Consider the following 57,111-nt stretch of genomic DNA (forward strand, 5'->3'; position numbering starts at 1 on the left):
CCATTAGGGCATCCAGTCATCCTTACCACAAAATGTTCTTTTTGTAAACCTAATTTATCTAAGAGAGCGCGAATTCGCTCCAAAATACCTGGTATTGCCCGTTCTGATTCTGTAATTGCCAAACCGCAAGTGGGCAAAGCCGGACAAGCCATTGCATACCGTACTAAGGGTTCGATTTTACTGGGGTCATCTCCAACACCATGACGGCTGAGAATGTCTTGAATCGCTTCCTTGCTATCTGGTTCGATATCGTAAAAAATCAGGTTGTGGTTGGATGTCAGGCGGATGGGTAAGTTGAACTGTTCGACAATTTCCCGCAAGGCGGTTTTCAGTTGAAACGAACCTTCATCCTTGACTCGACCATTGTCAATGGAAATTCCTAAAAATAGTTTGCCATCACCTTGTTCATTCCAGCCGAGGAAGTCGTGAAATTTAAAGTCTGGCAGTGGTTTGAAGGCTTCGAGGGGTTTACCGAAATATTCTTCAACTTGGGTGCGGAATTTATCTACACCCCAATCGTTGATTAGATATTTTAATCTGGCGTGACGACGATCGGTGCGATCGCCATAATCTCTTTGGGTAGCAACAATCGCTTTCACTACATTGTAAACATCATCCTTCGCCACATAACCGATGGGGTCTGCTAACCTAGCGAAAGTTTCTTCTTTCCCGTGTGTCCGTCCTAAGCCACCACCAGCAAAAATATTAAATCCTTCTAATTGTTTCTTTTTATTGGTAATTACTACCAAAGTCAGGTCTTGGGAATACAAATCCACCGAATTATCCTCTGGCACCGTCACGCAAATTTTGAACTTGCGAGGCATATAGTGAGTGCCATAAATCGGTTCTTCGTTGTCATGAACAATTGTGCCATTGCCATTGCGTTGTCGTGCCGCCTTCACCTCTGGGTCTTCTTCTGCACTAATTGCCTTTTCCCCATCTAGCCAAATTTCGTAATAAGCACCGCTTTGTGGTGATAGCAAGTCAGCAATATTCTGGGCATACTCCCAAGCATACTGATACTCCGGGCGATTCTTAAAGGGGGCTGGTGGTGCCATCACGTTGCGGTTGATGTCACCGCAAGCTCCCAAAGTCGAACCCAAATTGTTGACAATTGTGGCAATTGCTGCTTTCAGATTCTTCTTTAAAATACCGTGCAGTTGAAAACCTTGACGGGTAGTTGCTCGTAACGTGTGGTTGCCATACTCATCAGCGATTTTATCTAAAGCCAGATATAGCTGCGGCGGTACTAAACCACCAGGATTTTTTGTCCTCAGCATAAACTGGTAATCTTTTTCCTGTCCCTTGGTGCGGTTGTCACGGTTATCCTGCTGATAAGAACCGTGAAACTTCAAAAGCTGCACCGCATTTTCGGTAAAATGGGTAGTATCTTCAAGGATCTCAGTTGCTACAGGTTCACGCAAAAAATTACTATTTTCCTTGATTCCTTCTACTTTGGAAGGCTTACGGCTAGCGATTGGGGAAGGAGCAGATTTAACCATTAGACTTGTATAGTATTCTCAATAAAGCATTACGTAGACACCGAATCAGCACCTTTCGGCTACTTTATCCCCGGTAATCCGGCCGGAATAATGAGGAATGATCTAATTTTACCACGGCAAAAGCCGGCTTTGTCAGTGATGTAACACTTAACAAAACCAGCTTTTGCAAGTAGTGAATTTTTAGTGCTAAGTCCTGAGTACTTAAATAAAGTATAGAGTGACTGAGGACTCAATAATTTTTTATTTGAAGCGATAGCCAAGTCCACCATTTATGGTGACAGCAGAAGCATCGCTATTTTGGTAAGCACCAATTCCTACTTTAGCGTTAGTGTAGACGAGGAAATTGTTAGCAACTTCCGATTCAACACCAGCACCTACCACTACGGAATCTTTGTTACCTATAGGAGTTGGTGAGCCATCTTTTTCTACAAAAGAATAACCACCAGTTAAATAGGCATTAGTTCTATTAGCAATAGGCACATCCACAGAAAGTTCTGGGATAATAGCACTTGTTTTATCACTCCAAAGAACATTACCGCGTGCAGAAAAAGGTGTAGTTCCTAATTTTAAGCGACCTGTAATATTACCACCAAATGTAGCAGCATTATTGATGCCTTGTCCGCCGCTTGTAACGCCAGCTGCAACACCAGCACCAATATAACTAGCGGTCAGTACCCTTTTTGGTTTCAGCAGAAGCTTGACCATCTAATAGAACAAAAGGAGCAACTAATAAGGAAGACAATGTAGAAATTGTGATGAAAGACTTGAGCAAATGTTTCATATTTTTTAGCAAATTTTGTATTTTTTACTTGTATATTAATAGTCGAAAATCGTATAGTAATGTTCCAAATATTTCTATAATTCTATTAAATGGATGTTGCTATTGATGCATAAAATTAGTAGGCTAACTATCCTTTGAAATCATAAATAAGCTGTTATAATTACATTCAATGTCTTTTTATCTCGGTTCTTTGTTCCAAAAATAGACGCTTTTACAACTGGCACAATATTTGGAACTAAAACTATGTCGGAATAGTGAAAATAAAGTACTCAATTAACAATTTGTTGCCGAGCTTTTCACAGATGATGAAAAATTCGCTGTAGCATCTGTTGCAACAAGCTATAGAGGGAATCTATAAAGTTAATTTTGAGCAAGTTATCGTGGAGATTGAATAATGCTAACCGGTACAAAAACGTTGTCTGGTTTGATGGGTTTATGTGTCGGTGATGCGTTGGGTGTGCCGGTGGAGTTTACTAGCCGTGCTGAACGAGTAAAATCTCCAGTGACAACGATGCAGGGTTATGGCACATGGAATCAACCACCGGGAACTTGGTCAGATGATAGTTCGTTAAGCTTTTGCTTGGCGGAATGCCTTTGTCGGGGGTATTCGTTGGATGCCATAGCTAATTCCTTCTGGCGCTGGTACAAGGAGGCTTACTGGACTCCTCGCGGCGATGTCTTTGATATTGGTCAAACTACCCACACAGCAATTATGCGTCTGAAACAGGGAGTTGTTCCCCATCAGGCGGGCGGAAAGGTTGAAAATACTAATGGCAATGGTTCGTTGATGAGAATCTTGCCAATGGCTTATTGTCACCGAAACTTAACTTTAGGCGAATTGCTGGCGCGAGTGCATGATGTTTCAGCGATTACTCATGCTCATCCGCGATCGCAAATGGCTTGTGGAATTTATATTAGTATTGCAGTGGCGCTCTTAGAAGGTGCTGACCCGCAAACAGCTTATTTACAAGCATTGCAAGATATCCAAACAATATATTCTGTCCGAGAATTTTTGTTAGAGAAGCCGCATTTTCGCAGAATTTTCAGTGGTGAAATTGCCAAGATACCAGTGGAAGAGATTAATTCTGGTGGCTATGTAATTGATACCTTGGAATCGTCCCTGTGGTGTTTATTAAATAGCTCGTCTTATTCGGAAGCAGTACTGAAAGCTGTCAACTTAGGCGGAGATGCCGATACTACTGCTGCTGTCACTGGTGGATTAGCGGGAATTTATTACGGGGTGGAAACTATTCCCCAAAAATGGATGAACCAAATTGCCCGTAGACAGGACATTGTTTACTTAGCAGAGCGTTTTACAAGGGCTGTTTACAGTTGAAGGGACAGGGGACAGGGGACTGGGTACTGGGGACTAGAAACACAAGGAGAATAACCAATGCCCAATGCCCCATGCCCCATGCCCAATGCCCAATGCCCCATGCCCAATGCCCCATATTCTTAAACCGTAGACAAAGAATAAACCTGACCATCAATCAACAGTCGTGTAATGCCCTTAGCTTGGAGATGAATCCGAGCCTTATGGAGCATTTTACTATCAGGAACTTTAATCACGCGATCGCGCTTTGTAGAAAAACGCTTGGCGACGCGATGGTTATCAAACACCGGTAGAGTTCTTTGCTGAGTTTCCAGGCTGGGAATTTGCCCCAAATCACCAAAGTCCTTCAGGGGTCGGGTAATTAATTCTGAAGAACGGTCAATTACCAAATAGCAAGTTTTTGGCAAATTGGCTATTGACAGAGGTAAAACTTGAACTGATGCTTCGCCTGGTCTTCTTTTTGTGACTAACGGTCTTTCATCATCCAGGTCATCGTCATCAAAGTCTTCTTCCTCAAAATCGTCATCATCTAAATCATCATCATCTAAATCGTCCAAATCCTCCGATTCGTCTAGCAAATCTTCGCCTAGCATCTGCGCGATGACAGCCGCTCCTGGATGTTTCTCCTTTAACGGTGGAATGGAGATACTCACTATTTCCGGCGGCTTCTGCTCTGGAGTTTCTAGTTTCTCTGTGACTCTGAGCTTCGGTTTTTCCGCCGCCGAGGGGCGACGGCGCACCCGTCTACTAGCGGCGAGCGACTCTGCCGTTTCCTCTGAGTACGGTTCTTGCTCTACATGAATTACCCGACGTGGTAATGGCTCAACCTTTGCCACTTCTAAGGGTTGGCTCTCGATCGGTGGAACTTCTATCTCCGGCTCCGGTTCCGGTTGAGTTAGCAGAGGTAATTGCTCGTAGCTCACCTGCGCCCTGCCTTCAGGAGTTCTCGCAGCCCGTTTTAAAGAGACTAAATATTCATACTCATCCTCTGGCAAAGTGCTTTTGAGCAGACGACTAATTGTCGAGTTACTCACACCATAGCGTTCTGCCAAAGTTGATGTTGTTTCGGCAGTCTCTCGATATAACTTAAGAATTTCTTGCTTGTCAGAGTCTGTTAGTTTTCTCACGGTAGATACCAAAAATCTTTACTAAGCTCGTTTACGTCCGGTGGTACGCCGCGTTCGTCTTAATGATGCGTCATATTCTAAGACAGCGCCCATACCAAATAACACTCCACTAAACACCCAAAATACTTCTAATACTTCCCCACTTTGATAGTTAGGGCCTTGGGCGTATTTAAACCACATATCTGCAATGTAAAGCGAAAAGGCCGCGGCTGCAATCATTCGCCAAGACTGGGAAACTCTTCCTCCCCAGAAGGCTAACAGCAGAGTGGTAGCAATAATTAACAGAACCACATCGCTAACTACGTAAAACCAATTCAAAATAGCGACTAGCAGTTCTGAGGGTGTTCCCTGCTGCATAGAAATCCACCATGCCAACAAACTACCGAACACTGCAATTGCTAACACAATTAGCCATTGCCATTTTTCCAGATTGATTCGCCTGGAAGCCACAGCTAAAATCATGCCTGCGCCAAGTAATAGATAGGTCAGTACAAAAAATATATCGCCTACAGACACATCCGGTTCATTTTTTAAAACTATTTCGGTATATCCGAAAATTATCCCCCCAACGAAATAAGAAAGCATACCTAAGCCAATTAACAGCCAAACATTTCGCCCACTGACGATTTGCGGACTCAGCCAGTTCCTCAAGCATAAGATACTAGCACCCAAATAAGCTAAAGCTTCAAAAATATTTGTACCAATCACATACCATTCGGCCCGGGTTTCTATGCCATTTGCTCCGGGAACTTTGGCACTAAACAACAAAAAGTATAGCAGTGCCAGTACAGCCCAGCCAATATTAGCTAAGACAATGTTCTGAGTATTGAAAATTGATTTAGAAAGGAACGAATTCTCGTAAGAATTATTCATAGGACTTGACTTATGTAGATGCACTCTGGCAGTATTTTGAGTTAAAGGACTCTATATCTAGCAGTATGTCTGCCAAATAATACACAATCAGACACAAAAAGCAAGTGCCAGTGGACTGAGTTTTGTTGGGATTTTCCATGCTACTGCCACAATTTACCTAGTGGCGATTGATTTAGCCAGTTAATAAACAGCGAACGCTCGGCTTCTGGCATATCTTCTAGCTTATAAATCACTTGTTTGGTAAAATTGGCGTTGCCAAAATACGCCTTTCCTAATCGATGCAGTTCTTGTAACAAGATAACTACATGATTTTCTTGCCAATCAGGTATTTTGGCGGTCGGCAAAGGAGTAGTAGACACCAAATATTTAACTGCTTCAAGGGAAGATGCTTGAGGAAATTGTTTCTGTTTTAATACCTCCGCAATATCTTTTTCAAATAATGCAGCTTGCCTAGCACCCAAAAATTCTTCAATATCGATAGACACACCTTGCAATAGCAAAATACTGGCTTGGATTAAAATCGCCGTTTTGCCATGACCACCTGTGTCACCATCCAGCTGCTCTAAACGGATTTTACCCCAGACGCTAAAGCGTTCTGGTTCCTCTAGTAAAACACAGGCTTTACCACGGTTATCCGTTAATTCTCTCCACAAGGCTCTAGCCTCTTCTTCTTGACTAGCTTTGAAAACACTAATCAAACGAAAAGTCTGCCCTTGATAATTGAGGATCGGCACCTGCTGATCCTTTTTTGGGTGCTGAATGCTTGATATTTCAACATCCTGCCGTTTGAGAATAAACATGGCACTAGCAAATAACTCCTCACAGGGGCACTCTTAATATGGAATATATAATGGCATTTGGCAGTATCGCCAAGGCTGAAATTACCTAGCTTACTGTGAAAATCGGCCTAGCGATCGCCAGATCCTTCCCGAAGGTATCCGTCCAGAGGGTGTTAGCGTTAACAGGCAAATAACCCCTTGACAACTGAATATATCTAAACCAGTACCCCATCTGTTTCGTTTTTAGTGTAAATTGACTAGCTAGCGACTAGCATCTTAGCCTTGTTAGTAGGAAATCTGCAATTTTTGATTGCTTCTTGGTACGCAAAAACGATATAATAGTTTAGATGACTCCTTTGGGAGCCATTAATTTATGTTGGGCGCGTAGCTCAGTGGATAGAGCCACGGATTTCTAATCCGTTGGCCGCAGGTTCGAGCCCTGCCGCGCCCGTTTTTACCTAATACGAACCCTGAAAAAGCCTTTTCATGGTAATGTGGCAAATAGGCTTGAGAGTTCATATAAATGCACCACACAAAAGATAAGGGTGATCTAGCAGCTGCTAAAGTGATAGCAGATTTAGTCGAGAAAGAATATTCAGTTTTTGTACCAGTAGTAACTGAACACGCCCCCTTTGATTTAATTGCCTACAAAGATGGCAAATGCTACAGAATTCAAGCTAAATACAGTTGCGACGGCACAGTGAAAAATAAAACCAATTGGGCAGACAAGAATGGTTGTCATGAGAAAAAGTACAAATCTGATGACTTTGATTTCTATGGCCTTTATTTGCCAGATATAAATCAAGTAGTATATCCATCAATCAAGTTTGGCGGTTGCGGTATCAGGACAATGCCACCTAATTCACCTACACCCTTTTACTGGTGGGAAGATTTTATAGATTTAACTGAAGCAGCATCTAAGCGAACCTACAAGGAGTTTGGCGTTGATTTAACAACCAGAAAGGTTAACCCAGACTCTAGAATTCATACCAGAAAAGTAGAAAGACCATTGAAAGAAGAACTAGAAAAAATGGTGTGGGAAAAACCGACAGCACAAATTGGTAGAGATTTTGGTGTGTCTGATAAGGCTGTAGAAAAATGGTGTAAAGCTTATGGAATAGACAAGCCACCTAGAGGGTATTGGATGAAAAAAGCTTATGAAAACATTATAAAAAATGATTAGCTAGCATTAGAATATTCCACATTTAAATTCCAGAATTAGGGCGGGTAAGATTCCCACCCTATAAAAATTTGATTTAATTCGATTATGCAATTCAGATGTTTTTCAGATTACCCAACTTAATTCTGTTTCGATGAATTGTTGTTGTTCATCGTAATTATGCTCTTGAAGCGAGGTTAGCTACAGTAAAAAGTTTTTTTGACTATTGACTAGTGACTAATGACTCTTTTGGAGTATTAATCAGCGCTAGCTCAATTGTATCTTCAGATGGCTGCGTTATTTGAACCTCCAATCCGGGGCCAAAATAGGTTGTCATTTTTTCCTGCTTTTTTTGCCATACATCAAGTGGTATTAGCGGTGAATCAAATTCTAAAATTAAGGCATAATTGCCATTAACTTCTACTTCTCGCAACCCCGTGACTGTTGGCCGTTCCTCGTCAGTGGGACTCAAACCTAGAAAAGAAAGGGTTGTATCTAGATGAGCATCTTGACCATAACAATATCGGGTGATGTCTTTAAGAATTTTATTTTGAGTATCAGTTGCTTGCTGTTGGCGCAATATCAATGCTGACGGTGATGTAGTTTGGGTAAAGGGTACTGGCTTGAGTTCATTAGCTTTCAGTGCCAGCCCTCCCAACAATAGAGGAATCCCGTAAAAAAATCCGACAAGATTAAGTGTGGCATTATTGCCAGCATAGGCGACGAAACCAATGATGGTTAATATGCCGCCGACAGTTAAACCGAGTGTTCCTAAAGAGATTTTACCTAGCATGAGCTTAAATTAATATCAGTTTTGAATACCCTTAATACAATTTCCCAAAATTTTGGCAACAAATGAATTGGTTGTAGTGACGTAATGCTTAAGCCACTACCAACGTACCTGTAGCAGCAATTTTGCAAAAAGGTATCAGTCTTATTATCATCGGCTATTAGTAACAAATTAGGGAAGAGGATTAATTAAGACTTACGCATTGACATTTTACCTCACGCCTCATTCCCCTCCCCGATGCTTTGGGGAGGGGAGGTTTTGCGTTAGCAAAGCCGGGGTGAAGTGATGCGGATATTGATAGGAAGTCAGTGAACTCAAGATCGTTTCTTCACGAGGGTTTCAGGTTAAGTTGACACCTGTGGGCAGTGCCGTGCCCCTACGGGTGTATCTCACTCAACCGAGAACCGCTATATCTATACTGCTGAAGACTTGATGTGATATTTAATTAGGTTTACCTACTTAGTGCCCCAGAATGTTTGATTTTAAGTTAACTTAAAACTTAAAGGTAGTTAAAGATAGGAAAAAATAATGGATTTACAGACTATAAAAGAACGGATTGTCGCAGTTAAAAGTAAACGCGATTACCTGTTAGGCTTACTAGAGAAACCAAACCTGGGAACTTTAAGAGTTGACGTAAATCAGGCTTTGGAAGAACTGGATGAATTAATTGATGAATTTAAACGTACCATTCCGGTAGAGTAGAAATTATCAAAAATTGCGTCGGTCTAACCCTAAATTTCCGGCTCTACCGACGCTCCTTAGTGCTATGGTGTCTTTAAAACCCCAAAATTGGACTAAGCCTAAGTTGGCGAAGCAACGTAGCTCTATTATTTATCCTGCAACTGAACCATTTTCTCCACGCTGACCTAATTGCCTAACTAAGGCTATCAGTTCACTCGTGGGTACATCTTTCTTGCAAACGTCATCAAAGCTAGACATTGCCTTTGCTCCCTGAAAATTTACGTCTTCCACTGAGGAGTAAGCAAGGATTTGGGTATTTGGAGATATAGCTTTAATGTGACTAGACGCACTCCAGCCATCCATGACGGGCATCTGTAAATCTAGAACAATCACATCAGGATGGCAACGTTTAACCATTTCTATAGCTTCTTCACCATTACTGGCTAAACCTACTACTTGAATATTTTCCTGGCAAGAAAAAATTAGTTGTAAGGTTAAACGAGTCAGTTCGTGGTCATCAACTACTAGAACACGCAAGGTAGAAAGCTCACAGGATAACATTAACATCGAGGGGAAAGACAAATTTATTTAGGACAACCCCTCTACCTTATGCTAACAAGTACCAACACTGAATCTATCCAATGGTTGAATAACTTGTGTGAACAGATGACAAACAAGTTAGGAACAAGAATTAAATAACATACAGTTTATGTCCCTAGCTTACCTCACCTTCAATCCCTCTCCTTATAAAGGAGAGGGATCGTGAGACAGGATGAAGTTTTGGATTTTATTTAATCCAGGTTCCTTAGATAACTTCTCGAAAAATTAAAGTTTTCTAAAAGTTACTAAGTTGAGCTAGTTGTCAAGGTCGAACGAACTAATTATTTAATCAATTAAGTTTGAGGCTACGCCAGTTGACCGTAATGCCATATTCATGATAATTTTTTGTGAATTAGCTTCTGGAGAATCATCATAAGGATGGCGTTGAATGTAGTTGCCATCAGCTTGTAATTCCCAAGCTTGGCGATTATCTGCAAGCATAATTCCCATGATTTCTTGTAAATCCTTGGCAATATCAGGGTCTTTTATTGGGGTAATTACTTCGACTCGCCGATCTAGGTTGCGGCGCATCCAGTCGGCACTGCCGATAAAGATTTCCTCTTGGGTATTGTTATGAAAATAATAAATGCGAGAGTGTTCTAAAAAGCGACCGACGATGCTGATAATGCGAATATTTTCACTAATGTCTTTGAGTCCAGGACGCAAACAACAAACACCCCTGATAATTAAGTCGATTTGCACTCCGGCACGGGAAGCTTCATATAAAGTAGCGATAATTTCTGGATCGACTAGGGAATTCATTTTGGCAACAATGCGTCCAGAAAATCCCTTTTGAACATTTTCGATTTCGCGGTGAATTAGTGCCAAAAAGCGATCGCGCATATTCACTGGTGCAACCAGCAACTCTCGATAAGACTTTTGCAGGGAGTATCCTGTCAAGAAATTAAATAAATCTGTGATGTCAGCACCTAATTCTTCACGACAACTAAACAATCCCAAATCTGTATACAGCCGTGCTGTTTTGGGGTTATAGTTACCAGTGCCAATATGCACGTAGCGACGTATCCGGTCTTTTTCACGCCGTACCACCATGACGGTTTTACTGTGGGTTTTTAGCCCTACTAAACCATAGACTACATGCACGCCAACTCTTTCTAGTCGTTTTGCCCAGTAAATATTATTTTCCTCATCAAATCGCGCCTTTAATTCCACCAGTACAGATACCTGCTTATCATTTTCGGCTGCGGCAATTAGGGCGTTGACGATGGGCGAGTCGCCAGAAGTCCGGTAAAGTGTCATCTTGATGGCTAACACATTGGGATCGTAGGCGGCATGGGTGATAAAGCGCACCACTGTTTCCGAAAAAGATTGATAAGGATGGTGTACTAGTAAATCTTTTTCCCGAATCACAGCAAAAAAGTCTTTTCCTTCGTCCGTCTCCAGTGCTTCTGGATCTAAACTCGGTTCCCTCAGCCTTTGCAAGCGTAATGGGACAACAGATTGGCGTGGTGGATCTTTGAGTTCCGGTAGTGGTAATGCCATAAAAGACATCAAATCTCGCAGTCCTAAAAGACCATCTACTTCGTAGAGATCGTTTTCTGTTAATTCTAAATCGTGCAATAATCGCGATCGCACTATTTCAGGAGTCTGGGATTGAATTTCTAGCCGGACTGGACTCCCACCTAGCCGTCGTTTTCGTAATTCCTGTTCAATGGCTAACAGCAAATCATCTGCTTCATCTTCTTCTAAGATCAAATCAGCATCACGGGTAATGCGGAACGGATGATATTCTTGAATATTCATCCCTGGAAATAGAGATTCTAAGTTATGTGCGATCGCTTGTTCTAAAGGTACTCCAGTCCAGTGAGCAGGTTTGTCGTTATTTTGCTCTCTTAACTCAGGCGGTATCGGTAAAAATCGTGGGAGAACACTGGGGACTTTAACTCTGGCAAATAATTCTTCTTCTGTATCTGGGTTCTTAACCACAACAGCCAGATTCAGACTGAGATTAGAAATAAAAGGAAAGGGATGACTAGGATCGACAGCCAAAGGTGTCAAAACTGGAAATACTTGTTCCTCAAAATAGCTATTTAGATGAGTTCGTTGTTTTTGATTCAAATCTATGTAATTCAGAATATGAATGCCATGATTTGCTAATAGGGGACGAAGTATTTCCTCAAAATGTTGATGCTCTTTCTTCACATAAGGAGTCAGGGTAGACCTAATATCGTCTAGCTGTTGTTGTGGTGTCCGACCATCGGGAGTTAACAAGCTGACTTTGGCCTCTACTTGTTGCTTTAAACCAGCAACCCGCACCATGAAAAACTCATCCAAATTAGAGTTAAATATTCCCAAAAACTTGAGGCGTTCCAGAAGAGGCGTGCGATCGTCACAGGCTTCATGTAACACCCTGGCATTAAATTCTAGCCAGCTTAACTCCCGGTTAAGATAATATTGTGGATCGTTTAAATTGATAGGGGTAGAGCTTTTTTTAGATTTTGCCATAACGATCTTAGGGTAGCCAGATGTAGCCCATACAGATGGAGAACAATACATATAGTAAATTAAATCGGGCATCCAAGTGAAGCGGTTTGTCCCTAGTTGTCGCTTTTAGAAAAATCTTAAAAACTATTTTTCTTGAGTTTCTTTTTTCTCCTGAGTTTCCTTAGCGGCTGCGGCAATCGGTAATTGCAGATTTTGATCGTAGACGAACTCTTTACTAATTGCTACTTCCAATTTTGGTAAAGTATTGCTGTTGGCGATACCATCTTGAACAGGAACGCGCAATGTATAGTTACCAATAGGAACAGCATCTAGACGGTAAAGACCAAATTCGTCGGTAACAGATGATACTACTCGTTTGCCTTGAGCATCAACTAATTCTACTTCCACATTTGGTATTGCCTGACCTGACACATCAGTAATTTTGCCTGCCATACCATATTCTAATCTAGCGGGGAAATCTAAGCGCGTCACAGCAGAGTTGGCTACTTCGGCAACTATAGTAGTTTTTGGCAGTGAAAGTTCTACAGGTAGCTGTTCTGGTTCAAGTTGAACAAGATAAACTCCTTCTGGCAAATTACCCACGAAGAAATTACCTTGGGAGTCAGTTCTCGCTGAACTAATAATCTGGTTACGCTTATTTAATACCTGAATCATAGATCCACTTAAGTCAAAGCTTTTTCTTCCTCCTTCTACGACAATTTGCCCAGCAATTCCACCGCGCTCTTTACCAATAGAGGTATAGTTAGACGGAGTCATTCTGCCGCCAGCAAAAGATAAATCTGATACTAATGATATTGTCAGGCGATCATCACCAATGCCGTCTAGAAATTTTGTGGTTCTGGAGGGAATGCCTTGATATTCAACTCTAGCAAATAGACCTGGAATTATTTCCATATTAGCGCCCACAATTGGCCCAACTTCTCCATTACTATAGGCTATCCCTAAGCGCCAACTGAGACCAGTGAGATTACGAGCACTACGATTCACTGTCAAAGTGTAACGACTAGCCAGATCGCCTCCAAATTCAGTTCCGAAGGATAGTTGGAATTCTCGGTTCAAGTTATAGCTAAAATCTGTTGTGTAAACATTACCAAAAGTATTAAATGACAGCCTACTTTGTGGTGAAGTTTGATAGAAGGCATTGAATAAATAACGCCCTTGAAAATCTGGTCTACCGCTTAAAGATAAGTTTGAAAAAGGGCGTAATGAAAAGGTAGGCAAAATGTAACTAGCTGCATTATTCTGATCCTGGCGGCTGCGGGCAACAACTCCCAGATTGAAACTGTTACTTAACTTATATTTAAATTCCAGACTATGATTGAAGCGATCGCGTGATTGATCGCTATATAAATATCCCGATGGATATAACTCAGAATTCCCGAAAATTTGAAAGCGGTCTAACTGAAAATCTAAATCTGCCGTATAGCCGAGTTCACCACGAGAAGTTCCAACACTAGCAGCTAATATTGCCGGAGATGCCAATCGCCAAATAAAACCTGCTTGTGCTTGTGTTGTATCAGGCAATACTTGTACTGCCCCTTCTAATGTTAAATCATTGGAGAGACCTTGACGCACTTGATAAAATGCAGCAAGCTTACCTGAATATTGGGAAGTATTATTATCAAATAAAGCATCTTGGATAAAGTTTCCTGTCAACCCTACACCTGCTAGCTGAATATTTCCACCAGATGGTAGTAGTAATTCAGAAGTATTAAACCTCAGAGAACGAATTTCTCTTGGCGCATTCGGGTTGTTACGGTCAAATACCAAAAGTTCAATATCATTGCTTTGTCCAGGAGGCAAATTGATATCAAGAAATTCGTATTCTCCACTTAATCCTACCTGCTGTTGGGCAATTACAATGCCACTAACTCTTAACTGAACAAAACTTGCCGGCGGAACTATACCCCTAAATGTTTGTAGAGGTTGGGAACGCCTGGGTAAAAGCTCATTCGCACCGTAACTGCTGGTATTAAATCTATCTGCCGGCAGATTAGTATAACCAAATTGCGCTCCAGTTAAATTAATGCCTGTTAGTAGGGGATGTAAACCAATTTGTTGCCGACCTATTTGATAGAGAGTTTGACCTGTGCGCTTAAAGAAAAAGTATTCAGTAACATCAGGTTTATTGACAAAATTGTTATCTAGCCGAACTCGCCACGCTCCACCTGCTAAACGTCCTCCTAATAGAGTAGAACTACGCAAGCTTGTATCTCCAGAATTGTTGGTGAGCTGTAGTTCTTCCCGAAGATTTGACAATCCATTGCTAGGAGGTCGAACTTCTGGTAGAAGGTCAGCCGCTGGAGAATTAGGTGTTCTGCTAGTTCTTCGCCAAGGTAAGTCAACAACCAAAGCTAAATCTGTAGAGTTTAACTGAATATTTGTAGCTAATTTTTCTCGCAACAAGGTATCGCTGATATAGGTGATACCGTTGATTTGCTTAAGTTCATCTGAAGTGAGCCTAACAACTCCTGCGGGTGTCTTAAGCTGCGTTTTTTCGCCGATGGTTTCAACAGTAAACCCAGCAATTTTGGCAAAGTTTAATAAGGGAAGTAATAAAGTATTCCCCTCTTGGAGAACATCTAAACTACCAACTTCCCGTTCGTTGATAATTACACCAAGTAATAAATTTTTTGCTTCTGCTAGAAAATTTTCGGTGGCAGTATTAGGAACAGGATTACTTGTGTTTACTAAGTCTGGCGAGGTTTTTATAGGGTTACTGGTGGCAGACCCTTGAGAAGGTACTGGCACTACTATACTTTGAGCTACTACTTGTTTATCTACTTGTGCTTGAGTGCAAGAGGGCTGCAAATTATTTGGGGAAAATTCAGCTGGTAAGGTTTCTGGTGGAGCAATAGTTGCGATCGCTGCTGCAATTCTCTTATTTTCCTTAGTGGCACTACTATCTAGTGGTGGTTTACAAGATAGATTCTCAGACTGTACAATTGTTAATGTTGGGGGAGATGTTGGAGTTTGGTAGAGCATACTTAGCAATTACATTTCTATAGGTAGCCAAAAATACTTCCCGGCTACAAAATCATTGTTGGGAAAAACGAGTATTAACGTACTTTGAAAATTTGGGCTTTTGCAAATCAAAAGCTATTTGCGGCGTAGGGAATTTCTGAGATTCTGCGAAGGAACCTTAGTTAAAATTCCGTCATTATTACCTGCTGGAACTGTAAAGGGTATACCTTTGTTAATTGACACACCACTCAAGTCGCCATTGATATCTAACACATAGTTACCGGGGGGTAATTTTTTGGTGATTGGTAGCCGGATTTGACGGCGATTACTAGGTAATACAGGTGCAGAAGGTAATGAACCTGCATCTAATACATTCTCAGGAATTTTTGCTCCTGGCTGACCAACATTAGCGACAAAACCCGTAGCTTCTGCTCCTGGATATTTAGCAGCAGGCCAGATGGCATATTGACCTTTTAGCCGCACGTAGGCATTACCTTGATTAGAAATATCAAATACTGCATTGGGAGTCTTCGGTTTAGTGTCTACAGTCACAGAATTAACTACACCAACCCTTTTCACATCTCCTACATAGCCGTAGATTACAACACCTAACCGTGCCACTACCCTCACACTCTTGGATTTTGGCTTGTCAGTTGTGTTAGGAGCACGAACATCTTCAAGATAAAGCACAGCCCGGTGTTCACCTTGTTTAGGCTGGATTTTCGGACGGACTGCAAAGCGTATAGTTTGAGCGCCACCTGCTGGAATTTTAAATTGAGAGGGAGTGAAAACAATCCATTGGTCTAAAGATTGTTCGCTAGGTGCAACATCTTGGAGTTTATTATCTTCATTCATTACCCAAGACCGGACAGAAACCTTAATTTCAACCGGCTCGGATGAAAGATTCAAAACGCGAATAGATTGAGAGCGCGTTTTGCTATTAATTTCCATTTCAATCCGAGAAGGGGAAATGCCAACATTAAGTGCTGTAGCAGAAGGCATTCCTAATGCTAATGCCCCAATTAAACCTAAAGCTATATTTCTAGATTTGTAAAACATCTGCATGAAATTTTTGACTTTTGCACACACTAAAAAACAGAAAACTAGCGTTGATTGACTGTCACCGTCACATCGCCAGCATATACACCCGCAGACCCGGTAGAGGAGAGATCCATTTTTAATCGAACTCCTCCCTGTACCACAGCTGTATTGGTATTTTGATCGCGGGAAATCTCTATGATGGGCAATGGTTCTAGCACAACTTGAACTGCGGAGTTAGAATTCTGCTCGTTGCTAACTGCATTGCTCCGTCCACTTTCAGCCTTTAATTCATAAGTGGCATAGAGAAGACCAACCTGCTCCACAGGAACCCGCATTTGCCAAAGAGCTGGTAATTCACGAGTAATCACAGTGTTAAAGCGGGGCGGAGCGAGCAAATCCTCCTTATTAGTAACCGATTCGCTCGTAGCAGCAGCAGGTGCTATTTCTGATGGTGCTAGTGGAGGAATAACTAGTTTTTGGGGAGTAGATAACTGATTGATTTTTGTAGGCTCGGTACTCTGAAATAGAAATTGTGCTAAGGCACGAGGCTGCGTCAACACTAGCAGCGCTACGGTCATACCTAAGCAGCTAATGATTTTATTCCGTGACATATTGCTAGATTTCTAACATCAAATGTGATGTATATTTGGCATTTTAGAAGTTTGATAACTGCAAGAAACTTCTTTTGATATGACAAACTTCTAGAAGTAGAGGGAGGAGAATCTGCTCTCTTTTTCCGATATTTGAGGCAGATTCTTTCTCTCTATGCCAGAAAGATTAGGGCTAAAAGCTATTACGAACCTAGTTAATAAAAACTCAATAGCCTCAGCCTTAATTAAAGACGTTACTGAATAGAGGGATGAAATCCGGGCAAAACCTTCACTTTTAAATACCCTTCCATCCCTGCAATCAGCAATCCTAATTAAGGAGCAGTTGCTGTAACACTAACAACACCACCTGTATAAGCACCCGCTTGAGCGATACCGTTACCACCCAAAGTCAAGCCTAGATTAACACCACTGCTGAAAGGTGTAACTAAACCAGGGACGGCAGCAGAAGCTGTTATGGGACCAACTGAGTTAATCGTGATTGCGGAGCCGCTAGCACCGTTGAGAGTGGGGGTTACAATTGCAGTGGTGACTGTAACTCCATTACCACGGGGGCTGTTAGACCACACTGCAAACACAGCGGGTACTGTCTTCGTAACCGAGACATTTCCTGTTGCTACGTAGAATGGCGATGTGGTATCAACACCAGCAGTTCCGTCTGCTGTACCAGCTTGATTCCCACCAACATATCCGCTACCACTTGCAGTCAATGTAGCAGCAGTTAACTCTGTCGGCAGAATATCTATATCAATGTCAGTGACAGTCCTTAAATAGAGTACTTCAGGTACTGTTACACTAACGTTGACGTTGCTAGGAGCTGTTGTGATCTGAGCATGGGCGGGTGCTGAAAAAATGGTGCTACCTAAAGCGGCGGCGCTAGCGGCAATAATGGCTACAATTTTGTTCTTCATGATAAAAAATTTCTCCTCAATTCCGGTATTTGTGTGAATCTTGATGCTGTCTTAGGCAAATTACTTGCCTGGGGTTGTTTGAAAGATAAACTGCAATCAATTTCGTCTATTATTTAAAGCTTTTGTTTAAAACATCACCTCCTTGTTAAATCACCCACAACTCTGTACCGTTAGTCCCAGTCGTGGCGGTGAAGAACAGCCGCGTACCAACGACAGTCAGCTGGGCAGGGTCAGCCTTGCCTGTGGCATTAATATTGCTCACCTTGCGCGTACCTACAGCTGTGCCGTCACTGCTCCACAATTCCCTATTGTTGCTAGCATCAGAAGCTGCAAAATATAGGCCACCATTGAAACTGACCAGACTACTAGGAATACTGTTATTAGGGTCGCTACCAACCCAAATATCTTTAACTACTGTGGCGCTGGAAGTATCACTCTTCCAGAGTTCCAAACCATTTGTAGAGTCATAGGCAGTAAAGTAGAGGGTACTGCCAATAGCCCTAAAATTGAACGCACCAATACCAGTAATGCTACTATTGACTTGTGTAGTTCCGGCGCTAGTGCCGTCACTCTTCCACAGTTCTTGTTGAAAGTCACTATTGCTATCCGTAACAAAGTACAGATTATTGCCAGCAGCAGTAAGATAAACCGGCGCAAAACCATTGTTACCAGGTGTAACATCTTTAACTAAACTAGCAACTCCAGCTTCGTACTTCCATACCTCAGAGCCAGTCGTGCCATCATTAGCCGTGAAGTATAGTGTACTACCAATGGCAGTGAGACTGGCAGGTGATGAGCTAGGTCCACCTGTCCTGATGTCAATGACTTGCGTACCGCCTGTAGTACCGTCGCTAGTCCAAAGCTCGTTGCCACTAGTTGGGTTATAAGCTGTAAAGTATAGCTTTCCGTTAACATTAGTGAGATTTGCAGGTTCGGAACTGCTAGCACCAGAGAAAATATCTTTGACTAGGGTAGATGCGGTGCCATTATATGCCCATAATTCCCTACCATTGGTGCCATTATCAGCACTAAAGAACAAGTTGTTACCAACAACGGTAAGATTGGCTGGGCTAGAACTGGCAGAATTAGGATTAATATCACTGATTCTTTGTACATTTGTGCCATCGTACATCCAAAGTTCCGTACCTGTTGTACCATCATTGGCGGTGAAGTACAGCTTGCTATTCAAGACAGTCAGATTAGCTGGGTTGAAACCAGTAGGATTAATGTTGGTCAGACGAGTATTGGTAGTGCCATTACTCCTCCACAATTGAACGCCATTAGTACCATCATTGGCAGTAAAGTACAAATTGCTACCCAATGCAGTCAAATTGCTAGGGTCAGAACTACCAGAGCCTGAACGCACTTCAAGCATCTGGGCTTGTAGAGTAGCTGACACGTTCAGAGTGTAGAAAGCTTCAGCAGTACCAGATGGATAGACGCGAATGTAATAAGTACCTGCACTCAGGTTAGTGTTAATAGTTTCGTTTGCAGTTCCTGTAAAAGCAGACGTATTAATTGTGGTTCCACTACTGTTGACTAATTGGACATCTGCATTGTCAGTCAAATTATTGAGGGTCAGGTTGAATGCACCATTGTTATTGAGACTGAATCGATACCAATCATTACTATCAATATTGCCAACAAAATCGTTGAAGGTTTGAGTACTGCTTAATGCACCAATGTTCTTAGCTGTTCCGAACGTGTCAGGAGCTTGGTCTGTTCCTATTGGTGTAGCTGCCGCGCTAAGAGTGTAGTTAGTGGCTGCGCCTGTACCAGGAGTTACCAGAATGTAATAAGTACCTGCAATCAAACTACGCTTAATAGAATCTTGAGCAATTCCCGTTTGGTTGGAAGACAGGATACCGTTACCGGAACTATTGAGTAATTGTAAATCCGCGTTTGCTGTTGCTGGTGTTAAGGTAAAGTCAACCACAGCCGCAGAGGTCAAATCAAAGCGGTAATAATCGAAGTTATCAGAAGAATTTACAAAGTCTGAGTAAGTCGCAGGGGTTGTAGTTAAGGTATTAATATTGCGAGCCGCTCCTGTTGTATTACCCGCATTGTCTACTGGGTCTGAGCTAAAGGAAAGCTGCAAATTATAGTTAGTAAAACTTGATGTACTAGGAACTACCCGAACATAGTATGTAAGACCAACGGCAAGATTATAGCTGAAAGACTCTGATGTAGTACCAGTTTGAGGATCACTTTTGATGACTCCAGAATCATTACGCAACTCTAAATTAGCATCGGCTCCCAAACCATTGAGAACGATATTGATTGTGCCACTATTTGCTACATTAAATTTGTAATAGTCATTGGAATCTTGGATAGCACCGGTTGCACCTGTATTGCCCACAAAATCAGTAGTGCTGTAGCTGGTGTTGCTGCTACTAAAAGTGCCAATATCGAATGCGTTTGCCCTACTATTATCAGAGCGTCCACTTTCTTGGATAGTTTCTGCTACGAGACTGAGGTTATAATTTGTGTTGCTTGCACCGCTAACCAAGGAAATCCGGGCGTAATATGTGCCAGCAGGTAGGTTAGCGCGGATTGATTCTGGTGTAGTTCCTGTTTGATTAGAACTAAATATAGAATTACCACCACTGTTCAACAGATTTAAATCTGCATTGCTACTTAAGCCATCTAAGCCTAAAGTAACGATGCTGGAACTGCTAGTAGTAAATTTATATAAATCGAGAGTGTCAGAGCCGCCAAGAGAGTTTTGAAATATATTGGCTGTGCTAGTGAGAGAGCCACCAATATAAGATGCAGATGTAGTATCTAAAGCTGTGGCTGTTGTACTTCCTGGATCGGAAAATCCTGAATAAGGACTTGGCATAGTTATTTATTATTTTTTATGAAGTTCAAGGATATATACTGGCTAAAAATTACTCAGAGCATTCATCTATAAAAGAGCTATATATTAGCTGTTGCAATGAAATTTTTAATGTTCTTTGCCATCTCTCCTTTAAACTTCATTGCAAATAGAATTTAACTCTTAGGGAAAAGAGAATGCCTGCGTAAAAGCACTTAATTTGTTGAAGTTAATTGTTAAAAAACTAAATTATTTTTTTAGAGAATTTTAGTATAAAAATTTTCCGGTTATATCCTGACGAAGAGTATTTTCAAGGAAGATATTTTATGGTACGATGTCTCTTCTATTCTTTGGTAACTGGCTTATCTAAAGGATTTTTCTCCACATTGTAATATGTTTCAAGCTACTCGTCGCCGTCTCGCTCTTTGGTATACTTCCGTCACTGCTGTATTACTACTACTGTTCGCTAGTGGCGTTTATTTATACGTCCGTAGCACACTGGTTGAGCGGATTGATGATACCCTTAACCATGTAGTTGAAATAGTGGAGCGTTGTCTCACAACAAGCCCTTGTGCATCTACGCTTATATTTGAGCCAATTAATGCTGATGCAGATAAATTTCGCATTAATTTAGAAGCCAGTTTTCGTGAGAATGCCTACACCGTAGAAGATGACCACATCGACCTAGAATGGTTTAGTCCCACTGGTAAATTACTTTGGTCAACGCTATCTGAACCCCTAAATATTCCCATTCATGTCAATCCAACCGGTGAAACTGTGCGCGTAGTCAAGGAAGAGAGTGAAAATTCAAAATTATTAACTCCTCAGTCCTCACTCCTCACTCAAAATTCAGCATTGTTATTACGGCAAATCACGCAACGGATGGAAGTGGGACGGCAAGTAGTAGGATATCTGCGTGTTAGTCATCCGTGGTTTGAAGTCACTAAACCTAGTCGTGAGTTAATTTTTGATTTAGCGCTAGGTATTGGGTTAATGGTGCTTTCTGTAGGTGCAAGTGGCTGGTTTCTTTCGGGTAAAGCGATGGAACCTGTAGGGCAGTCTTATCAACGCCTCAAACAATTTACTGCTGATGCTTCCCACGAACTTAGAAGTCCCATTACTTTGATTCAAACAAATGTGCAAGTTGCCCTTGCTGACTTGGATTTAGCAGAGACAGAAGCAACTGCTTCTATGCAATATCGGCAACAGTTAAAGGTGGTGGAACGGTTAACGCAGCGTTTAGGTAAGTTAGTCAATGACTTGCTGTTCTTAGCACGACAGGATAGTGGGATTACCAAAGATATCTTTTCACCTTGTCCTTTGGATGCTTTGCTGATGGAGGTGGTTGAAGAACAACAATTGTTAGCCCCTGAAAAAAAGATTGCCCTTTCTCTAGACTTAGTTGATCCTCCTGCCTCTGAAACTAACCCCGAATTACTGGAAAATTGGTTTACCCTTGTGGGCAATTGGGATCAGCTGGTGCAGCTATTCACAAATTTAATTGCGAATGCTTTACATTACACTCCAGCCGGGGGACGGGTAAAAGTGGAATTGGCGCGGATTGAGGGAATAAATCGCGTTTCTGGACTACGTTACACCAGTGCCCAGTTGCAAGTTAAGGTGCGTGATACCGGAGTTGGAATCCCTGCGGAAGCACTACCACGCTTATTTGATCGCTTTTATCGGGTAGATCCGGCACGGACTCATACAACTGGGAATACAGCTACAGCCAGTGCTACTGGTTCAGGATTGGGATTAGCGATCGCTCAAGCTATTGTCGAACATCATCAGGGTCATATTCAAGTTGAAAGTACTCTTGGCGAAAGTACCATGTTTACCGTCACTTTACCAATAACCCTTGAGTCTTAATTTAATCAAAAGTTTTATCAGTAATAATGTAGCTTTTTCAGCCTTGGGAATGAAATAGTTATGTCTAATTCGAGATTAGTATCTAGTCTCTAGTTAGATACAAAAAATTGATGCAATTGGTAATATCTGGTTTATGCACTGACAGCTTAAACCTAATTAAATCTGCTGTTTTAAGTTCTTATAGCGGTTCTCGGTTGAGTGAGGTATACCCGTAGGGGCACGGCAGTGCCCATTGGTGTCACGGTGATTCTGGAGTAATGAGTAATAAGTAATAAGTAATGAGTAAATACCCATTTTTCATCCACTCATTACTCATTACTTTAAAGCCGTGCTAGAAGCACGGGGCTTTAGACCCAATTCTTTGGTAATGTTTTTTAGGAGTCTATAAATGAATATTAAGTCTCAAAAATTTCGCAAGTGTGCTGAGTTATTTGGCGCTATTTGCGGGGGATTACTAATTAGTCTGCCAGCAATTCCTCACGCATTAGCACAAGACTCTACTCCCAAGCTTAATCCAAGTCCTAGTATTTTTAGCGAACCACCCTATAACCGCTCCCAAGCTCCTGTCCCACCAGTACCAGGTGCTAAACCACCACGCCCAGTTCCTCCAGTTGAGGGGCAAGTTTCTCCCATGCCACCAGGGCCAGGTGCTAAACCACCACGCCCAGTCCCTAGAGATCGAAGTCAACAGCCCTCACCAAGAGCGGTTTCCACCGATCAACCACAACTACTACAACCACGACAAACCCCAAGTGCAACGATCGCACTGACTAATGGTACTGTTAATGTCAGGTTGGTAAATGACACTGCGGCTAATGTAACTTTCCAAGTGATTGGCGATACTGCGCCGCGATCGCTACAAGGCAAGTCAAATGTAATATTGCAAGGTTTAAAAGCACCAGTAACAGTGACATTTGAACGAATTGATGGCGGACAGTTGATAGTGACTCCACAAGCTTCTTCAGAGCCAGGAAGTTTGGAAGTTACATTCAAGGAAGCCACAAATGCATCACAGGGTAGAAGTGCTTTGAGAATTGAACGAAACGGTTCAGTATTCTTGAATTAATCAAATAGTACGAAAGTAGGGGCAATTCATGAATTGCCCCTACTTTTTCTGAAGCATTTTAGTTAGTTGATCTTGTAATTGCACTTCTTGTTTGCTGTCTTCTAATGTTCGCGCCAGTATAATTGCCCTTTCGTAAAAATTGCGGGCGGTTATGTAATTACCTTGTTGCTTATATAACTGAGCGTAAGACTCAAAAGATTTTAATTCTTCTCGCAAATTTTGCAATTCTTTAGCGAGTGCTAAACGTTGTTCTAGTAAATCAAAAGCCCGTTCGTAGCGTCCGACAGTAGTGTGAGCTTCAACTAAACCGTCAATTGCCCGTAATTCATTAGTGCGATCGCGATTGGTTTTAGCTGTCTGCATGGCTTCACCATAACTAGCAATAGTATCCTGATAATTCCCAGATGCTAAGTAAGCATCACCTAAATTATTTAGGGTATTTGCTTCACCGATCGCATCGCCAGTCTGACGGCGAAAAAGTAAAGCATTTTCATACAATTTAATGGCTTTGTTGTAATCTCCCAACCTGGCAGTTACTAAACCCAAATTACTCAAAGATAGTCCTTCTCCTTCAATGTTTTTGACACTGTGAGCAATTGTGAGTGCATCTGCAACTGTTTTACCAGCATCAGCAAATTCCCCCTGTTGGAGGAAAAATGTAGCGATATTATTTAGCACAAAAATCTGAGTTTGGAAGTCTTTGGTATCACGAGCGATCGCTAATCCTCGTCGTAAAGCATCTTCTGCCTCTTTTGAACTACCAAGCTGAATGTAAGCCTTTGCAAGTAAATTGTAAGTCAGACCTTGTGCTTTTAAGTCGCCAATTGAGTGATATAGTTCTAATGCCTGCAAGCAAGATGCGATCGTTTTATCGGCATATCCTGAAGCATATTGTTGCTGACCGATATGCAGCAAGCTGTCTGCTTCATCTCTTGATTGTCGCCCAACAGAACTATTTAAAGGACGGTGGAGTTGTTGCGTAATGTCAACTGCACCCGCAGCTATGGGACTCAGCAAAAAAGTAAACAGTAAAAAGCTGTGTAAAAGTACCTGGGGACGGGAAATCACACCTACGCAAACTAATTGCCTGGGAAATGCAAGCCGTTGTTTCATAAAAATTACCCGTAAAGTTGCGGGTTTAAGTAGAAGGTCTAAGAAGAAGTTTTAAGTTTTAAATTGAAGACAAACAATATACGCATTTACACTTAAGTTATGATTGAGCTAAATCTTCCCCAAAGTATATGGCGCGGATATCTGTGGGTAATTTGTCCTCTAGCATACGATAGCCTTCCTGGAGAAAATTGGCTACTTCGTTAGGAGCGATCGCTTCTCCTTCGGCTTGCAGATAGGCGGCGATTCTAGTTTCACTCCAGTGGAAAGTTTGGGACATTAATACGATTAATCGTAAAACAGGTGGTAGTTGGTCTAATGCTTGTTGTACATAGCACCATAGCGGCGGCGAAGTCGCTTGCAGAGAATAATGAATTGCTTCTGTGGGTGGTAGCTTAATTTCGTTAATACAAAAAGCTGTCATATTAATTAACCAATTTTGCATGGTTAAAGCTTGCTCACTGGATTCAGGGGCGGTTAAATTTAGTCCACCGAGTTCGTAATAGATATGTCGCCAGGTGAGAGCGAACAGATAATCTGCCTGTACAGGCGATCGCGCCGAATGCCGAATTAAGGTATACACTATGGGGCTATAGCGGCAAAAAATCACAGTAAAATACTTTCCGGCATCTGGATGGCACTGAAACAGAGTGAGTAATTCATAGTCACTGTGATGAAATAGCGACTTCACCAGAGGGTGATTAGCTTCAGGAAAATGAGGAATTTGCACAAGTCTTTGAGTTGATAGTTGTTAAAATAATTTTGGGAATTGCACTCCCGTAGTTAATCGCATAATATCTTGGTGTTGCCCAGTTTGTAGCCGAGACTCAGACAACTTGAGTTATTGATAAACTAGAAACAAGGACTTAATTTTAGTCTTAATCGACAATTATAAAATCGACTCCCCTATAGAATCCTTATTTGTTCATGGTTATAGCAGTTAGTGTGATGTCGTTCCTCCTCAGTCCCCTTACTTTAGGCTCCTTTCTCCCTTCCTTGCCCTTGGATAGCCTGTTTTCCACCCAAGGCATTATGGTAATGCTGCTAGCAGCTTACGCTGGTGCAATGTGGATGTTCCTCACCAGTGCCCCAAAAGTACACACTGTAATGGTGTCAGATTTGGAGGTTGCCCGACAGTTGTATGAAGGACTGCTAGATTTGCCAGCAGCTGAGGTGCCCTTGCACTATTACTACAACTACGAACAAACTATAGGCGCAACTGGGATTGATCCGCTATACATGTCTACCGGGCCGAGTTTGTCAAGCAAAATGATGAATAATGCCACTGAAGGGCTGTGGTATCAATTGAAGAAAAACACTCAGCTACACGTTATTACTGGTGCGAGTTTAGGTAGCAAAAATCAGCAACGTCACGTTTGTTTTGACCACGACTGCCTAGAAATGATTTTAATGCGAGTCGAAACGCGCGGTTTGAAATTTAAGATTCGTAACCAGAAGCCACTAAACTTTTTGGTCAAAGACTATGAAGGGCGAGTGATTGAGGTAGCTGAGGTAGCAAATTAGTCATTAGATTTTAGATGATTTTATATTGTGTGGTGCGTAGCTTGCGATCGTAAGCATCGCGCCACACAATATTTTTTTAAGTAGTTAGGCGTAAATAAATTAAAGTTTGTAGTAAGGATTTTAGTCCTGATAAACCTTGCTATGAGCGATGAATCGGTCACTACGAACAGTCATTATAGGGTTTTGCTAGGTAGAAACTTATGACCCTTGAAAATATGTACACATCTCAGCTGTATGAAACAGATTTCTATAGTTGGACTCAAGAGCAGGTTAGCTTGCTCAAAACTCAACAGTGGAATCAATTAGATACAGTCAACCTGATTGAAGAAATTGAAACTTTGGGCAGAAGAGAACGACAAGAATTGAGAAATCGGCTAGGAGTATTACTAGGACACTTACTAAAATGGCAATTTCAACCAGAAAAACGTAGTAATAGCTGGTTGAGTACAATTCGAGAGCAACGTGTTCAAATTAAGCTGCTTCTACAAGATAGCACTAGTTTGAAACCCTATCTAGATCAAGTTTTCCTGACTGTTTATGAACTAGGTTTAGCTTTAGCAATTCGAGAAACCGAGTTAGGTGAACAGGTTTTTCCAGAAATCTGCCCTTACACTTTAGGCGAAACTCTAAATCCTGAATTCTTACCAAATCTAAATCAGCTTAATGAGCAGAGCGAGTAATTATCCCTGGAACGCGATCGGTCTGAATATTCAAAAGCTTTTTCTATTTGTCCAAATTAGGTAGATTATTTTATCAATTAAAGTACAATATTTCATTAATTCGTAGCAAAAAAACTAGGCAAAACTCTGCGTTACTTTGCGTTTATTTTGCGTACCTCTGTGTTTAAAAATATTCTCATTTTCAAATATAGAATTGGTGATTGCAACTTAGGTAACAAAAATGGTGCGTTATGGCTTTGCCTAACGCACCCTACGGTTGAATGGTACTGACTAACTTAACTGTTCAAACTTAAATTTCCCTTTAATAAATTTGTTAAAATATTGACCTTTTGACGGTGCATTGTCTAAGTCTTCCTTGACACTAGGAGGGACTTTGAAATACTCGTAAATACTTCCACTGTCAAATTCAATAGTCAGTGTTTGAGTTGTTAGAACATAGCTAAATTGCTTAATAACACTACCTTCAGGCTTGAGTAGAGGGAAGGCGATCGCATCCCGAATACTGGCACAATCAGTTAATAACATTACCAACCGATCAATCCCAATCCCTAAGCCACCTGTAGGCGGCATCCCGTATTCCAGGGCTGTCAAAAAGTCTTCATCTACACCTTGGGCTTCTAAGTCACCAGCCGCTTTTCTTTCAGCTTGGGCTTCTAGGCGTTCTCGTTGATCGATGGGATCTGTAAGTTCTGAAAAGCTGTTCCCAGTTTCTCGCCCGACGATAAATAACTCAAATCTTTCCACCAAACCAGGTTGAGAACGGTGAGGTTTTGCTAAGGGCGAAATTTCTACAGGGTAATCAATTACAAAGGTAGGTTGAATTAAATTAGCTTCTACCTTTTCTTCAAAAGCTAAATTCAGTAACTTACCAATTGATTTGGCTTCATCTACACCAGGAATATTAGCATTTTTACTTGCTATTTTTGCTTCTTCCAATGTTTGGAAAGAATTAAAATCTAAGCCGGTAATTTCTTTAACTAAATCGTGCATTGTTACTCGCCGCCAAGGTGGTGTTAAATCTATAGGTTCCCCTTGGTAGGTGATTTGCAGCGTGCCGAGTACATCTTGGGCGACAGTGGTAATAATCCCCTCAGTCAGCGCCATCATATCGTTGTAGTCGGCGTAGGCTTGGTAAAGTTCAATCGTCGTAAATTCGGGATTGTGTCGAGTCGAAATTCCTTCATTGCGGAAAACCCGCCCCAATTCAAACACCTTTTCAAAACCACCCACAATCAACCGCTTGAGATGGAGTTCTGTAGCAATTCGTAGATACAACTCCATTTCTAAAGTGTTGTGGTAGGTGATAAATGGACGCGCATCTGCGCCCCCAGTCTCACTTTGCAAAACTGGCGTTTCAATTTCTAGAAAATCCCGTTCTTCCAAATAGCGACGAATTCCAGCAGTAATTTGGGCGCGACGGCGGAAAGTTTGCCGCACTTCCGGGTTAACAATCAAGTCAACGTAACGCTGACGGTAGCGTTTGGCAACATCCGTTAATCCGTGCCACTTGTCGGGTAGGGGCAACAGAGATTTAGTCAGGATAGTATATTGTTTGACGTAGACAGATAACTCGCCCTTTTCAGTCCGCTTAATAGTACCTTTGGCTCCCAGAATGTCACCTGCATCTGTGAGTTGTTTTAGGTGATTGAAGGCATCAACATCAATATCTGCCATGCTTTCTTGGATACGATTTTTATCCAAATAAAGCTGAATTGTGCCAGTTTCGTCTTGCAGAGTGAAGAAAGCCAGTTTACCGAAAACGCGACGCGCCATGATGCGCCCAGCGATCGCAACTTCTAAATCAACTTCTTCACCACTGGCTAAATCGGCAAATTGTTCTTGCAACTGTGCTGCATGATGGGTAGATTCCCAACGATAGGCGTAGGGATTAGTCCCTAGCTGCTTGAGTTGTTCTACTTTCTCCAGCCTTGCGGCTCGGATATCTTCTTCCGACATGGTAACGAACTAAATAGGGCAAGATTAATTATAGATGCTGCAAAAGTTGAGAGTAACAGATATTTGCACTTTGCAGATGATCGTATCGCCTAAAAGTGATGTGCAATCGCTAAAGGAAATACACAATGAGCTAAATCACTGGTGAAAAGTTAGATCCCCGACTTCTTTAAGAAGTCGGGGATCTGGACACTGTGAATACCTTTATTTATTTACTATCTTTAGTGAATACTTAGATGAAACAGCCTTCATTTTCAAGTTAGTAAATTGGACGATCGCCTTTACTAACTCTTGCTGTTCTGGTTGCAAATTCAACTTTTGTAGGGCTTGACTCATATTATTACCAGCCCGGAGATTGTGATTAAGTTGGGCACGTTGCGATGTGTTTAATAATGCCTCAATTTCCCTGTTTCTTCTCTGGCGTACAGCCTGGAGTTCTTGGCTTTGCAAGGGAGTTAGGCTAATCTCGGACGAAATGGAGTCGCTTGCAGTTTTGCTAATGGCGAAAATGACACCAGAAGTAATATGTAGTTGAACCGGTATAGCTAAGGCAATTCCCGGCATGAAAAGGACAATACTTAGAATAGCAGCGAACACAGAGAGCCGTTTTGTCAAGTGAATTGCCATATTGATAAATGCCTACATCTCATTTAACGCTCAGATATAGTTAAGCAGTTTTTAAGTCTCTAATTTTGAATATTGAATTTATCCTACCCCCAAAAGTGTGTTGATGCGGTATAACTCAGATATTGCATCAATCTTAAGTGAGTATTGGATTGTCGATCCGATACAAGAGCAAGTGACGGTTCTGGAATGGGTAGAGGGTTTTTATGAAGAGAAGGTGTATGCAGGGGATAGCGCGATCGCAACGCTTGTATCTGCTGATCTAAAATTGACTGCTGTTCAGGTTTTGCACTGCCATTAAATACTGAAATAACCGCAAAATCTAGCTGTCACAACCAGGTTTTGCGGTCATTCAACAAACGCATGACTACATTGGATATCCAATAAACTAATTGCAGAAATTGGGATAAACTGCTGGTTTAGCCACCCCAGATTTTCTCTAAAACTGCGTTTGGTGAAATATCTGCCGTTTTATCCGTATGGGATTTAATGGGCAAAAATTTGTCGTTTTTTGGCAACAACTTAGCTGGATCAGTGGGCCCAAATAGGGCGATAGTATAAGTTTGGACTGCAACACTCAGTTGTAGTGCCGGACTATCAGTAGACAACATCAAATTTGCCCCGGCAATCATAGCAGTTAACTTGCCAATATCATCAGGGGCAGTCACCTTGATATCTGGAGAAGACCCCAGAAGCGATCGCACAAACTGCTCATCGTCAATTCCCTTAACAACCACCACAGGCAGATCCGGCTGCTTGTCTTGGAAGCCTTGAATAATTTGATGCCAACTTTGGACAGGGTAGATTTTATCTAGTTCTTGAGCCTGGGTTAACTGGCCAGAACCGCCATGAATCAAGATATAGCCTGTTTCATGCACGCCTAAGCGTTTTTGTTCATTTTGTGCCCACTCAATATCTGGTTTTGGCACATTTACTGCTAACTCTGGGACAGGGCTATTTATTTCCAATGGTTGCAGCAAATCGTGATATAATGCCGCCGCATACTGGGATACTTTAAATGGCACAGCATGGGTCAGAAAAACCGAACCTTTGCCTTGGTAGCCAATACGTATGGGGATTCCCGTCAACCAGAGCAAAAGACCGAGCAACCAAATTTGCTTAACAGCAATGACAACATCGTATTCGCGATCGCGAATTATCCCGACCAAATTACCCCAATCTGCCAGACTATTACGGTCTTGAAAATCAAAGTTCAGCACCTCGTGAACTGACTTGCTCACTCGGTAGGCAGCCTTTGACCGGGGTTCAACAACGACATCTATCTGAGCATTAGGGTAATTGCGCTTCAGGTCATCTAGAGTCGGAAAGAAGAGAATTTGGTCGCCAATTCCGCCAGGTACAAGGGCTACTACTCGCATAATATTTATTGACGCTTACTCGCTCCTTATTTTAGGGGAAAATATATAGCTTAATGATTGAGGAATTCTGTGTATTTACTAATTCCAGCTGCGGGAATCGGAAAAAGAATGGGTAGTAACCGCAATAAACTACTGCTGAAAGTGCGATCGCAACCAATTATTGCTTGGACTCTATTAGCCGCAGAAGCCGCCGATACAATCAGTTGGATCGGGATTATTTCTCAACCTCACGATTGGCCAGACTTCAGGGCAATTCTCGCCGATCTCAAGCTGACTAAACCAGTGGAATTGATTCAAGGTGGCTCCACCCGTCAAGAATCTGTTTACAATGGCTTGCAGGCTTTGCCAGTAGCCGCAGAACAAGTGTTGATTCATGATGGAGCTAGATGTCTCGCCACGCCAGATTTATTTAACTCTTGTGCCGAAGCTATTCACCATTGTCCCGGTTTAATTGCTGGTGTACCCGTCAAAGACACTATTAAAGTTGTCGATGGACAAGGCATAATTCAAGAAACACCCGACAGACAAAAATTGTGGGCAGCACAAACTCCCCAAGGATTTGATGTCAAGTTGTTAAAACAGTGCCACGCTGAAGGTGTCCGGCAAGGTTGGGAAGTAACTGACGATGCCGCTTTATTTGAAAAATGCGGTATTGAAGTCCGAATTGTCGAGGGAGAAGAGACGAATTTAAAAGTGACAACCCCCCAAGATTTAGCGATCGCAGAATTTATTCTCACAACTAGAGGTTTTTGAAGAATTGGGAATTGGGAATTGGGCATGGGGCATGGGGCATGGGGCATGGGGCATTGCTTATTTCTTCCTCATTCCCAATTGCAAATTCAAAGGTTTCAAAAAATACTTTGACAATTTACGATACAATCCCACACACTTGTTGATTGTTAGTTTTCATGTACTAATGCCCAATTCCCAATGCCCAATTCCCAATGCCCAATGCCCAATTCCCAATTCCCAATTCCCAATTCCCAATTCCCAATTCCCAATTCCCAATTCCCAATGCCCAATGCCCAATGACTAAATGATTACAGCCACAGCGACGAAGATAGAAGCAATTCTCTATTTAAAGGGTAAACCCTTGTCGCTCGGCGAAATCGCCGAGTATGCCGCGTGCGATCGCGCCACTGTCAAAGAAGGCATGATTGAACTCATGGACAATTATGCCCACCGAGATAGCGCCCTAGAGGTAATAGAAACCCCCGATGGTTACAGTTTGCAACTACGGTCTGATTTTCATGATTTAGTGCAAACGATGATACCAGTAGAGTTGGGTGTAGGTGCATTGCGGACTTTAGCAGCGATCGCCCTCAATACTCCCATACTCCAGAGCGACTTAATTAACCTGCGAGGTTCAGGAGTATATCAACACGTTCCAGAACTCGTAGAACTTGGTTTCATCCGCAAACGCCGAGACAGCGATTCTCGCTCCTACTCACTCCAAGTAACCCCAAAATTTTATCAGTATTTCCAAATCGAACAACTCCCGCAAATACTTTCCACCACCAAGAAGGAAGAACAACTAGAACTAGAACTAGAACTAGAACTAAAGGGAGTAGGGAGTGAGGAATAGGGAATAGGGCATGGGGCATGGGGCATGGAGATGAGGAACAGATAATAAGCAATGCCCAATACCCAATGCCCAATGCCCAATACCCAATGCCCAATGCCCAATACCCAATGCCCAATGCCCAATACCCAATGCCCAATGCCCAATGCCCAATGCCCCATGCCCAATACTAATACCCGTGGTGAATGCGCTAGCCTTGTACTATGGTTTAGAGTAGAGTTAGCAATTAAGCTAAATAAAACTGCCAATGGTGTTTAATCCTGACTTTTTAAATGACAACTCCGAGGAACACCCTAATCAACTTCTTTCCGACCACTCTGAGGAATACCCCAATCAGTTACTCAAATATCTACAACATCAGTCTCCTGATGTTTTAGCAAGGATTGCTCAGTCTGCTAGCCCCGAAATTAAACAAATCATCTCGCAAAATGTCCAAGGGCTAGTGGGAATGCTACCGGCAGAAAGTTTCAACGTGCAAATCACAACAGATCGGGATAATTTAGCTGGGCTTCTAGCGTCGGCTATGATGACGGGATATTTTCTGCGACAGATGGAACAAAGAATGCACTTAGAGCATTTGTCTAATAGCCAATAATCAATAGTCAATAGTCAAACATTCTGGGACTATTGACTAAGTAATTCGTAATTCGTAATTAAGAGGGTACGAGCTACTACCAAAATCTCTGTAGTGGTCTACAAGACAGTGGAGAGTACAGGAGCTAGCACTGATAGCGCAGCGTCAAGCCTTTGGTATAGGTTCTCTACGAGACGCTATGCGTGGCTTGCTTCTGTGCGAGAGTACGGTTAGAGCGAATCCGCAAACGTCTTGCAACTACGAACTACGAATTACGAATTATTTTGACTATTTCCTTTCAGGATAAGCTCCTGATTGGACTTTGAAGGTTTGAACTTTCCCGCTACGGTTGACTTCGATAGCTAAAATGTCCCCAACTTTGCTGGACTCTACCAGCTTTTGAACTTGGGCTGAGGTTTTGACTGGTTTACCGTTAACTTTTTGAATCACGTCTCCAGGAAGCAATCCTCCGCGCTTGGCTGGGGAATCACCTGTGACTGCTTTAATCACAATTCCAGCATCCTGCTGAATGTTCAGTTGATTTTCTTGATTAATCTGCTGTTTTCTAATCGGAGAAAGGTCTGCCATATCAACACCTAAGAAAGGATGTTCCACACGCCCTTTGGTAAAAAGTTCATTGGCAATGCGGGCGGCGGTTTCAATGGGAATGGCAAAACCAAGTCCTTGAGCATCAGCGCGGATGGCAGTATTAACACCAATCACTTCGCCTTGAGCGTTTAACAAGGGGCCACCAGAATTACCAGGGTTAATTGCGGCATCAGTTTGGATAAAGGTGACTCGCTTATCTGGGACACCAACTTGAGTGCTAGTGCGATCGGTAGCGCTGATGATGCCGATAGTGACAGTATTATCTAAACCCAGAGGATTGCCAATTGCGATCGCCCATTCTCCTGGTATTAAGTTTTGTGAATTGCCTAGTTTCACAGTCGGTAAATTATTCGCTTTTATTTTCACCACCGCCACATCTGTTACAGTATCAACTCCTACCACCTTTCCCTCTAAACTTCGACCATCCTTGAGGGTGACTAGTACTGTATCTGTATCTGCTACCACATGAGCGTTAGTGAGTAATTCTCCATCTTCACTCAAAATAAATCCCGAACCTGTACCGCGCTCAATCCGTTCTTCGGGAATTGGTTGCTCATCCTCTCCGAAAAATCGCCGCAAGATGGGATTTTTCAATGCGTCTGAGATCGGATTGGCGACTTTGCGAGTGGCATTAATTCGCACCACAGCCGGGCCAACTTTTTGCACTGCCGTCGCAATAAAATTAACATTACTATCGCCCCCACTAGCCCCAATCTGTGCGTTAGAAGGATTTGGAGGTACGGATTCTGGAGGCGAAGCCATTGTTACATTTTTTAACTGTTGGAAAGAGGGATTTTGTAGCAGGAGATAGCGACTGCCAAACAAACCTGCACCACAGCCGAATACTAGTAAGAACACATAAACGCCCAGTTGCTTTAAAGATAACTTCATAATCATTCTGCTTAAGGACAGCAATGCAGTTGCTAATTTCTAAGTGTAGTCAAGCTAATGGCAAGTGGACAGATCAATTTACAAGGAATTGGGAATTGGGCATTGGGCATTGGGCATTGGTTATTAATAATATCTTCTCTCCCTGCCTCCCCTGCCTCCCTGCTCCCCACTCTCCCTACTTGATCTAAAATCTAAAGTTAATGCGCTATTGACCTGTGTACATGACTTTACCCTTTCGTCAACTATTTCTCTGTAGCTTAGTTAGCGCCTTGAGCCTAGTAAGCATACTGCCAAACTTGAACAGTGCTAACGCTGCTGTAGGTGGTTGCCCGATTCCAGCCTTATCTCGCTTCCAACGCCATAAAGTCGTTCGCGGCGAAACTTTGGAGAGCATAGCGCAGCGCTATAATCTCATAGCTACAACTATTATCGGCATGAATCCAGCTTTACAGAACGGTGCGATGCCTACGGCGGGTTCCACCTACGCAGCCGTTGGTAGTGTGCTTCAAATTCCTCCCTACAATGGGATTGTAGTTGAAGTACCTCGCGGTCAAACTTGGCGACAAGTAGCAGCACAATACAAAGTTCGGGCTGATAGCCTTTTTGAAGTGAATGGCTGTCAACAAAACCCCAGAATTGTGTTTGTTCCGGGGGTAAATTGGTCGCCCAATGGGGTTGTAACTAAATCCCCTTTACCCACTGATGCAGGTACACCAAACCGTGCATCCCTGTCTGGATATCCCTTGGCACAAGTCGCAACTGTGGGATTAGCTTACGGCTGGCAAATTAATCCGGCGACAGGTGAAGTTTTCTTCCATAGTGGTGTTGACTTATTAGCGCCAGTTGGTAGTAATGTTTTAGCGATCGCATCTGGAACTGTAGCCTTTGCCAGCGATCAAGGTTCCTATGGCAAGTTGATCATCATTAACCACCCTGGCGGACTCCAAAGCCGTTACGCCCAGCTTGACAGCATCAAAGTTACTGTTGGTCAGCAAGTAAAAAAAGGAGACTTACTAGGAACAGTAGGCACTAGTGGAAAACCAAGCTCCACCCAGCCACATCTGCATTTTGAAGTCCGTTCTAGCTCATCTCTTGGTTGGGTAGCAGAAGATCCAAAGGGTTATTTGAAGAAATAAGGAAGTGAGGAATAAGCAATAAACTAATCACCAGTGCCCAATGCCCAATTCCCAAATTCGATAGACTTTATTATGTGCATTCCTGCCTCTGCAAACCTTGCAAATGCGGCATCTGCCTGTTCTGTGTAGTCTACAACACCGGGAACAACAACTGGGGAAGTGCAATCTTCTAAAAGATAGATTTTTTGAGCAAGGGTAGCATCTACCACTTTAATTTCTGTTAATAAATCGTCGATTGTCCAGGCTACACAATGACTTTTAGCTTGACCACCAATAATAACAGTATCAAATTCCAAAAGTTGCTTAATCAAACGGGCATTCTTTTGACCAAGTGGACGTTGTTCAAAATCTTCCAACACCTCTGGACGTAAGATGGAATAGTTTTCTGTTAAAGGATTTTCACCTTTAATTTCAAATTGCGTTTGACTTTGACGAGCAATATTGTGAAAAAATATTGCTTCTTCTACTGATGAAACTAAAGCATGACCAATACCACCCAACATAGAATGATAAGGCCAAACTGTGAGGGGATATTTACCGTCTTGACTAAGTTTTCTAATGTAATGATAAGCGTGTTTTTCTAATAATTCATAATCCCCGTTAGTAATACTGTCAGCAACTGCCGGATTAACCTTCCAAATACCTTGTTCAATATCTGCTGTGGTGATGTTAGTCGCGGCTGGAGTTGGATGTTCTCCGGCGGCGTTTACCCAAAAAATTGGATGGAAGATTTGCGTTGCTGTGTGGGTATCTAGAGTTGGTACAATTTTTGTAATTACTCCCAAGTTGCGATAGATAAATTCACACAATTTGACGTTATCATCCACAGCCGCATTCCCAGATTTTCCACCTACAAATAATTCAAATTCTGGAATACAGAAAGTGTTTTGGACATCAATTAATAGTAAGCAAATCCTGGTTTTATCTAAAGATGCAGGTTTGATATCGTGTTGTTTTGCCCAGGCTTCGGCTTTTGCAGCACTTTGTTGGTAAGGTACACGCCAGACTTCGCCCACTTTGTCGGGGTTGAAGTGAGGAGGAATTGGTAGTGGGGTTTTTATTTGGGTATTCATAATTACAATCGCTTTTATTCTGTAATAACATCAATAATTCCAATACCCAAATTTCCCAAGTTCAGTGCCTACTTCAGTAAACATCATCATGAGAACCCAAGGTCAACAAAGAAATCACTAATTCCCCAGAATCGGGATGAGGAACAAACTCAAATAGAATACGATTGTTGTAGTCTATGGAACAAGCCCATGTACCCAATAAATCCCCTTTAAGTTTATGAGTACGCAAGTTAGGGTAAAATGGATCTTCAGCAAGTTGTTGTAATGTTTGCTCAACTACAGAGCGTAATTGCTGATTTCGACGGGCTAAACGTTTAAAATCTCGAATAAATCTTGCACTCCATAGCAGTTGCATCAATCATCCAACTCCGCCATTAAATCAGCAACAGTTCCACTACGTACTTCCCCTTTAGCATAGGCTTCACGAGCTTCTGCAACCGCCTTTAATAAGTCATCCCGTCGCTGTTGTTTGAGGCGCTTTTGGATAATATCTACAAGAATAGCCTGAGCTTCTGAATCTAACGCTTCTACCGCCTCTATAGCTTTCTGGAACGTAGATGTTTTTTCTAGCATGGGTGTCAAAGAATTTAGTGATAAGTCTAATTTAGCTGGTGGGATGTGTAATCTGTTTACTCAATAGTATATTTGTATTATAAAAACATAAATTTAGCGATCGCTCTTTTCGTGCTGAAGGCTGCGCGATGAGCTACGCTCCGCCGGAGGCGATCGCACTCAAGCTACTCAGTTCAAAAGATTTTTTAGCAATATATCTTTATAAAAGAGCAAAACTTTTCAATTGCTCTTTGTTTATTTGCCTACCTCATTCTCCATTTTTTCTATATTAATCGTCCAAAAAAGCGCTAGCTGTGGCAATCTGGGAAACAGAGATTTATTAAATCTGATATTTGAGCTACAGCAAATTTACCTAATCAGGTTATGCAAACTCTGCCCACAGTCAACACTTCAAGCATCACACCCAGTCAAGACACCTTTGATACAACTATCAAGCGGCGTAAAACCCGCCCTGTAAAGGTGGGAAATGTCACAATTGGCGGTGGCTACCCCGTTGTAGTGCAGTCAATGATTAACGAAGACACCCTTGATATTGATGGTTCCGTGGCTGGTATTCGTCGTCTGCACGAAATTGGCTGCGAAATTGTCCGTGTCACAGTGCCAAGTATGGCTCATGCTAAAGCTTTAGCAGAAATTAAACAAAAATTAATAAAAACTTACCAAGACGTGCCCATTGTGGCTGATGTCCATCACAACGGACTAAAAATCGCCGTGGAAGTTGCTAAACACATAGAAAAAGTGCGGATTAATCCGGGGTTATATGTCTTTGAAAAGCCCAACGTCAATCGAACTGAGTATACTAAAACAGAATTTGACGAAATTGGCGAAAAAATCCGCGAAACCCTAGAACCTCTGGTAGTTTCCTTGCGCGATCAAGGTAAATCGATGCGAATTGGGGTAAATCACGGTTCCCTCGCTGAGAGAATGCTATTTACCTACGGAGACACTCCCGAAGGAATGGTGGAATCTGCCATAGAATTCATTCGCATCTGTGAATCCTTGGATTTTGGCAACTTAGTAATTTCCATGAAAGCCTCACGAGTACCGGTGATGCTAGCCGCCTATCGCCTCATGGCCAAGCGCATGGATGAACTGGGTATGGATTATCCGCTACATTTAGGCGTTACCGAGGCTGGTGATGGCGAATACGGGCGAATTAAATCCACGGCTGGTATTGCAACCTTACTTGCTGATGGCATTGGCGATACAATTCGCGTGTCACTAACAGAAGCACCAGAAAAAGAGATTCCCGTCTGTTACAGCATTCTCCAAGCTTTGGGATTGCGAAAAACGATGGTGGAATATGTCGCTTGTCCTTCCTGTGGACGCACTTTGTTCAACCTAGAAGAAGTGCTACACAAAGTCCGGGAAGCCACTAACCACCTAACTGGGCTAGACATTGCAGTTATGGGTTGCATTGTCAATGGCCCCGGAGAAATGGCAGATGCTGACTATGGTTATGTAGGCAAAACACCTGGTTACATTTCTTTGTATCGTGGTCGAGAAGAAATTAAAAAAGTCCCAGAAGACAAAGGTGTAGAAGAATTAATTAACCTCATTAAGTCCGATGAACGCTGGGTAGAACCTTAAGGGGGCAGGGGACAGGGGGAGATGAATTAATAACCAATTCCCAATGCCCCATGCCCCATGCCCCATGCCCAATGCCCAATTCTTAAAACTTTTGTATTGATGACAACCAATGTCGCTGCATTGTCAAGTATTTTGTTTAAATTAGGATACATGCTCGGTCTGTACAGTATAAGCCTGTGTTAGATTGAGCATACTGACTATATATTATTTTCCCTCTGACACAGCTGTCATTATGGTGATTACAAAAAGTAGGCTTGTTTTGGGTGCTACGGCGGTGACACTCTCCACCATCGCAGTTACTAGCCTTGGCATTCATTCGCGAGGTCAAGCTTTATTTAAAGCAAGTCCCAAACAAATAGTAGATGAAGTTTGGCAAATTGTTCAGCGCCAATATGTAGACGGTACTTTTAATCAGGTAGATTGGCAGGCTGTTCGTAAGGAATACTTAAGCAAGTCCTACAATAATCCCCAGGAAGCTTATAAGTCCATTCGGGAAATGCTCAAAAAGCTGGATGACCCATACACCCGGTTTATGAACCCAGAGGAATTCAAGAATATGCAAGTGGATACCTCTGGAGAATTGATAGGGATTGGGATAACTATCAGTCAAGATGAAAAAACTAAGCAACTGGTTGTAATTGCGCCAATCGAAGACACACCAGCATTTAAAGCTGGTGTTTTGGCAAAAGATGTTATCCTCAAAATCAACGACAAAAGCACCAAGGGAATGGATACTAATCAAGCAGTATCCCTGATTCGAGGTGAAGCAGGAACGCAAGTCAGCTTAACGATTCAGCGCGATGGTCAGACAAAACAGTTTGATATCAAACGGGCGCGGATTGAAATTCATCCAGTGAAATATTCCCAAAAGCAAACTCCAGCAGGTAATCTTGGCTATATTCGTCTGAACCAGTTCAGCGCCAATGCTGGTAAAGAAATGCAAACAGCTATCAAGGATTTAGAAAGCAAAAAGGTAGCTGGATATATTTTGGATCTACGTGGTAATCCAGGTGGCTTACTGTTCTCTAGTGTAGACATTGCCCGGATGTGGATAAATAAAGGTAAGATTGTCTCCACCGTTGAACGCCAAGGAGAGGCAGAAAAAGAAGAGGCAAACGGACGCGCCTTGACAGATAAACCTTTGGTGGTGCTGGTAGATAAAGGTTCAGCTAGTGCCAGTGAAATCCTTTCAGGAGCTTTGAAAGACAACAACCGTGCTACTTTGGTTGGTACTCAAACCTTTGGTAAGGGATTAGTACAATCAGTACGTCCCTTAGAAGATGGCTCAGGATTGGCGGTAACAATTGCTCATTACTATACCCCCAACGGTACAGATATTAATCACAAAGGTATTAATCCAGATGTGAAGGTAGAGTTGACTAAAAAGCAGATGGAGGAATTATGGCTCCATGAACGCGATAAACTTGCTACTCTAGCAGATCCACAATTCGCTAAAGCAGTGGAAGTTATAGGTAAAAAAATTGCTGCTAAGGGCACACCCACAGCAGAAAAATGAAAATTTAAGAATGAAGTTAGGAGTGAGTGGTCAGGAGTTAGGAATAAAAACCATCATTTCTAACTCCTCTACAGACGCGATTAATAGCGTCTCTACTCCTAACTTAAACTGGTTGGCACTTTCCAGCCCTAATAAGTCCGACACGCCGAGCGATCGCTTCTCCTTGCGAACTAAAAGGCCCCCACTGTTCTATAATCTCGGAATTATCGTCGCCAACTTTATCGCTGGTGACAATTTCACAGTTTCCAGCAGAGTGCTTGACAATATACCAAGTTTGTGATTCATCCATGCTTGAAACAAAAAGTTTGTTTTTTACAGTAAAAATTTTACGCCATAGAAAAAGCGTTTTCGCATAGGTGCGAAAATATCTTAAAGGAAAAGTCAATTCAGTACTTTTAATTTATCTCATTAATGAAATTTTTTTTAAGAAAAAAATTTGTATTGCTGATTAGATGTATAAATATTGGTGTATGTAGAGATGAAAATTTGAGAGCGATCGCTCATCAAAAAATATACTTTTTTGATTGTTAACTCTTGCCGAATAAAGATTTTTGGCTCTTGTATCACTCCATATTTAGGATTCTAAAATCTTCATTTTTATATCACTAGATGCTTGATATTCAAGCGAATAACTTGGACACTGTTTTTGTAATCAAGAATGCAAAAACGTGAGAAAAATCAAGATTTTGAAGTTTCTACTGCCATTCGTGACGGTGGTTTTATTCATAATTGGGTTAGCACAGATTGTACCAGCCCAGTCATCAGTAAGTGTTCATCTAACCCTTGGCAACCCTAGCAACGCTGGAACATCTAGCCAAAATAATTACTTATTGGTAAAACCACAATATGTAATTGGTTACAACTGCGGAATAGGTAGACCAAATTGGGTGTCTTGGCAGTTGAATAATAGTTGGTTAGGTAGCACACCGAGACAAGATACTTTTCGGGCTGATACAACACTTCCTTCTGGTTGTTATCAAGTTCAATCTACCGATTTTAGTGGAAGTGGATTCGATCGCGGTCACATGACACCCAGTGCTGACAGGACTAGTAGTGTTACTAATAATTCTGCCACTTTTTTGATGAGTAATATGATTGCTCAAGCCCCAGATAACAATCAGGGAATTTGGGCAAACCTAGAGGATTATGCCAGAACTTTAGTAGGACAGGGTAAAGAACTCTATATCATATCTGGTGGATATGGGATAGGCGGTAATGGTTCTAACGGAACGTTCTCTACAATAGCTAATGGACGGGTTCAAGTCCCTAACAGAACCTGGAAAATTGTTGTTGTATTGAATACTCCTGGTTCAGGTCTTGCTGGTGTGACAACTAGCACCAGAGTCATTGGTGTCAATATTCCTAACGCCCAAGGTGTGCGAACAGCGAATTGGAAAAACTATCGGGTTAGCGTTGATTCATTAGAATCCCTAACTGGATACGATTTTCTCTCACAAGTTTCAACATCTATTCAGTCTGTAATAGAAGCGCAAGTGGATACTTTATAAGTTGGGTTGAAGAAGAATTCAGAATTCAGGAGTCAGAATCAAGATGCTGTGGGGAAACTTGCTACCAACAGGGGTACGTGAACTCGCTCTAAGAGTTACGATGCCGCAGGTTTTACGTTACGCTATAGCGGTTCCCATTCAGATGCAGTACAACATTAATAGCGAAGTGTAAGGGCACAGCAGTGCTGTGCCCCTACGGGTGTATCTCACTCAACCGAGAACCGCTATATCCGCTAGAAGTACAGAATACCCAACTGAATTCTAACTTCTAACTCCTGAATTCTGTTTTGATAAAGGAAAAAGCCTAGCTGCACAGATGGCTAGGCTTTTGTTTAAAGAAATTTCAACCTGTTACTAGGTTTCAACTAGTTTTGTAACTACTCCAGCTAAGTCACCGTCTTTAGTTTGTCCGATGATATAAGCATCAATATTTATTTGTCCAAGACGATAAACCTTGATGTCACTAAGATTATCTTTAAGTGTCTGAATAAGTATTTGAAATTTTTTAACATCTTGTTTCTGTAATTCATTGTGCCACTCTTGCTCAAATGCACAATTACGAAAAAGATAGTCTAACTCTACTACTTCGATTGGCAGGTTTTGAGAACCTGTTAGCTGTAATATCTTCTCCTGTGTTGCAGGTGCAACACCTTTCCATTGAACAACCTCAAAAGGGTAATCGGACTCGCTCATCATTAACAAGCCAGTACTAGCTTCATTCAGTTTTTCGACAATCTCGCCGCTCATAGTCATCAGTTTCTAGCAACGCTTATACTGTATCATTCAGCCACCAGCAAGGTAGAAAGCCGAAAGAGAGATATACTAACTATTTATTCTATTTTTAGCGATCGCTAATCAGAAAATTTTATGGATTTGAAGCTCCCATGTCTGACTGGATTAAGATAGGTACTCCGCCTTTTTCAGAACCAATAATTACAATTTTAGAATTATTAGATTGAGCTAGCTTTTCTGTGGCTTCAATCGCTCGTAGTTGCAGCACTTGGTTAGTCAGTCCACCAGAGATAATTTTTTGGGAATCAGCAATGCCTTGTGCTTCAATCCGCTTCCGTTCTGCCTCTTGACGCTCTTTTTCTAAAACAAATTTCATCTGCTGATTTTCTTGTTCTACCTTGAGTTTGTTTTGAATTGCAGCTTGCAGAACATCAGGCATTTTGACGTTTCGCAAAAGAGCTTCTTCAACAATAAAACCCAAAGCGGGTATCTCCTGGGTGAGTTGTTGGTCAATTTTTTGGGCGATTTCTTGGCGTTTTGTAGAGTAAATAGCACTAGCTGGGTAATTTGCTGTGATAGCGCGAACAGTAGAGCGGAATCTGGAAATTACCAGTTGGGTTTCATCAGTTCCAATTGTTTTATATACTGTTGCAGCTTTCTGCGGATCTAGTTTGTATTGAAGACTGACATCAAGATTTAGGCTCAAACCTTCCTGGGATGTTACATCAACGTTTTCTTTCACATCTTTAAGGCGAGTGGAAAAATTCAGCACCTTATTAAAGGGATTTACCAAGTGGACACCAGGAGCAAGGGTATTGTCGTCAACTTGACCAAAAAAGTTGACGATACCGACATTGCCTGGTGGTACAATTACCAAAAGTCTGGAGATCGAATTAAAGACTGCAATACTGCCAATCAATATCGTAATAGCGCGTACTGCTAAACGCGGTCTTTCGCCAGATATCTTACCTGTATTCAGATAAACGGGAACTGCAATCAAGCTGGTTAGGAGAGAGAGTATAAAGCCCATGAGTTTTGTGTTTGTGGTTAAGACGTATATACTTAATCACATAATTCCCAAACGCTTTTATGAAACTAACACCAGTCAGAATACATCTGTTGGATGATATAGGTATTAGTAAGTGACTTTTAGTTCACGTAGATGTCGCCAAATCAAAAAGTTTTTATTATTTTTGGAGATAAAAATTTATTAGTAAATGGCACGCACTAAAAAAGCCGATAGAGAATCCATCGGCTTTAACTTGCAATATCGAAGAGATGATATAGGTTTTTGAGAGGCGATAAATCGCTGTTTTAAGAAGACGCGATAAATCGCCGTCTCTACAAGGGTTTTGGTTTACTGTTCTTGGATAGCTGCTGCTTTGGGAGGAAATTGAATTCTGGGATCTGGCATGAAATTGTATCTCAAATACAATCCTCCCCAGACAAATAGGGTAATTAACAATGCACCAATACCAAGGGGACTGGGAAGCCAGAAAACGGCTTCTATGTGGTTAAGTTGCCCAGGTTGGAGTCTCCATACTAGCTGATTACCATTTTTTTCTGGTTCAATAGCAGTTTCAGTTAGTTGAATGTTTTTAGCTCCCCAAGGAGTCTTCAAGCTAAATTCCAAGTCGAGAATTGAACCAGCATTAGCCAGAACATTACCTTTGCTGGCAATTAGAGAGAGCGATCGCAAATCCAAGTCATAAATCAACCGATTTCGGACTAAAATCAAAAAATAATTCTGCTCTAAGAGGACGTTTGATTCGATTTTAGGCAGTTCTGAGTCAGATTTGCTCTGTACAGACTCAGAGGGTTGATTTGTACGGGAATTAAAAAACTCGTTGAACTTTTCTTGCAATTCTGTCCCACTACTAAAAGGAATTGTGACGATGATTTCTTCTTGGGAAACTCGCTGCGTTTTACCTTCTAGTTGACGGGCACGGCGTTCTATGCTATTCAACCATTCATATACAGAATCGCCACTAAAACTGGTTAGTCGCTCTCCCAACTTAATATGCTGTACTAGTTCACCACTGTTTGAATTGTCAAAGTTAAGCCCCACATCGTACTTAACACAACCAGTCAGTAACAGGGATGTTAACAGCACTAGCCACAAAATAAAATTTCGCATAGGAAAGGCACGGTTAATTCGGTTTCGACCATTTAGTGCCAACACAAAACTAAATGGTCTGATTAACCACCAGAAAATCTTTCCCAAAATTGAAGAATTTGAAACCATAAATTTCCCCAAAAGTCAACAGATTTTGGATTTTAGGTCGCACCTTGGGTTTTGGATTGGCCCCACCGATAAACGCATGAAGCTCAAAGATTTTAAAGTTCGGGTTTTGGTTCATGCCTCAACCCTTGTGCGTAAGACATGAACCAAAACAATCTAAAATCCAAAATCCAAAATTGTTATCCGCCAGGTGTTCCTGAAAAATTCAACCAAACTAAGTACGAAATGGTTAAACCAATAGCAATTAGTGCCACCCAGATAAAGCGATTATCCCTTGTATTGACCTGACTGAGGTCAACAAATTCTGGCTCTGTGGCTTTAGGCTTCTGCTGGACAGAAGATTTAGTAGGTTTAGCAGCTACAGAAATTTTGAGTTCATTATCTGGTAGTGTGCCCAAATCGGGGATTTGAGTCATCCATTCACTAGGTCTTTTTAGCTTTGGTGCTTTTAAGATGTAAAGCATCTGTCGCGCTTGTTTGCTGGTTTCAATATAGGGATGGCGTTTGAGTCTTTCGCAAAGAGCGATCGCATCATCCGTGCGTCCAGCCGCTTCATAAGCTGTCACTAGAGAAATTTCTACTTCACCCCCAAAGCGAGAATTACGAGCTAATAGGGCGCTGGCTTTTTCTAAATTTTCTACGGCTTCGCGGTATCGCCCATTTTCAAAGGCAATTTTCCCCGTCTGATAGAAGGTTTTGGCAATTTCTAAACTTTCTGCACTCACGTCTTATACAAAAATTAGCACTAACTATTTTAATTTTGCCAATGCAGCAACCTTTTTGGAATCTTTTCAAAGGCTGACAATCTGAAAGCAATTCAAAATTCAAAACATTTTCAGACGGGGATTTAAATCCAAAATTTTCGATAAGGGGAATAACTAATGTCCAATTCCCCATGCTCCATAAGCATTAAGAGGTAAACTGAGAACTGAGAATCATCGTCCCAATCCCAACATCAGTAAAGATTTCTAGTAATAAGGCGTGAGGAATGCGACCATCGATGATGTGTGCTGCACGGACTCCTTGAGCGAGCGATCGCACACAACAACTAACTTTAGGAATCATCCCACCGCTAACTATACCACCAGCAATCAACTCGCGGGCTTCGCGGATATCTACTTTCGGAATCAAAGTAGATTGGTCTTTATAATCTCTTAAAATTCCACTGGTATCGGTCAGTAAAATTAACTTTTCTGCTCCTAGTGCCGCAGCAATTTCTCCAGCTACAGTATCAGCGTTGATATTATAAGCTTGCCCTGTCTCGTCTGCGGCAACGCTAGACACTACCGGAATATAGCCATTGCTAGCGAGGGTGTCCAAAATCTTGATGTTAACATTACTGACTTCCCCCACAAAACCGATGCCTTCTTGACCTTGGGGACGGGCTGTAAATAGATTACCGTCTTTACCGCAAAGTCCTACAGCCAATCCACCAGCTTGGTTAATTAGGGCGACAATTTCTTTGTTAACTCGACCAACTAAAACCATTTCCACCACATCCATTGTGGCAGCATCAGTGACTCGCAGACCATTCTTAAATTGTGGTTCAATGCCAAGCTTATCTAACCAACTGTTAATTTCTGGGCCACCGCCGTGTACTACTATGGGACGCAAGCCAACGCAGGATAAGAATACAATGTCGCGCATAACTTTGTCTTTGAGTGCGGTATCTTTCATCGCTGCGCCACCATATTTGACAACAACAGTGCGACCGGCGAATTGTTGAATATAAGGTAGTGCTTCGCTTAGTACACGTACACGAGTGGCTTCAGTTTCTCTGATGTATTCAGAATCGTTGACCGTCATGAGGAGCCGCCGTTGAGAGTTAAAACCTATTTCAGTAAGTGTAGAAGACTTTGTAACCTGTAACAATGTCTGACTTTACAAATTAACTATTCCCACTTGCCTGACACAATAAGCAAGCGATCGCTCTTTCAAACCTCTAAAATTAAAATCATTCGGCTGAAGCTAGGCAATGAAAATGACCACGCTGCTAATTCAAACTGAAAGCACACCCCTAACGGTAAATTTCCCCTCGCTTGTGCAGATGACAAATGAGCAGTTCTACGAATTTTGCCAAGCCAATGGAGATTTGCGAATCGAGCGTACTGCCAATGGGGAAGTGATCATTATGCCACCAGCTTTTTCAGATACGGGCAACCGTAACTTTAACATTGCTGCACAGCTTGGGAATTGGACTGAAAAAGATGGCACTGGTATAGGTTTTGATTCCAGTACAGGGTTTACGCTACCTAATGGAGCGATGCGTTCCCCTGATGCTTCTTGGATTGAACTGGAGCGCTGGAATGCTTTAACAGATTCACAAAAAGCCTCATTTGCGCCAATTTGTCCTAGCTTTGTAATTGAGTTACGCTCATCCAGCGTAGGCGTAGCCCGTCGTAGACATCGATTGATAAAATTACAAGAGAAAATGCAAGAGTATATCGATAACGGTACATTACTAGGCTGGTTAATAGATCGGCAGAATCGAAAAGTCTACATTTACCGTCCTAATCGAGAAGTTGAAATTTTGGAAAATCCCGAAGCAGTTAGTGGTAATCCAGAATTACCGGGGTTTATCCTACGGATGACCAAAATTTGGTAATTTGAGTCTTCTTAATGAGAAACTTGTGGTTTGAGAACGCTAGGAATTACCTCAACTATTCTGTTGGCAATATCTTCAGGTGTTTCTCCCTCTTGGACGGTGATGTGCAAATCGGCTTGAGAATAAAGTGGTGTTCGTTGTTCGAGAAGCGATCGCAATTTACCCTTAAGATCAGCATCTTGCAAGAGTGGTCTGGTGGTATCCTCAGCTAAACGGCTGTAAAGTATTTCAACTGGCACATCTAGCCACACTATCAAACCGTGGTGCAAGTAACCCCAATTTTCTCGCCGCAATACAATGCCTCCACCGGTTGCGATCGTCAATTTTGTAAAAGCACAAACTTGTGAAAGCACATCACTTTCTACCTGGCGAAACTCAGCTTCACCAACTTCTGCAAATAACTGATTGACAGATTTACCTGTTGCTTTGGCAATAACACCATCGATATCCACAAACCCATAACCCAGATGCTTTGCCAGCAAGGGCCCTACTGTCGTCTTACCAACACCCATCATCCCAATTAAGTACAGATTGACTCCCTGTAATAAGCTGCTCACCAGTTGCTTCGCTCCAATTATTAGTTCTGAGTTCTGAGTCACAGTTTCCAATTATAAACTCAACTACTCATACGTGCGTATTCAAGCGATACCTGCGTTTGGCTGCACCAATGCACTTGATTCGCTACAGCTTTGAACACTGGCATTAGTAATTACCGCAGGAATATAACTACAAAAAAACCTCGGATAAATTTATTTTCAACGAGGGTTAAAGCTTTTCATTTATCGATATCAAATTTACCTATAACTTTTCTAACTCCCAATTGTTTTTAGTTTCTACAAATTCATCTTCTATTTAAGAGCAATTAACTGCTGTTGTTAATGTATTTAAAATAACTAAAGCAATATTATAATATTTGATTTTTCAAAAAACTCAGTACAACAAAAAGAGCTTTTTTTCCGTTGCCTCTTGCCTTTGATAGCTAAATTAATATGGCTACGCCACGCTGCGCGAACAGAAATAAAAGCGGATTCATACAGATTTAACAAATATTCCGTGAAATTACTATAAAGAATCAACGATGAATTTTTTAGGGATGTAGCAAATATCCTGATGCAACCTGGTAATTGCCGTATATTAATCACGATGCTTAACGAAAAAATTAATATAGCTTGTTTGAAACTTTATCGAAACAATTCCTGTCTATCTAAATATCCGAATTTTTACTCTGGTGGGTAATTTTAAGTATACACAATACTGTGTTTCTAATAGCACGGCATCATTAGTCTAAAAATCTAGTTATAATCAGCCCTTTCAATTAAATGTTTTCGATAGAGGTGTAAATCATGACTTATATCGTGCGATCGCTCCAGAAAGCTTTGTAAATTCGATGTTTTGGCACAAAAACTACTGCATATTTCACCCCAATAAGCCTGAATGAATAAATATATGATGAATGAGGTGTCAACCATGAATCGAATTCGTGACGTAGTACAAAAAGCTTTAGCAACTGGCTATTTGACAGTGGAAGCTGAAAATCAACTACGACAATTGTTGACTACTCGATATGACTTAGAAGATTTTAATGCTTTCATGGCTTTGCAAGAAGCTGCTATGACTGGTAAGGTCAAGCAGGAGTCTAGAGAGCGGTGTGGCATCAAGTAGAGACATAGACTCGCTACGTCTTAACGACGGGAGGGTTTATCATTATCCTCAAAATCCTCATCATCATCAAAAAATTCCCAATCATCATCCCCGGCTTGATTGGTAGTCGGCGGCTGATAAGGGGGAATGATTACGCGGTAATCGGCATCGTAAACCGATTCAGTTTTTCCCGCAGCCGTATTTTTTGGCTCACGGTAGCTGTAGGAGTAAACGGAACCAGACTGAGAACTGCTTTTAGCTTCTGATTGACGTTCGTAAGTTTTAGAGTCTCTAGTAGGTTGAGGATTAGGGTTAGGCGCTTCCTCTGACTTTTCATCAAAGTTCCAATCATCATCTCTACTGCTATTTCTCTCCCAATCATCAAATTCATCACTAGCAGACTCTTCTTTTTTACTAGCTGGTGGTGGAGGACTGCTAGGGCGAGATGTAGATTCTTCTCTTTGGGTTGTCTTTGCACGAGGCGAAGTTGTACTTCGGCGTTCAGGAGTTTGGCGTGGTTCTGCTACAAAATAATTGGATAAGTTAAAGAAGGTAGCTATCAATACAGATGTCAAAGCACCTATGGTAGTACTGAACAAAATCCATATCGCTAGTGGTAATGGTTGAGTTCGCACGCCCAAAAATACTAGCGATAGGGCAGGTGAAAAATTTTGAACTAACAACAGCGTTAGTCCTCCCAGTAACGCCACCAATAGAATTAAGCGAATTACAGCCATAGCAATTTTGTCAGTTGTCAGTTGTCAGTGATTAGTTGTCAGTGGTCAGTTGTCAGTCATCAGTCTGATTATTCTTCACTAATTACTGTTCGCTGACTACTGACACTATCAGCCATCTCTATCATTACCCTTTTAGGACTATTGTGAAATTTCCGATGAGTCCACCGAGGGCGTTAGCGACGGCCTTCCCACCTCTGAATCGGGATGCAGTCAATATCTAGTTGATCTAAAGCACGGGCAACTACAAAATCAACTAAATCTTCAATGGTTTGGGGATTGTGATACCAGGCGGGAATAGCGGGGACAATTCTCACTCCAACTTCAGCTAAAGAGGTTAAGTTACGCAGGTGGATCAGGCTAAAAGGTGTTTCACGAGGAACAATGACCAATTTTCGCCCTTCTTTGAGTTGGACATCTGCTGCCCGTTCTAATAAATCGGAACTCAAGCCAACGGCTAGCTTTGCCACTGTACTCATACTGCATGGAATAATTATCATCCCCAGAGTAGTAAAGGAACCACTGGCAATCCCGGCTCCAACATCACCCCAAGGATGGCACCGGAGTTTACCCGAAAGGGCAACTCCAGCTTGCTCTCGCCAAAATTGCTCTTGTGCAGTTGGTTCTGGTGGCATCCGAATTTCCTGTTCTGACTGCCAAACCATGTAAGTAGATTTAGAGGCAACCAATTCAATACTGTAATCCGCTTCGAGCAAAAATTTTATTGCGCGAACAGCGTAAATCAGACCAGATGCGCCCGATACGCCTACAATTAGGGGTTTAGTGTTATTTGACACGTAAGCTTTACTTGATTTTACTCATCTTCAGAGTAAGGGTCTAGGTCATCAGGCTCGATATCATTTGGTAAGTATAAGTCTGAAAGCTCGTCATTAGAGCCATTGCCACTTAAACCTTTGGGTACGCCATCGCTGCCAACTGTTACCAAATCAATTTGCTGGCGGTAGTAATCGACACTCTTCACTTGGACGGCGACGCGATCGCCTAGTCTATAAGAAGCGCGATTTTTGCGACCAAACAGTGCCTGTTGTCTGGCGCGATATTCATACCAATCATCTTTGAGAGAACTGACGTGTACCAGTCCTTCTACCCTCAAAGGCACACCAGGATTACTGCTGGACTCCACCTCGGCGGCTGGTACTTCAATTTCCACAAAGAAACCGTAGGATTGAACGCCAGTAATCACACCTTGAAATACCTGACCGATGCGTTGCTTCATCAGTTGGGCTTTTTGCAATCCGGCTAAATCGGCTTCAGCTTCTTGGACTTGTTTTTCTCGGTCGTTGAGTTGGACAATTACCCTAGTCAAATCGCTTTGCAGTTCTTGTTGCAATTCTGGGGGTAAAACGTTCCAGTTAATTTCCTCGTGGCTGGAGGAGTGGCGCAGGTTAACGCGCTCTCTCACACGGGTATTGCGGCGATCGCGTCCGTTTTCGAGTAGGCTGTAATACACTCTCTGCATCAGCAAATCTGGGTAACGCCGCAAGGGAGCGCTAAAGTGAACATATTGCGGTAGTGCCAGACCAAAGTGAGATCCTTTGGTGGTGCTGTATGCCGACGGCTTGAGGGTATCTTGCAACAAGTAAGTCAGAACTTGCTCAGAGGGAGATTCTGCAAACGCTGTGGTCAAATGCTGATAATCTAAAGGTTGGATATCGACTTCTGGATCTAATGTGAGGTCAACACCTAAATTGACTGCCAATTTCAGCATTTCCTGGACATCTTCAACATCGGGTGTACCTTGGACTCGCCAGATAGCGGGAACACCAAGAGCATTTAAGTGAGTTGCTACCAGTTGATTAACTAACAGTACCAACTCGGTGAGTAGCGATCGCATTGGTAAATCATTCACCACCACAGCGCCGAGAATCCCTTCATCATAGTAGGCGTTTTGGCTGGGCGGCAGATTCAACTGGAGGCTACCACGATTTAAACGTACCTGTTTGACAGCTGTTTGCAAGGCTTGGAGGTCTTGCAGTATCTGGGAAACCTGTGATGATTTATCTTGTGCAACACCAGTGAGAATTGCTTGAGCCTCTTCTGTACTCAGTGCAGTCTCTACGTTAATGACACTGGGTTGAATTTCCCACTCCAGCACTTCTCCAGATTGGGGATCAATTGTAATTAAAAAAGAGATGGTTAAGCGATCGCTCCCAGGGATTAAAGAACAGCGTTCTGCCACAACTGGAGGCAAAATCGGTAACACCAATTCTCCCAGATACACTGACTTACCACGTTTGAGCGCTTCTCTATCTAAAGCTTCATCAGGTTGGACATAGTGAGAAACATCGGTGATATGAACACCCAAAAGCCAATTGCCGGCTAAGTTTTTTTCTAAACTAAAAGCGTTTTCTATAATTTTGGTGTCGCCATTTACCCCTTCAATGGTGAGAGTAAACAAATTACGCAAATCTAGCCGATTTTTCAGGTCTGCTTTGAGTAGCTTTTTAGGCAACTTGGCGGCAGCTTCTAGAACATGATCTGGAAAAGTCCGGGAAAGGTCGTGTTTGCACGTAACTAAATCTATATCAGCAGCAGCTTCGGCATCGCTACCGAGGATTTGCACCACTCGACCAAGGGGAGGATATTGTGCCAACGGGTAACGCAAAACTTCCACATGAACAAGGTGATCGATCGCTTCTTCCAACTTCGCCTCGTTAGGCTGAATCTTGAGTTCAAAGAGCAATCGATCGTCTAAAGGCACAGCCCTAAAACCAGCTTCCACCTGCTTAATTCGTGCCAGCAACGTGTGGTTAGAACGTTCGAGAATCAGCTTCACCTCCCCTTCAGGAGAGCGACGGCGGCTGCCTTCCTTGAGAACTCTAACCAAAACGCGATCGCCATTCCAAGCATTACTCAGATGACTTTCGCGGATGTAAATATCCTCGGCTCCTTCCACATCTTGAATAGCAAAGCAAAAGCCTTTACTAGAACAACGGAGTTTTGCCTCGATTATTCCCTCTTCTGAGACACGGCGATACTTGCCCCGTTCTTTGACTAAAATACCGATTTTTTCCAGAACATCTAAGGCAATGTGAAGTTTTTGTAAACTTTTTTCATCTTCACAGCCAAGTTTCTTTTCTAAAACTTTACGGGCTACCAATTTATCATCGGTGAAATTGGCAAGGAGTGTAGCGATTGAAAATTCCATGCAGTGAACCGACCTTTGGTCAAAACATCATTTTTTGTTTAATCTGGTTCATTCCTGTATACCCTCACGGCTTACAGAAACAAGCTGGAAACGAATTGTCCAGAGGCAAGGCTTCCTAAGTTCTAAGGAAAGGAAGCCCAACCCAGCAAGAGGAGGAAACCACTCCGGCAGTTCCGAGCAAAGGAAGCCTACCCACAAACATCTCTGGGTGTCTACGAACTTCTCACTGCAAGATGTTCAGGACTTACGCAAAACTTTAGCCGAAACCTTTATTTCCAGGTAGGGGCAATTCATGAATTGCCCCTACCACGTGTAGGTTTGCGTAAGTCCTAATGTTCTCAGAATTCGCCTGCGTTCAAGTCTCTTCACCTAATCAAACTTAGAAAGCACGCCTGATTTAATATCTAGCCCCGCTAGTTAATTACGCGACGGGTTTTTGAGAAGTTGGGTTTTAGAGAATCCATACTGCCCAAAAGCGCTATGCAGGGGAGCCACTGAGGTCTTGGGGTTTCCCCAAGGATCGCAAGTGGTGTGGAAACTACAGGTGTTTGATTGTCTAGAGTGAAGGTAAATTTACGCCATTAGAATCTGATCTTAACTAGGAGGAACTGCCGATGAACCCAATTTTCCCACATGTAGAATCGGTAACAATTAGGTTAGCAGCTTAATAAGCAGTGAGGGTGAACCTTATCTCCATTATTGTAGATTTAGAGCGCACTTCCAGAAAATAGTTCTAGATATCTAGTTGGGTAATCAGTATAGCATTGCAGGCAAGACTACTCAGATAAGTTAGCACTAGCCAAAAATTTCGTCAAAAAACAGCTACTGCTACAATTGGGACACGAGATAAAGCATTAAAAGGGACTGGAGATTGGGTATTAGGGATTAGGATTCAAATAATTCTTTCCCCTGTCCCAGTCCCAAATCCCAAATCCCCAAAAGATTTAGATTGGTAGCAGTATTATGTTGGCTCAATTCCAGAGCTTGTATCCCAAGGGCAGTCTGATTTCTGAATTAGTCCAAATTTTTCAAGGAAAATATATTGTCCGCGCTAGCGTGCAAATAGAAGGCGTAACCCGTGCGACGGGTATGGCAGCAGCAGAAACAGTAGAAGCAGCAGAAGACCAAGCCAGAACTAGGGCGTTGATAGTTTTGGGTATAACAAATGCACCACCCGAATCAGTGGCATTTACCTCAAATCCAATTTCTCCACCTCAGCTAAATCCCTCCTTGAATCCCACAGGTGGATTGAGTGAGCCTGCTGCCTATTCTTCTCCAAAAGATGGGGATTTTCTTGGTAGTCAATGGCCAGTGGTCAGCGAAAAAGAAATATCTATCACGCCCTCCAAAGTCCGCAATATCAAACCAGAAGTAGTAACAACCAGTAACGAACAGTATGAGTACAGTAGTGCTGCGTTCTTACCAAGCGATAATAACTATAGCCAGGATTTAGGTCAAAACTTTCCTGTGACTGCCGACCGGGAGCTAGAATTTGATCCTCCAGTTGAAAAATTAGAAATAACCTTTGATAACCAGGTAGAAAATCAAACCTTTCCACCAATTTCTGCCAACAATGTCACACCATTTACACCTCGGAGTTACAGCCCTCAAGAGGATGTAGCCACCCCATCGGTGACAGGAAAGAGAAAGAAGAAAGCTGAACCCGTGGATTTATCGGATGTCATTGCTAAAACAGATGTGGAACTTCAGCGTTTAAACTGGACACCAGAACAGGGACGGGAGCATCTGATTAAAACCTACGGTAAACGGGGGCGTACTTTGCTCACTGAAGAAGAATTGCACGGATTCCTCCAATATCTTCAATCTGAGCCTGACCCAATAGCGGGATTTTGATTTGTCATTGGGCATTGGGCATTGGGCATTGGGCATTGGGCATTGGGCATTGGGCATTGGGCATTGGGCATTGATAAGGACTAATGACTAATAACGTGGGTTCTTGAAACAGTAAGGACTTTAGTCTTTGATTTGAGCGCTAAAGCGCTCACTACGAACCTAGCAAACTTGACTTTACAGAACACTAGCGGGATTTTAGTTAGTCATTTGTCCAAATCGGCATTAAGTACCTGAGCAGTCCACCCATTCCAAAAATAACCCCTCTTCACTTATAAAGAGGGGTTATTTTTGGGGTTTAAGGGAATTAAAAGTGGTAAATCACCATTTACCAATCGTGAGTATTAATTAACAAGAGCAACTGCGGGACGGCTGCCAGCTGCATGGCGGTCAATTACTTGGTCAATCAAACCGTATTCCTTGGCTTCCTCTGGCGACATGAAAAAGTCACGTTCAGTATCTTCAGCAATGCGCTCAATTGGTTGACCTGTATGGTCAGCTAAATAGTCATTTAGCCGCTTCTTATGATACAAAATTTCCCGCGCCTGAATTTCAATATCAGTCGCCTGTCCTTGAGCGCCACCGAGAGGTTGATGAATCATAATCCGAGAATGGGGTAAACTCATCCGCTTACCCTTAGCACCAGCACTGAGGAGGAAAGCGCCCATACTCGCCGCCAATCCGGTACAAATTGTACAGACATTAGGGCGAATGTGCTTCATAGTGTCGAAAATGCCCATACCAGCCGTAACTGAACCACCGGGAGAATTGATGTACATATAAATGTCCTTCTCCGGGTCTTCAGCATCCAAATACAGCAGTTGGGCAACAATCAAGTTAGCAATGTTGTTGTCAACTTGTTGTCCCAAAAAGATGATGCGCTCACGCAACAGCCGTGAGTAGATGTCAAAGGCGCGTTCACCTCGACCCGATTGTTCAATAACGATAGGAATCATGGAAGCGTGTTTGTGGCTACTTTAAATACATTTTATCGGTGACAGCACGAAACTGGGGTTTATCTCTACTGTTCTCAAGCAGATAGCTTAAAATTTTATCGTTTTTCTTTGCCCAAAAAGAGTACAAATGATGATTTTGTAATAGATTCAACCTCTAAGGGCACTTTTTAGCAGCAAAAGGTGTCTAAAAAAATATCCCATACAGGGAAAAACAAATCAAAAAACTTCAATTACCGCCAACCTCATAATCTCGACCTTTGCTAGACAACTTTGGCGATATAGTCATTAAACTGATAACCGAAATTTAACTTGCTTAGGGACTTGTGTTAACTTTCAGTAACATTTTAAACATTTTTTTAGAATTTTCCTCAGCAATTATCAAGTTCTTTTGTTAGATTCGGTAAATCGATACTACGAGGTGTATTTAGAATAACCAGTCCTAAATGAAATGCTATCCACTCACAAGAGACGTGCCATGCTGGAAAAACTTATACAAGCCGCCATCATCACCTTCTTGCTCCATTTGATAGCAGGACTTAGCCCAAATACTTTAATTCAATCAAAGGCAGCATCACCTGTGCCAGAAACGCCACCAAGTATTGTTAGTTTGCTATTGCGATCTTTTCAATAAAAATATTTCACAAATTACACAGGTGTGGGCGATATCAAAGACATGCACTACTACCTTCTATCCAAGAAGTACTCGCTCTTAGGGCGATCTTGCACATACATGATCGTCTAGGCTAACACTCTTGGGAACAAGGTAGACTGAGCAAAGAAGGCAACTATTTGGATTTGATCGTGACTAATCGCCTTGCTGAAGCTAAGAGCCTCTATCTCCGCAAACACGCCGAAAACCCCATTGATTGGTGGCCTTGGTGTGACGAAGCACTTGCAACTGCAAGAGCGCAAAATAAACCGATTTTTCTCTCCATTGGCTACTCTAGTTGCCATTGGTGTACTGTGATGGAAGGCGAAGCTTTTTCTGATATTGCGATCGCCCACTTCATGAATACCAATTATCTTCCCATCAAAGTAGACAGGGAAGAAAGACCTGACCTCGATAGCATCTATATGCAGGCTTTGCAGATGATGAGCGGTCAAGGAGGTTGGCCTTTAAATATTTTTCTTTCCCCTGAAGATTTAGTGCCGTTTTATGCGGGGACTTATTTCCCTGTAGACCCGCGCTATGGTCGTCCGGGATTTTTACAGGTTTTGCAAGCGCTTCGCCGTTATTACGATACAGAAAAAGTAGAATTACAGCAACGCAAAGCCTTAATTGTTGAGTCTCTGCTCACATCTGCGGTGTTGCAAGACGGTATAACAACTGAGCTTGAAGACCGGGAATTACTCCGCCAAGGTTGGGAAACCAGCACAGGTGTAATTACTCCTAGTCAATCTGGTAATAGATTTCCGATGATCCCCTATGCAGAATTAGCGCTGCGGGGAACTCGATTTAATTTTGAATCTCGCTATGATGGCAAACAAGTT

58 protein-coding genes, 1 tRNA gene and 1 pseudogene (2 of these 60 running past the window's edge) are annotated in these 57,111 nt (G+C 42.2%); 23 read left to right on the plus strand and 37 right to left on the minus strand.

All coding sequences use genetic code 11. The annotated features are described in order from the left end of the window. Together sir and V7K98_RS27650 are read right to left on the minus strand one after the other, a co-directional pair. On the minus strand, positions 1–1,502 hold the 5' portion of the coding sequence (sir, locus tag V7K98_RS27645) for a sulfite reductase, ferredoxin dependent (protein ID WP_335027823.1). Its footprint begins 415 nt before the window's first position; the window shows 1,502 of its 1,917 coding nt (coding positions 1–1,502); its start codon is at positions 1,500–1,502; its stop codon lies beyond the left edge, outside the window. 240 nt (positions 1,503–1,742) lie between these two features. Then, positions 1,743–2,283, minus strand: a pseudogene (locus V7K98_RS27650) (hypothetical protein). Positions 2,284–2,677: 394 nt separating this feature from the next. On the opposite strand from V7K98_RS27650, the gene V7K98_RS27655 reads away from it, so the two are divergent. After that, a complete protein-coding gene (locus V7K98_RS27655; RefSeq protein WP_335027825.1) occupies positions 2,678–3,619 on the plus strand; it encodes an ADP-ribosylglycohydrolase family protein in 942 nt (313 codons plus the stop codon). A 119-nt stretch (positions 3,620–3,738) separates the two neighbouring features. Here V7K98_RS27655 and V7K98_RS27660 read toward each other — a convergent pair whose 3' ends face one another. The 4 genes from V7K98_RS27660 to V7K98_RS27675 all read right to left on the minus strand — a co-directional run bounded on the left by V7K98_RS27660 (position 3,739) and on the right by V7K98_RS27675 (position 6,627). After that, the gene (locus V7K98_RS27660) at positions 3,739–4,743 is read right to left on the minus strand and encodes a transposase (protein WP_335027827.1); all 1,005 of its coding nucleotides are present in this window, start codon (positions 4,741–4,743) and stop codon (positions 3,739–3,741) included. Positions 4,744–4,764: 21 nt separating this feature from the next. Next, positions 4,765–5,616: a hypothetical protein gene (locus V7K98_RS27665; protein WP_335027829.1), complete on the minus strand. Its 852-nt coding sequence runs from the start codon at positions 5,614–5,616 to the stop codon at positions 4,765–4,767. Between the two features lie 140 nt (positions 5,617–5,756). Beyond that, positions 5,757–6,416, minus strand: a complete 660-nt coding sequence (locus V7K98_RS27670; RefSeq protein ID WP_335027831.1) for an Npun_F0813 family protein — start codon at positions 6,414–6,416, stop codon at positions 5,757–5,759. Between the two features lie 85 nt (positions 6,417–6,501). Then, positions 6,502–6,627 (minus strand): hypothetical protein, encoded by a 126-nt coding sequence (locus tag V7K98_RS27675; protein WP_335027833.1) that lies wholly within the window; start codon positions 6,625–6,627, stop codon positions 6,502–6,504. Positions 6,628–6,773: 146 nt separating this feature from the next. On the opposite strand from V7K98_RS27675, the gene V7K98_RS27680 reads away from it, so the two are divergent. Beyond that, positions 6,774–6,846, plus strand: a tRNA-Arg gene (locus V7K98_RS27680). A gap of 72 nt (positions 6,847–6,918) precedes the next feature. Then, on the plus strand, positions 6,919–7,578 hold the full coding sequence (locus V7K98_RS27685; protein WP_335027835.1) for a group I intron-associated PD-(D/E)XK endonuclease: 660 nt from the start codon (positions 6,919–6,921) through the stop codon (positions 7,576–7,578). A 199-nt stretch (positions 7,579–7,777) separates the two neighbouring features. Here V7K98_RS27685 and V7K98_RS27690 read toward each other — a convergent pair whose 3' ends face one another. Beyond that, positions 7,778–8,347 carry a DUF2854 domain-containing protein gene (locus V7K98_RS27690; RefSeq protein ID WP_335027837.1) on the minus strand — a complete coding sequence of 190 codons (570 nt, stop codon included), beginning with the start codon at positions 8,345–8,347 and terminating at the stop codon, positions 7,778–7,780. A gap of 525 nt (positions 8,348–8,872) precedes the next feature. On the opposite strand from V7K98_RS27690, the gene V7K98_RS27695 reads away from it, so the two are divergent. Next, the gene (locus tag V7K98_RS27695; protein WP_335027839.1) at positions 8,873–9,046 is read left to right on the plus strand and encodes a hypothetical protein; all 174 of its coding nucleotides are present in this window, start codon (positions 8,873–8,875) and stop codon (positions 9,044–9,046) included. 129 nt (positions 9,047–9,175) lie between these two features. Here the strand turns inward: V7K98_RS27695 and V7K98_RS27700 are convergent, their stop codons facing one another. From V7K98_RS27700 to V7K98_RS27730, 7 genes are all read right to left on the minus strand, one after another. After that, positions 9,176–9,592 carry a response regulator gene (locus V7K98_RS27700; RefSeq protein WP_335027841.1) on the minus strand — a complete coding sequence of 139 codons (417 nt, stop codon included), beginning with the start codon at positions 9,590–9,592 and terminating at the stop codon, positions 9,176–9,178. Positions 9,593–9,910: 318 nt separating this feature from the next. Beyond that, positions 9,911–12,091: a polyphosphate kinase 1 gene (gene ppk1, locus V7K98_RS27705; protein WP_335027843.1), complete on the minus strand. Its 2,181-nt coding sequence runs from the start codon at positions 12,089–12,091 to the stop codon at positions 9,911–9,913. A 123-nt stretch (positions 12,092–12,214) separates the two neighbouring features. Next, on the minus strand, positions 12,215–15,076 hold the full coding sequence (locus V7K98_RS27710) for a carboxypeptidase regulatory-like domain-containing protein (protein WP_335027845.1): 2,862 nt from the start codon (positions 15,074–15,076) through the stop codon (positions 12,215–12,217). 114 nt (positions 15,077–15,190) lie between these two features. After that, positions 15,191–16,114, minus strand: a complete 924-nt coding sequence (locus V7K98_RS27715; protein WP_335027847.1) for a fimbrial biogenesis chaperone — start codon at positions 16,112–16,114, stop codon at positions 15,191–15,193. A 44-nt stretch (positions 16,115–16,158) separates the two neighbouring features. After that, the gene (locus V7K98_RS27720) at positions 16,159–16,707 is read right to left on the minus strand and encodes a hypothetical protein (protein ID WP_335027849.1); all 549 of its coding nucleotides are present in this window, start codon (positions 16,705–16,707) and stop codon (positions 16,159–16,161) included. A gap of 311 nt (positions 16,708–17,018) precedes the next feature. After that, positions 17,019–17,615, minus strand: a complete 597-nt coding sequence (locus tag V7K98_RS27725) for a hypothetical protein (protein WP_335027851.1) — start codon at positions 17,613–17,615, stop codon at positions 17,019–17,021. Positions 17,616–17,760: 145 nt separating this feature from the next. Next, the gene (locus tag V7K98_RS27730) at positions 17,761–20,457 is read right to left on the minus strand and encodes a pre-peptidase C-terminal domain-containing protein (protein ID WP_335027853.1); all 2,697 of its coding nucleotides are present in this window, start codon (positions 20,455–20,457) and stop codon (positions 17,761–17,763) included. Positions 20,458–20,826: 369 nt separating this feature from the next. Between V7K98_RS27730 and V7K98_RS27735 the strand changes: the two genes are divergently transcribed. Together V7K98_RS27735 and V7K98_RS27740 are read left to right on the plus strand one after the other, a co-directional pair. Then, a complete protein-coding gene (locus V7K98_RS27735) occupies positions 20,827–22,302 on the plus strand; it encodes a sensor histidine kinase (RefSeq protein ID WP_335027855.1) in 1,476 nt (491 codons plus the stop codon). A 388-nt stretch (positions 22,303–22,690) separates the two neighbouring features. Beyond that, on the plus strand, positions 22,691–23,368 hold the full coding sequence (locus V7K98_RS27740) for a hypothetical protein (RefSeq protein WP_335027857.1): 678 nt from the start codon (positions 22,691–22,693) through the stop codon (positions 23,366–23,368). A 39-nt stretch (positions 23,369–23,407) separates the two neighbouring features. Here the strand turns inward: V7K98_RS27740 and V7K98_RS27745 are convergent, their stop codons facing one another. Then, entirely contained in the window at positions 23,408–24,481 is a 1,074-nt protein-coding gene (locus V7K98_RS27745; RefSeq protein ID WP_335027859.1) for a tetratricopeptide repeat protein, read from the minus strand. A 97-nt stretch (positions 24,482–24,578) separates the two neighbouring features. Then, positions 24,579–25,208 (minus strand): sigma-70 family RNA polymerase sigma factor, encoded by a 630-nt coding sequence (locus V7K98_RS27750; protein WP_335027861.1) that lies wholly within the window; start codon positions 25,206–25,208, stop codon positions 24,579–24,581. A 197-nt stretch (positions 25,209–25,405) separates the two neighbouring features. On the opposite strand from V7K98_RS27750, the gene V7K98_RS27755 reads away from it, so the two are divergent. Together V7K98_RS27755 and V7K98_RS27760 are read left to right on the plus strand one after the other, a co-directional pair. Then, on the plus strand, positions 25,406–26,002 hold the full coding sequence (locus V7K98_RS27755) for a glyoxalase-like domain protein (protein WP_335027863.1): 597 nt from the start codon (positions 25,406–25,408) through the stop codon (positions 26,000–26,002). A 215-nt stretch (positions 26,003–26,217) separates the two neighbouring features. Further along, on the plus strand, positions 26,218–26,682 hold the full coding sequence (locus V7K98_RS27760; RefSeq protein ID WP_335028185.1) for a DUF29 domain-containing protein: 465 nt from the start codon (positions 26,218–26,220) through the stop codon (positions 26,680–26,682). 270 nt (positions 26,683–26,952) lie between these two features. Here the strand turns inward: V7K98_RS27760 and lysS are convergent, their stop codons facing one another. Both lysS and V7K98_RS27770 read right to left on the minus strand, forming a co-directional pair. After that, the gene (lysS, locus tag V7K98_RS27765; RefSeq protein WP_335027865.1) at positions 26,953–28,638 is read right to left on the minus strand and encodes a lysine--tRNA ligase; all 1,686 of its coding nucleotides are present in this window, start codon (positions 28,636–28,638) and stop codon (positions 26,953–26,955) included. Between the two features lie 201 nt (positions 28,639–28,839). Then, entirely contained in the window at positions 28,840–29,262 is a 423-nt protein-coding gene (locus tag V7K98_RS27770) for a hypothetical protein (protein WP_335027867.1), read from the minus strand. Positions 29,263–29,365: 103 nt separating this feature from the next. Between V7K98_RS27770 and V7K98_RS27775 the strand changes: the two genes are divergently transcribed. Beyond that, the gene (locus V7K98_RS27775) at positions 29,366–29,560 is read left to right on the plus strand and encodes a hypothetical protein (RefSeq protein WP_335027869.1); all 195 of its coding nucleotides are present in this window, start codon (positions 29,366–29,368) and stop codon (positions 29,558–29,560) included. 118 nt (positions 29,561–29,678) lie between these two features. Here the strand turns inward: V7K98_RS27775 and V7K98_RS27780 are convergent, their stop codons facing one another. Then, the gene (locus V7K98_RS27780; protein WP_335027871.1) at positions 29,679–30,638 is read right to left on the minus strand and encodes a glycosyltransferase family 9 protein; all 960 of its coding nucleotides are present in this window, start codon (positions 30,636–30,638) and stop codon (positions 29,679–29,681) included. A 69-nt stretch (positions 30,639–30,707) separates the two neighbouring features. Between V7K98_RS27780 and ispD the strand changes: the two genes are divergently transcribed. The 5 genes from ispD to V7K98_RS27805 all read left to right on the plus strand — a co-directional run bounded on the left by ispD (position 30,708) and on the right by V7K98_RS27805 (position 32,815). Beyond that, a complete protein-coding gene (gene ispD, locus V7K98_RS27785) occupies positions 30,708–31,391 on the plus strand; it encodes a 2-C-methyl-D-erythritol 4-phosphate cytidylyltransferase (protein WP_335027873.1) in 684 nt (227 codons plus the stop codon). Between the two features lie 31 nt (positions 31,392–31,422). Then, positions 31,423–31,674 (plus strand): hypothetical protein, encoded by a 252-nt coding sequence (locus V7K98_RS27790; protein WP_335027875.1) that lies wholly within the window; start codon positions 31,423–31,425, stop codon positions 31,672–31,674. Continuing rightward, on the plus strand, positions 31,675–32,223 hold the full coding sequence (gene scpB / locus V7K98_RS27795; RefSeq protein WP_335027877.1) for an SMC-Scp complex subunit ScpB: 549 nt from the start codon (positions 31,675–31,677) through the stop codon (positions 32,221–32,223). A 72-nt stretch (positions 32,224–32,295) separates the two neighbouring features. Further along, entirely contained in the window at positions 32,296–32,478 is a 183-nt protein-coding gene (locus V7K98_RS27800) for a hypothetical protein (protein WP_335027879.1), read from the plus strand. Beyond that, complete coding sequence (locus V7K98_RS27805; RefSeq protein ID WP_335027881.1) at positions 32,468–32,815, plus strand: DUF760 domain-containing protein; 348 nt, start codon at positions 32,468–32,470, stop codon at positions 32,813–32,815. The genes V7K98_RS27800 and V7K98_RS27805 overlap by 11 nt, the downstream gene beginning before the upstream one ends. Before the next feature lie 267 nt (positions 32,816–33,082). Here the strand turns inward: V7K98_RS27805 and V7K98_RS27810 are convergent, their stop codons facing one another. Further along, entirely contained in the window at positions 33,083–34,294 is a 1,212-nt protein-coding gene (locus V7K98_RS27810; protein ID WP_335027883.1) for an HhoA/HhoB/HtrA family serine endopeptidase, read from the minus strand. A 32-nt stretch (positions 34,295–34,326) separates the two neighbouring features. Continuing rightward, complete coding sequence (locus V7K98_RS27815; protein WP_335027885.1) at positions 34,327–34,464, minus strand: hypothetical protein; 138 nt, start codon at positions 34,462–34,464, stop codon at positions 34,327–34,329. A 51-nt stretch (positions 34,465–34,515) separates the two neighbouring features. Between V7K98_RS27815 and V7K98_RS27820 the strand changes: the two genes are divergently transcribed. After that, entirely contained in the window at positions 34,516–35,430 is a 915-nt protein-coding gene (locus V7K98_RS27820) for a M23 family metallopeptidase (RefSeq protein ID WP_335027887.1), read from the plus strand. A 23-nt stretch (positions 35,431–35,453) separates the two neighbouring features. Here V7K98_RS27820 and V7K98_RS27825 read toward each other — a convergent pair whose 3' ends face one another. From V7K98_RS27825 to V7K98_RS27835, 3 genes are all read right to left on the minus strand, one after another. Continuing rightward, entirely contained in the window at positions 35,454–36,503 is a 1,050-nt protein-coding gene (locus tag V7K98_RS27825; RefSeq protein ID WP_335027889.1) for an isochorismatase, read from the minus strand. A gap of 73 nt (positions 36,504–36,576) precedes the next feature. After that, positions 36,577–36,858, minus strand: a complete 282-nt coding sequence (locus tag V7K98_RS27830; RefSeq protein WP_335027891.1) for a type II toxin-antitoxin system RelE/ParE family toxin — start codon at positions 36,856–36,858, stop codon at positions 36,577–36,579. Beyond that, a complete protein-coding gene (locus V7K98_RS27835) occupies positions 36,858–37,076 on the minus strand; it encodes a hypothetical protein (protein ID WP_335027893.1) in 219 nt (72 codons plus the stop codon). Before V7K98_RS27835 ends, V7K98_RS27830 begins: the two co-directional genes overlap by 1 nt. Before the next feature lie 363 nt (positions 37,077–37,439). On the opposite strand from V7K98_RS27835, the gene ispG reads away from it, so the two are divergent. Then, positions 37,440–38,666, plus strand: a complete 1,227-nt coding sequence (gene ispG, locus V7K98_RS27840) for a (E)-4-hydroxy-3-methylbut-2-enyl-diphosphate synthase (protein ID WP_335027895.1) — start codon at positions 37,440–37,442, stop codon at positions 38,664–38,666. Positions 38,667–38,692: 26 nt separating this feature from the next. Here the strand turns inward: ispG and V7K98_RS27845 are convergent, their stop codons facing one another. Next, positions 38,693–38,818, minus strand: a complete 126-nt coding sequence (locus tag V7K98_RS27845; RefSeq protein WP_335027897.1) for a hypothetical protein — start codon at positions 38,816–38,818, stop codon at positions 38,693–38,695. A gap of 80 nt (positions 38,819–38,898) precedes the next feature. Here V7K98_RS27845 and ctpC point away from each other — a divergent pair, with 80 nt between their 5' ends. Further along, the gene (ctpC, locus tag V7K98_RS27850; protein WP_335027899.1) at positions 38,899–40,182 is read left to right on the plus strand and encodes a carboxyl-terminal processing protease CtpC; all 1,284 of its coding nucleotides are present in this window, start codon (positions 38,899–38,901) and stop codon (positions 40,180–40,182) included. 103 nt (positions 40,183–40,285) lie between these two features. Here ctpC and V7K98_RS27855 read toward each other — a convergent pair whose 3' ends face one another. Then, a complete protein-coding gene (locus tag V7K98_RS27855; RefSeq protein WP_335027901.1) occupies positions 40,286–40,471 on the minus strand; it encodes a DDE transposase family protein in 186 nt (61 codons plus the stop codon). A 379-nt stretch (positions 40,472–40,850) separates the two neighbouring features. On the opposite strand from V7K98_RS27855, the gene V7K98_RS27860 reads away from it, so the two are divergent. Beyond that, the gene (locus V7K98_RS27860) at positions 40,851–41,690 is read left to right on the plus strand and encodes a DNA/RNA non-specific endonuclease (RefSeq protein ID WP_335027903.1); all 840 of its coding nucleotides are present in this window, start codon (positions 40,851–40,853) and stop codon (positions 41,688–41,690) included. Between the two features lie 354 nt (positions 41,691–42,044). Here V7K98_RS27860 and V7K98_RS27865 read toward each other — a convergent pair whose 3' ends face one another. From V7K98_RS27865 to argB, 5 genes are all read right to left on the minus strand, one after another. Then, positions 42,045–42,437, minus strand: coding sequence for a nuclease A inhibitor family protein (locus tag V7K98_RS27865; RefSeq protein WP_335027905.1), 393 nt, complete (start codon positions 42,435–42,437; stop codon positions 42,045–42,047). Between the two features lie 118 nt (positions 42,438–42,555). Continuing rightward, positions 42,556–43,452: a prohibitin family protein gene (locus V7K98_RS27870; protein ID WP_335027907.1), complete on the minus strand. Its 897-nt coding sequence runs from the start codon at positions 43,450–43,452 to the stop codon at positions 42,556–42,558. A 327-nt stretch (positions 43,453–43,779) separates the two neighbouring features. Beyond that, positions 43,780–44,667, minus strand: a complete 888-nt coding sequence (locus V7K98_RS27875) for a DUF3153 domain-containing protein (RefSeq protein WP_335027909.1) — start codon at positions 44,665–44,667, stop codon at positions 43,780–43,782. Positions 44,668–44,843: 176 nt separating this feature from the next. Beyond that, on the minus strand, positions 44,844–45,389 hold the full coding sequence (locus tag V7K98_RS27880; protein WP_335027911.1) for a hypothetical protein: 546 nt from the start codon (positions 45,387–45,389) through the stop codon (positions 44,844–44,846). 184 nt (positions 45,390–45,573) lie between these two features. Further along, on the minus strand, positions 45,574–46,470 hold the full coding sequence (argB, locus tag V7K98_RS27885) for an acetylglutamate kinase (RefSeq protein ID WP_335027913.1): 897 nt from the start codon (positions 46,468–46,470) through the stop codon (positions 45,574–45,576). Between the two features lie 175 nt (positions 46,471–46,645). On the opposite strand from argB, the gene V7K98_RS27890 reads away from it, so the two are divergent. Then, on the plus strand, positions 46,646–47,269 hold the full coding sequence (locus V7K98_RS27890) for a Uma2 family endonuclease (protein ID WP_335027914.1): 624 nt from the start codon (positions 46,646–46,648) through the stop codon (positions 47,267–47,269). 11 nt (positions 47,270–47,280) lie between these two features. On the opposite strand, the gene V7K98_RS27895 is transcribed toward V7K98_RS27890, so the two are convergent. Both V7K98_RS27895 and V7K98_RS27900 read right to left on the minus strand, forming a co-directional pair. Continuing rightward, on the minus strand, positions 47,281–47,826 hold the full coding sequence (locus tag V7K98_RS27895) for a shikimate kinase (RefSeq protein WP_335028187.1): 546 nt from the start codon (positions 47,824–47,826) through the stop codon (positions 47,281–47,283). A 735-nt stretch (positions 47,827–48,561) separates the two neighbouring features. Next, positions 48,562–48,738 carry a hypothetical protein gene (locus V7K98_RS27900; RefSeq protein WP_335027915.1) on the minus strand — a complete coding sequence of 59 codons (177 nt, stop codon included), beginning with the start codon at positions 48,736–48,738 and terminating at the stop codon, positions 48,562–48,564. Between V7K98_RS27900 and V7K98_RS27905 the strand changes: the two genes are divergently transcribed. After that, a complete protein-coding gene (locus V7K98_RS27905; RefSeq protein ID WP_012412449.1) occupies positions 48,737–48,931 on the plus strand; it encodes a hypothetical protein in 195 nt (64 codons plus the stop codon). The genes V7K98_RS27900 and V7K98_RS27905 overlap by 2 nt on opposite strands. Positions 48,932–48,951: 20 nt before the next feature. Here the strand turns inward: V7K98_RS27905 and V7K98_RS27910 are convergent, their stop codons facing one another. From V7K98_RS27910 to V7K98_RS27920, 3 genes are all read right to left on the minus strand, one after another. Beyond that, complete coding sequence (locus V7K98_RS27910) at positions 48,952–49,647, minus strand: LapA family protein (RefSeq protein WP_335027917.1); 696 nt, start codon at positions 49,645–49,647, stop codon at positions 48,952–48,954. Between the two features lie 173 nt (positions 49,648–49,820). Continuing rightward, entirely contained in the window at positions 49,821–50,441 is a 621-nt protein-coding gene (locus tag V7K98_RS27915; RefSeq protein WP_335027919.1) for a flavin prenyltransferase UbiX, read from the minus strand. Positions 50,442–50,458: 17 nt separating this feature from the next. Continuing rightward, positions 50,459–52,813: a ribonuclease R family protein gene (locus V7K98_RS27920; protein ID WP_335027921.1), complete on the minus strand. Its 2,355-nt coding sequence runs from the start codon at positions 52,811–52,813 to the stop codon at positions 50,459–50,461. Between the two features lie 963 nt (positions 52,814–53,776). On the opposite strand from V7K98_RS27920, the gene V7K98_RS27925 reads away from it, so the two are divergent. After that, a complete protein-coding gene (locus V7K98_RS27925; RefSeq protein ID WP_335027922.1) occupies positions 53,777–54,667 on the plus strand; it encodes a hypothetical protein in 891 nt (296 codons plus the stop codon). A gap of 341 nt (positions 54,668–55,008) precedes the next feature. Here the strand turns inward: V7K98_RS27925 and clpP are convergent, their stop codons facing one another. Further along, on the minus strand, positions 55,009–55,620 hold the full coding sequence (gene clpP / locus V7K98_RS27930) for an ATP-dependent Clp endopeptidase proteolytic subunit ClpP (protein WP_335027924.1): 612 nt from the start codon (positions 55,618–55,620) through the stop codon (positions 55,009–55,011). A gap of 475 nt (positions 55,621–56,095) precedes the next feature. Here clpP and V7K98_RS27935 point away from each other — a divergent pair, with 475 nt between their 5' ends. Then, positions 56,096–56,251: a hypothetical protein gene (locus V7K98_RS27935; RefSeq protein ID WP_335027926.1), complete on the plus strand. Its 156-nt coding sequence runs from the start codon at positions 56,096–56,098 to the stop codon at positions 56,249–56,251. Between the two features lie 170 nt (positions 56,252–56,421). Beyond that, on the plus strand, positions 56,422–57,111 hold the beginning of the coding sequence (locus V7K98_RS27940) for a thioredoxin domain-containing protein (RefSeq protein WP_335027928.1). It continues 1,368 nt past the right edge of the window; only the first 690 of its 2,058 coding nucleotides appear in the window; its start codon is at positions 56,422–56,424; its stop codon lies beyond the right edge, outside the window.

The organism is Nostoc sp., assembly GCF_036917435.1.
Lineage (GTDB): Bacteria > Cyanobacteriota > Cyanobacteriia > Cyanobacteriales > Nostocaceae > Nostoc.

Excerpts from the sequence above, each read along its gene's own strand:
- V7K98_RS27870 (WP_335027907.1), bottom strand. The coding sequence starts at position 43,452 with ATGGGCTTTATACTCTCTCTCCTAACCAGCTTGATTGCAGTTCCCGTT.
- V7K98_RS27905 (WP_012412449.1), top strand. The coding sequence starts at position 48,737 with ATGAATCGAATTCGTGACGTAGTACAAAAAGCTTTAGCAACTGGCTAT.
- V7K98_RS27770 (WP_335027867.1), bottom strand. The coding sequence starts at position 29,262 with ATGGCAATTCACTTGACAAAACGGCTCTCTGTGTTCGCTGCTATTCTA.
- V7K98_RS27760 (WP_335028185.1), top strand. The coding sequence starts at position 26,218 with ATGTACACATCTCAGCTGTATGAAACAGATTTCTATAGTTGGACTCAA.
- V7K98_RS27710 (WP_335027845.1), bottom strand. The coding sequence starts at position 15,076 with ATGCTCTACCAAACTCCAACATCTCCCCCAACATTAACAATTGTACAG.
- V7K98_RS27700 (WP_335027841.1), bottom strand. The coding sequence starts at position 9,592 with ATGTTAATGTTATCCTGTGAGCTTTCTACCTTGCGTGTTCTAGTAGTT.
- argB (WP_335027913.1), bottom strand. The coding sequence starts at position 46,470 with ATGACGGTCAACGATTCTGAATACATCAGAGAAACTGAAGCCACTCGT.
- V7K98_RS27735 (WP_335027855.1), top strand. The coding sequence starts at position 20,827 with ATGTTTCAAGCTACTCGTCGCCGTCTCGCTCTTTGGTATACTTCCGTC.
- V7K98_RS27920 (WP_335027921.1), bottom strand. The coding sequence starts at position 52,813 with ATGGAATTTTCAATCGCTACACTCCTTGCCAATTTCACCGATGATAAA.
- V7K98_RS27790 (WP_335027875.1), top strand. The coding sequence starts at position 31,423 with ATGGGGCATGGGGCATGGGGCATTGCTTATTTCTTCCTCATTCCCAAT.
- V7K98_RS27830 (WP_335027891.1), bottom strand. The coding sequence starts at position 36,858 with ATGCAACTGCTATGGAGTGCAAGATTTATTCGAGATTTTAAACGTTTA.
- ppk1 (WP_335027843.1), bottom strand. The coding sequence starts at position 12,091 with ATGGCAAAATCTAAAAAAAGCTCTACCCCTATCAATTTAAACGATCCA.
- lysS (WP_335027865.1), bottom strand. The coding sequence starts at position 28,638 with ATGTCGGAAGAAGATATCCGAGCCGCAAGGCTGGAGAAAGTAGAACAA.
- V7K98_RS27855 (WP_335027901.1), bottom strand. The coding sequence starts at position 40,471 with ATGGATGAATCACAAACTTGGTATATTGTCAAGCACTCTGCTGGAAAC.
- V7K98_RS27935 (WP_335027926.1), top strand. The coding sequence starts at position 56,096 with ATGCTGGAAAAACTTATACAAGCCGCCATCATCACCTTCTTGCTCCAT.
- V7K98_RS27910 (WP_335027917.1), bottom strand. The coding sequence starts at position 49,647 with ATGGCTGTAATTCGCTTAATTCTATTGGTGGCGTTACTGGGAGGACTA.
- V7K98_RS27720 (WP_335027849.1), bottom strand. The coding sequence starts at position 16,707 with ATGTCACGGAATAAAATCATTAGCTGCTTAGGTATGACCGTAGCGCTG.
- V7K98_RS27665 (WP_335027829.1), bottom strand. The coding sequence starts at position 5,616 with ATGAATAATTCTTACGAGAATTCGTTCCTTTCTAAATCAATTTTCAAT.
- V7K98_RS27670 (WP_335027831.1), bottom strand. The coding sequence starts at position 6,416 with ATGTTTATTCTCAAACGGCAGGATGTTGAAATATCAAGCATTCAGCAC.
- V7K98_RS27865 (WP_335027905.1), bottom strand. The coding sequence starts at position 42,437 with ATGAGCGGCGAGATTGTCGAAAAACTGAATGAAGCTAGTACTGGCTTG.
- V7K98_RS27655 (WP_335027825.1), top strand. The coding sequence starts at position 2,678 with ATGCTAACCGGTACAAAAACGTTGTCTGGTTTGATGGGTTTATGTGTC.
- V7K98_RS27690 (WP_335027837.1), bottom strand. The coding sequence starts at position 8,347 with ATGCTAGGTAAAATCTCTTTAGGAACACTCGGTTTAACTGTCGGCGGC.
- V7K98_RS27755 (WP_335027863.1), top strand. The coding sequence starts at position 25,406 with ATGGTTATAGCAGTTAGTGTGATGTCGTTCCTCCTCAGTCCCCTTACT.
- V7K98_RS27715 (WP_335027847.1), bottom strand. The coding sequence starts at position 16,114 with ATGTTTTACAAATCTAGAAATATAGCTTTAGGTTTAATTGGGGCATTA.
- V7K98_RS27875 (WP_335027909.1), bottom strand. The coding sequence starts at position 44,667 with ATGGTTTCAAATTCTTCAATTTTGGGAAAGATTTTCTGGTGGTTAATC.
- V7K98_RS27740 (WP_335027857.1), top strand. The coding sequence starts at position 22,691 with ATGAATATTAAGTCTCAAAAATTTCGCAAGTGTGCTGAGTTATTTGGC.
- scpB (WP_335027877.1), top strand. The coding sequence starts at position 31,675 with ATGATTACAGCCACAGCGACGAAGATAGAAGCAATTCTCTATTTAAAG.
- V7K98_RS27675 (WP_335027833.1), bottom strand. The coding sequence starts at position 6,627 with ATGGGGTACTGGTTTAGATATATTCAGTTGTCAAGGGGTTATTTGCCT.
- V7K98_RS27725 (WP_335027851.1), bottom strand. The coding sequence starts at position 17,615 with ATGAAGAACAAAATTGTAGCCATTATTGCCGCTAGCGCCGCCGCTTTA.
- V7K98_RS27685 (WP_335027835.1), top strand. The coding sequence starts at position 6,919 with ATGCACCACACAAAAGATAAGGGTGATCTAGCAGCTGCTAAAGTGATA.
- ispG (WP_335027895.1), top strand. The coding sequence starts at position 37,440 with ATGCAAACTCTGCCCACAGTCAACACTTCAAGCATCACACCCAGTCAA.
- V7K98_RS27835 (WP_335027893.1), bottom strand. The coding sequence starts at position 37,076 with ATGCTAGAAAAAACATCTACGTTCCAGAAAGCTATAGAGGCGGTAGAA.
- V7K98_RS27800 (WP_335027879.1), top strand. The coding sequence starts at position 32,296 with ATGCCCAATACCCAATGCCCAATGCCCAATACCCAATGCCCAATGCCC.
- V7K98_RS27730 (WP_335027853.1), bottom strand. The coding sequence starts at position 20,457 with ATGCCAAGTCCTTATTCAGGATTTTCCGATCCAGGAAGTACAACAGCC.
- V7K98_RS27805 (WP_335027881.1), top strand. The coding sequence starts at position 32,468 with ATGGTGTTTAATCCTGACTTTTTAAATGACAACTCCGAGGAACACCCT.
- V7K98_RS27810 (WP_335027883.1), bottom strand. The coding sequence starts at position 34,294 with ATGAAGTTATCTTTAAAGCAACTGGGCGTTTATGTGTTCTTACTAGTA.
- V7K98_RS27745 (WP_335027859.1), bottom strand. The coding sequence starts at position 24,481 with ATGAAACAACGGCTTGCATTTCCCAGGCAATTAGTTTGCGTAGGTGTG.
- V7K98_RS27825 (WP_335027889.1), bottom strand. The coding sequence starts at position 36,503 with ATGAATACCCAAATAAAAACCCCACTACCAATTCCTCCTCACTTCAAC.
- V7K98_RS27775 (WP_335027869.1), top strand. The coding sequence starts at position 29,366 with ATGCGGTATAACTCAGATATTGCATCAATCTTAAGTGAGTATTGGATT.
- V7K98_RS27780 (WP_335027871.1), bottom strand. The coding sequence starts at position 30,638 with ATGCGAGTAGTAGCCCTTGTACCTGGCGGAATTGGCGACCAAATTCTC.
- ctpC (WP_335027899.1), top strand. The coding sequence starts at position 38,899 with ATGGTGATTACAAAAAGTAGGCTTGTTTTGGGTGCTACGGCGGTGACA.
- V7K98_RS27695 (WP_335027839.1), top strand. The coding sequence starts at position 8,873 with ATGGATTTACAGACTATAAAAGAACGGATTGTCGCAGTTAAAAGTAAA.
- V7K98_RS27925 (WP_335027922.1), top strand. The coding sequence starts at position 53,777 with ATGTTGGCTCAATTCCAGAGCTTGTATCCCAAGGGCAGTCTGATTTCT.
- V7K98_RS27845 (WP_335027897.1), bottom strand. The coding sequence starts at position 38,818 with ATGTATCCTAATTTAAACAAAATACTTGACAATGCAGCGACATTGGTT.
- V7K98_RS27900 (WP_335027915.1), bottom strand. The coding sequence starts at position 48,738 with ATGGTTGACACCTCATTCATCATATATTTATTCATTCAGGCTTATTGG.
- V7K98_RS27890 (WP_335027914.1), top strand. The coding sequence starts at position 46,646 with ATGACCACGCTGCTAATTCAAACTGAAAGCACACCCCTAACGGTAAAT.
- V7K98_RS27820 (WP_335027887.1), top strand. The coding sequence starts at position 34,516 with ATGACTTTACCCTTTCGTCAACTATTTCTCTGTAGCTTAGTTAGCGCC.
- clpP (WP_335027924.1), bottom strand. The coding sequence starts at position 55,620 with ATGATTCCTATCGTTATTGAACAATCGGGTCGAGGTGAACGCGCCTTT.